Raw genomic sequence first — 56312 nt, forward strand, 5'->3', positions numbered from 1 at the left:
GCGGGTCGATCAGCGTGGGGAAGCGCTGCTTGAGCCGCCTGACGGTCTCGGTGGTCTCGTCCACCGACAGCGTGGTCTGCGACAGCCACACCAGCTTGTCGGGGTTCCTCACCTGGATCTTGTCGACCGCGTCGAGCCCGTCGACCAGCTGGATGTGGTCGGGAGCCTCGCCGGAGGTGCCCTCGACCTCCTCGTGCCCCTCGTGCCCGATGAGCAGGATGTCGTAGTCCTGGCCGGCGAAGCGCCTGGCCTCGTTGTGGACCTTGGTGACCAGCGGGCACGTCGCGTCGATGGTGCGGAGCCCGCGCCGGGCGGCTTCGGCGTGGACGGCGGGGGAGACGCCGTGCGCGGAGAAGACGACGATCGCGCCCTCGGGGACCTCCTCGGTCTCCTCGACGAAGATCGCACCCTTGGCCTCGAGCGTCTTGACCACATGGGTGTTGTGCACGATCTGCTTGCGCACGTAGATCGGCGCGCCGTACTGCTCCAGGGCCTTCTCCACCGCCACCACGGCGCGGTCGACTCCGGCGCAGTACCCCCGAGGCTTGGCTAGGAGGACGCTTCTGGTGGTAGTGGGGGTCTGAGGCTCCATGTTTCCTATGCTACGTGGAGCCACACAGGCACCGCCTCGCGACCGCTCGGCGTGATCCCAGGGAGACGCCATGTCCCTCAGTGACGTGATACGCAACATCACCAAGACCATCACCGACAAGGACGAGCTGAAGAAGAAGGCCAAGGACCTTCCGCTCGTCGTCATCCAGTCCACGCTCAGCGCGGCCGGGCAGGCCCTGCTGTTCGCCGACCGGGTGAAGAACTCCATCAAGGGCCTGGCCGGCAAGGAGGAGGCCGAGGAGACCTCGCCGGCCGCGTCCGCCGAGGACAAGCCCGCCCGGCGCGAGCCCGTCATCTTCGCGCCGCGCCCCCCGGCGCCGGAGGCCGAGGCGAACGGCGAGGCCAAGACCCGCCCCGAGCCGGTCATCTTCGCCCCCAAGCCGAAGCCCGAGGCCGAGCCGGAGGCCGAGGTCAAGCCGGAAGCCGAGGTCAAGCCGGAGGCCGAGGTCAAGCCGGAGCCCGCCGACGTCAAGCCCGAGGCCGGCTCCGTCGCCGCCGAGCCCAAGACCACCGAGACCGAGGCGCGAACGGCCGCCGAGCCGCAGGTGCGGGCCAAACCCACGGTGGACGCGGGCACGGCCGAGCCGGCCCAGCAGGCCAAGCCCAAGCGCAGGACCGCCGGCCGTACCAAGGCGAAGGCCCAGGCCAAGCCCGAGGCGGCGGCGCAGGGCGAGGGAGCGCTGGCCGCGGCCGTCGAGGCCGAGCCGGTCGAGCAGCCCAAGCCGATCCCCACCGACCTGGTCGAGCCGATCCCCGGCTACAACGACCTCAGCGTCGCCTCGCTGCGGGCCAGGATGCGCGGCAAGTCCTCCGCCCAGCTGCGCGACATGCTCGCCTACGAGCAGGCCACGGTCGCCCGCCCCGAGGTGATCAGGATGTACGAGAACCGCCTGGCCAAGCTGGAAGGCGGCGAATAGTCGGACCGCGGCCGTAGGCTGCCGCCATGATCCGCCCACGCGCCACGGAGGAGCACCGGTGACGTCCAAGAGCAGCCCGGAGTCCCCCCTCCCCATCCGGACTGTCCTGCAGATGGTCGCCGGCTGGATCGGCAAGCTGGGCACGGTCTGGGTGGAGGGCCAGATCACCGAGCTGACCGCCCGCGGCGGCACGGTGTTCCTGACCCTGCGCGACCCGGTCGCCAACGTCTCGGCCAGGGTGACGGCGCCGCGCGGCGTCTACGAGGCCGCCGTGCCGCGCCCGGTCGACGGCGCGCGCGTGCTCATGCTGGTCAAGCCCGACTTCTGGGTCAACAGGGGCTCCTTCGCGTTCACCGCGCTGGAGATCCGCCCGGTCGGCATCGGCGACCTGCTGGCGAGGCTGGAGCGGCTGCGCCAGCTGCTGGCCGCCGAGGGGCTGTTCAACGCCGAGCGCAAGCGGCGCCTGCCGTTCCTGCCGGGGACCGTGGGCCTGATCTGCGGGCGCGACTCGGCGGCCGAGCGCGACGTGCTGGAGAACTCCCGGCGCAGGTGGCCGGCGGTGCGGTTCAAGGTCGAGCAGGTCGCGGTGCAGGGCCCGTACGCCGTGACCGAGGTCACCGAGGCCCTGCGGCGGCTCGACGCCGACGACTCGGTCGACGTCATCGTCATCGCCCGCGGCGGCGGCTCGCTGGAGGACCTGCTGCCCTTCTCCGACGAGTCGCTGGTGCGCGCGGTGGCGGCCTGCCGCACGCCGGTGGTCAGCGCGATCGGCCACGAGCAGGACACCCCGCTGCTCGACCTGGTGGCCGACGTGCGGGCCTCCACGCCCACCGACGCGGCCAAGAAGGTGGTGCCCGACGTCGGCGAGCAGCTGACGCTCATCCGGCAGCTGCGCGACCGCGGCCGCCGCGTGCTGGGCGGCTGGGTGGAGCGTGAGCTGGCCTGGCTGGCCTCGGTCCGCACCCGGCCCTCGCTCGCCGACCCGGTCCGCGACCTGGAGCGCCGGGCCGAGCAGGTCGACGCTCTGCGCGAGCGGGCTCGCCGCTGCCTGGGCGGCGGCCTGGACCGCGCCGAAGACTCCCTGACCCACCTGCGCGCCCGGCTGCTCGCCCTGTCGCCCGCCGCCACCCTCGAGCGGGGCTACGCCATCGTCCAGCGGCCTTCCGGCGAGGTCGTCCGGCAGGCCAAGAGCGTCGCCCCCGGCGAGTTGCTGACCGTACGGCTCACCGACGACCGGCTGACCGTGCGGGCCGAGCAGGCCGGGCCTGACGGCGCGGCCGGGACGGCGCAGCCCAAGCCCCGTGCCCGCAAGCCGCGGAAGGCCGCCGCGGACGGCGCCTCCTCGTGAGCGTCTTGGCTCAAGCCGGGGAGACGTACTGGTCGCGGTAGGCGCCGGCGGGCTCGATGGGCGTGATGACGTCGATCAGCACCCCGTTGGGGTCGGGCACGATGAAGTGCCGCTGCCCGAAGTCCTCGCTGCGCAGCTCCAGCTCGGGCCGCAGCCCCTCGCGGAGGACGAGCCGCTCCCACTCCGCGTCGACGTCCTCGACCTCGAAGTTCAGCAGCAGTCCCCGCGCGGGCTCCCGGTAGCCCTCGGGCAGCGTGGGATGGGTGTGGTCGAGCAGCGCCAGCTCGTACGCCGGCGGCCCCGGACGCCGCAGGCTCACGTACCAGTCCGCCTCGAAGGTGGTCTCGAAGCCCAGCAGCCGCGTGTAGAAGTCGTGCGACTCGCGCAGCCGCGAGGTGCACACGACGGGATAGAAGCTCGTCAACTCCATGGGAGGCCCTTTCGCATACCATCGGTATGCCAGTCACGCTATTCGCGTACCATCGGTATGTCAACGAGGAAGACAGGGGACGATGACCCGCGCCGAGCAACGAGAGCAGACCAGAAGGGCACTGATCCGCGAGGCCCGGCGGCTGTTCGCCACGCAGGGCTACGGCCGGGTCGGCCTGTCGGAGGTGGTCAAGGCGGCCGGGGTGACCAAGGGCGCGCTCTACCACCACTTCGCCGGCAAGGCCGAGCTGTTCCGCGCCGTCCTCCACGAGGTGATGCGGGAGGTGGCCGGGCGGGTGGCCGCCGCGGCCGAGGCGCACGACGATCCGTGGCGGCAGCTGACCGAGGGCTGCCGGGCCTTCCTCGCCGCCACCGCCGACCCCGAGGTGCAGCGGATCATGCTGCTGGACGGCCCGGCGGTCCTGGGGTGGAGCGAGTGGCGCGCGATGGACGAGGACACCTCGGCGCGCCACCTGGCCGAGGCGCTGGCCGGGCTCGTCGAGGCCGGTGACCTCGCGCGGCAGCCGGTCGAGCCGCTGACCCGGCTGCTGTCGGGCGCGATGAACGAGGCCGCGCTGTGGCTGGCCGCCTCTGGCAGGCCCGAGGACCTGGAGGACACGTGGTCGGCCCTGGCGCGGATGCTGGAGGGGCTGCGCCGCTAGGCGCCGTCGCGCGGCGTGCCGTACACCCGGGGCTCGAAGTAGCCCTCCGGCTCGGGGGCGAAGACCTGCTCGCGGCGCGGCCTGGGCACCTCGGCCGCCGAGCGCAGCTCCTCGCGCAGGTCGCGCACGTTGTCGCGGAGCCCGCGGCGCATGGCCACCGCCAGCACGGCGGCCGAGCCCGCGAAGAGCCAGGGCGCGCCGGCCGACAGCGCCGTGAACAGCCCCACCAGCAGCGACTGGCCGATCGACGGCGAGCCGAGCGCGGTGCCCAGCTCGACGACCAGCGTGCCGCAGAAGAACACCAGCGGCGGCGTGACCACGACGGTCAGCAGCTCGCGCGGGTTGACCAGCGCCACGCCCAGCACGCTGCCCGTGAGGAAGACGACCCCGACGAGGGACGGCCATCCCGTGAGGGCGGCCAGCACATACCCGAGGAAAGTGGACAGCAGGGCGAGCGCGATGGCGCCACGGGCGGTCAGCTTGATCGACGAACGCCTGCCGGACTGACTCACCGCTCCACCCCCTTACTGAGCCAACTTACCGTTCGCGTGGGAGATCAGAGTGGTGGTTTCCAGCAGTTCGGGAGAGGCGAGGGGCCTGGGCAGGTCGTCGAGGGTGGCCGGCTCCTCGAGGGCGCCGTCCACGACGCCCAGATCGTGCAGTTTGCGCGCCGTGACGAGGACCCGCGTCTCCAGCGACCCCACGGTCTTGTTGTAGGACTCCACCGCGCGGGTGAGGGCCTTGCCGAGCGCGTCGACGTTGCGTCCCAGCGACGACAGCCGCTCGTACAGCTCCTTGCCGAGCTCGAAGACCGCGCGGGCGTTCTCGCTGAGCGCGGCCTGCTGCCAGGCGTAGTGCGCCGTGCGCAGCATGCTGATGAGCGTGGTCGGCGTGGCGATGTGGACGCGCCGGGCCATGGCGTACTCCAGCAGCGAGGGGTCGCGCTCCAGGGCCGGGGCCAGGAACGCCTCGCCGGGGATGAACAGCACCACGAACTCCGGCGAGGGGTTGAAGCCCTGCCAGTAGGACTTGGCCGCCAGCCGGTCGACGTGCTCGCGCAGGTGGCGCGCGTGGGCGTCGAGCCGGGCCGAGGCGACGGCCTCGTCGTCGGCCGAGGCGGCCTCCAGGTAGGCGGCCAGGGAGACCTTGGAGTCGACGACGATGTTCTTGCCGCCCGCCAGCCGCACCACCATGTCGGGCCGCTGCCCGCCCTCGGTGACCTGCTCGTCGAAGTCGCAGTGGCGCTGCATGCCGGCGATCTCGGCGACCCGGCGCAGCTGCAGCTCGCCCCACCGGCCGCGGGCCTCGGGCCGCTGGAGGGCGCGCACCAGGGCGGTGGTCTGCGAGCGGAGCTGCTCGTTGCTCTGCCGTACCAGCTCCAGCTCGGCGCGGGCGGCGCGCTGGCCGGCCTGGGCCTCGCGCAGCTGGGCCTCCAGCCGCTCCAGCGCGGCGCGCAGCGGCTCGACCAGGTGCTCCACGGCCTGCTTGCGCTGCTCCAGCTCGCCGGAGGCCTCGGCGCGGGTGGCGGCCAGGCGCGTCTCGGCCAGCTCCAGGAAGCGCAGGTTGTTGACGTCGAGGGCCCGGGTGGACAGCGCCTGGAAGCGCTCGGCCAGCTGCTCCTCGACGTAGGCGAGCTTGTCGGCGGCGGCCTTGGCGCGGGCCCCGGCCTCGGCGATGCGAGCCGCCGAACGGGTCACGGCGACCAGGTAGCCGATGACGAGCCCGGCGGTCAGGCCGATGAGCAGGGAGACGACATCCACCCGATCGATGATTGCACCGCCGTCCCCACGGGGGTTCTTCCGACACGCCTTGCGCATTCCGCTTGTGCCGCCCCACTTGTGTCACTCACAGTACGCATATGGTTACGGGAGCGAAGCTCGTGGTGGCTGTGGCGGCGACGGTCGTGCTGGCCGCCGCGGTGGTCGCGGGGGTGGGGGCGATCATCGCGGGAGGCGTCGAGGAACAGCCGCCCGCGCCCGTTCCGCAGATGACCCAGCAGACGACCCAGCAGGCGACGTTGCGCTGGGCGGTGGGCGCCTGCGTGGACCGGACGGGCTCCCGGTACGAGCTCGTGGCCTGCGACGCGGGCGACGCCGAGGTGGTCGCCGTCGCCGGGGCGCCCTACCGGTGCCCCGCGGCGACCGACGAGCTGGCCGACATCGGGCTGGGCCGTACGGCATGCGTCCGCAACCGCCGCGCGCCGCACCCCGGGGAGCCGGGAGCGGGCGGCGGGGTGCTGCGCGCGGGGGACTGCCTCAGGCTGGACGGGCGCGAGGTGCCGTGCGCGGCCAAGGGCTGGTACGGCAGGGCCGCGGCCGTCACGGCGGGCGCGTGCCCGGCCAGGACGCGGGCGGTGTTCCGGTTCTCCTACGCCAACGTGTGCCTCGGACCGGCCGGCCGGGTGCCGCGCGAGGGCGCGTGCGTGGCCAGGCCGGACGGCGACCGCCTCGTCCGCGTGGGCTGCGGCTCGCCGCGCGCCTGGGCCAGGGTGACGGGCTTCGCCGGATCGGCCCGTCGCTGCCCGGAGGGGTCCGACCGCTACCTGCCCGGCGGCCACCGGTCCGTGACCTGCCTGCGCCTGGTGAACAAGTAGACTCGAACCCCGTGAGTCTGAGTATCGGCATCGTCGGCCTGCCCAACGTCGGCAAGAGCACCCTGTTCAACGCGCTGACCAAGAGCGGCCACGCGCTGGCGGCCAACTACCCGTTCGCCACCATCGAGCCCAACGTGGGCGTCGTCGGCGTGCCGGACTCGCGCCTGCACAAGCTCGCCGAGATGTTCGGCTCCGCCAAGATCATTCCGGCCAAGGTGGAGTTCGTCGACATCGCGGGGCTGGTGCGCGGCGCGTCGGAGGGCGCGGGCCGGGGCAACCAGTTCCTCGCCAACATCCGCAACACCGACGCGATCTGCCAGGTCATCCGGGTCTTCTCCGACCCCGACGTGACGCACGTCGACGGGGAGATCTCCCCCAAGCGCGACATCGAGACGATCAACACGGAGCTGGTCTACGCCGACCTGCAGACGGTGGAGAAGGCGCTGCCCCGCCTGCAGAAGGAGGCGCGCGTCAACAAGGACAAGAAGGCCGCGCTGGAGGCCGTCGAGGCGGCCAAGGCCGTCCTGGAGACCGGTAAGACGATCTTCGAGAGCGGCCTGGACGACGAGCCGCTGCGCGAGCTGCACCTGCTGACCGCCAAGCCGTTCCTGTACGTCTTCAACCTCGACGCCGACGAGCTGGCCGACGCCGCGCTGCGCGAGCAGCTGGCCGCCCTCGTGGCGCCCGCCGAGGCGGTGTTCCTGGACGCCAAGATCGAGTCGGAGCTGGTCGAGCTGACCGACGAGGAGGCGCTGGAGCTGCTGCAGTCCATCGGCCAGGAGGAGTCGGGGCTCTCCCAGCTGGCCCGGGTCGGCTTCGAGACGCTCGGCCTGCAGACGTACCTGACCGCCGGGCCCAAGGAGGCCAGGGCCTGGACCATCCGCAAGGGCGCCACGGCCCCCGAGGCCGCCGGGGTCATCCACTCCGACTTCCAGCGCGGCTTCATCAAGGCCGAGGTCGTCTCCTTCGACGACCTGGTCGAGGCCGGATCCCTCGCCGCCGCCCGGGCCGCGGGCAAGGCCAGGATCGAGGGCAAGGACTACGTCATGCGCGACGGCGACGTCGTCGAATTCCGCTTCAACGTTTAGGCGGCCCGCGTTCGGCCGCCCACACCGACGCCAGTAATGATCATATTGTCCGGCCGTCACGCGGGCCGCGGGTCATACTTGAGGGACCGGCGAGAAACCGATCTTGAGGACCCGCTCCTCCCAACCGCACAGGACGCCACGATGACGGACAACCCCGAGCAGTACCGGCAGTGGACCGCCTTAGGCATCGACATCACGGTGCCGCACTCGGCACGCATGTACGACTGGTGGCTGGGCGGCAAGGACAACTTCGAGCCCGACCGGGCGCTGGGTGAGGCATTCATGGCCGCGATCCCCAACATCCGCGCCATGGCCCGGGAGAACCGCCGCTTCCTCGGCCGCGCCGTCCGCCACCTGGTGGCCGAGGCCGGTATCCGGCAGTTCCTCGACATCGGCACCGGCATCCCCACCGAGGGCAACGTGCACGAGGTGGCCCAGGCCCTGGCCCCCGAGTGCAACGTGGTCTACGTGGACAACGACCCCATCGTGCTCGCCCACGCCCGCGCTCTGCTGGTCAGCCAGCGTCCCGGCTCGACCGCCTACATCCACGCCGACCTGCGCGACCCGCACGCGATCCTCGCCGACCCTGCTCTGACCAAGACCCTGGATCTCGGCAAGCCGGTCGCCTTGATGATGGTGGCCGTCTTGATGCTGCTGGACGATGACGAGGACCCGTGGGGCAAGGCCCGGGTGTTGATGGATGCGCTTCCCTCCGGCAGCTACCTGGCCTTGACCCACCCCGGCCAGGACTTCGACCCCGAGGCGATGGCCGCGATCAAGGAGCTGGCCGGGCGGGCCGGGCTGACCGTGGTACCGCGCGTCAAGGCCGACGTGGCGCGGTTCTTCGCCGACTGGGAGTTGATCGATCCCGGCGTCGTCCCGGTCAACGACTGGCGCCCCGGCTCCGAGACGGTCATGCTGTCCGACGAAGGGCCGGCCTACTACTGGGCGGGCATCGCGCGTAAGCCGTGACGCCGGATGCGGCGATCGGCGTGCGCGCGATGTGTAGCCTGATCGCAGGACTTGACCAGCCCCGATTGAGGCGCCGTAGGCGCTGGCCGTACGGCCAGGGGCACACGGAAGACCCCGGTCCTCCTCTGCGGAAGGCCGGGGGTCGCTTTTTCGTGTTCTGCTTCGGCATGTGGACGCGCCGGAGGGACGGCTGTCCGTGCCGCCGCGTTCGCACAGGCTTCTCGCCGCGCGGAGACACGGCAGCGAGCGTCTGGGAGCGCTGACCGCTGCCGCGCCGGCTCATGCGGCCCACCGCCGGGTGAGCCGCTCCCACACCTCCCGCACCTGCCGATACGGCAGCCCGCGCCCGCACTCCTCATAGCCGCGGCCCGTGGCGTGGCGCAGGATGATCGGCACTCCGCCGTCCATCGCCCACTCATACCGCCCGTACGGCGAGATCGCGGTGACCCGCAGCCGCACGCTGCGCGGGATGTGGGGCTCCCAGTGGATCGGGTGCTTCACCGGTCATCCTCCTGCCTTGACGGCGGCGGCACGGACGCACTGGAGGGATGGCTGTCCGTGCCGCCGCCCTCGCACGGCCCCACGTCCGTGCGGAGACGCGACGGCATGCGCCTGGGAAACGTCATCGCCGCCATGCCCGCTCACGGCCGCGCCGCCTCGGCGTCGGCCAGCATGGCGCGCTGCTCCTGCTCGACGATCAGCGCGCGCACGTCCGACCACGAATGGTCATCCACCGTGCGGTGCGCTCCCGCCTCCTCAGCCGCGCGGGAGAACGGCACGGTGCGGGTGGCCCACCAGCGGCCCCGGTCGGATTGCCAGAGCCGCCACAGCGGCGCCGGTCCCGTGGTCAGGCTGGTGACGACGCCGTCCCAGAATGCCTCCTCCGCCTCGGCGGCCGTCGCGTAGGCGCGGCCCTGCGAGACCCGGGCGTTGATGAGGATCACGGTGGGCTCCGGCTCGTCGATCAGGTACCAGTGATCGCCGCCCCATGCGTAGGTCAGCCGTGCCCGGTCGGCGGGATCGTGTGCGACGGTCATCGGGGCTCCGAAGGAATGTGTATGCGCTCGCCACAAGAGTGTATACGCACTTTGATGTGTGTGTACGCTCCTGTCAAGGAGTCCGCGCCGGAGGGGAGGTCTTTGTGACCGACAGGGATGATCCCGCCTACCTCCGGATCGCGGATCATCTCCGCGAGCAGATCGTCACCGGGGGGCTACCGCCCGGCACCCGCCTGCCCTCGCAGCGGGACCTGGCTGCCGAGCACGGCGTCTCCCAGATCGTCATCCGGGCGGCGCTGACGCTGCTGCGTACCGAAGGGTTGATCGAGTCCCGCCACGGGTCGGGCACCTACGTACGGCAGCGCCCGTCCGTGCGGCGCATCTCCATGGACCGCTACCGCGTCGACGCCGGCCCGCAGGACGAGCCGCGCACCAGCTTCACCTTCGACCAGGGCATCACGTGGAGCCAATACCGGCTGGACAAGGCCTACCGGTGGATCGAGGCTGACGAGCGGCTGGCGGGCCTGTTCGGCGTCGAGGTGGGCACGCGGGTACTGGAGCGGCGGTTTGTGTTCTACGCCAAGGGAGCGCCGTCGCAGATGTCACGGCCGTGCCTGCTGGCCGCCGACGTGGAGGGGACCCCGGTCGCCGACCCCCGCTATGAGCCGTGGCCGGGCGGCACCATCGCCCAGCTGCGTACCCTCGGCATCGAGGTAGATGAGATCGAGGAGGAGACCGCCGTGCGGATGCCCACCCCGGAGGAGGCAGCCACGCTGGGGATCGGCGGCGGCGTGCCGGTGTTCTCGATCACGCGGCTGATGCGGTCGCGCGGCCGGGTGGTCGAGGTGGCCGACCCGATCGTGATCCCGGGCGACCGCGCCGTGCGGGTGGACCGCATCACGCTTTAGGACCGCACGGCCGGTGTCTGGGACACGTGGTCCCGGCCGTACGGTCACCCTCGCCTGCCGGACCGCCTCACTGACGAGATCAGCGGGGGCGTTCTGCGGACAGGTGATTTCAGCCATGGGGCGCGTCTCCGGTGCGATCAACCGGATCTAGCCAGGAACCCCGGTCCTTCAGGGCCGGAGGAATGGCTTCCCTTCCTGCGCCCGAACGCTAGTCCGGGCGTTTCTGGTTTTTGATGTACTCCCGGATGATCTCCAGTGGTGCTCCGCCGCAGGACGCCGCGAAGTAGGACGGCGACCACAGATGCCCGTGCATGATCGCTCGGTTGATGCGGCCGGTGAACTCCTTGCGTAGGTAGTGCGCTGAGACGCCTTTGAGGCGGTTGACCAGAGTCGAGATCGGCAGCTTCGGCGGGTAGTGCACGAGCAGGTGCACGTGGTCGTCTTCGCCGTTGAACTCGCGCAGCTCCGCCCCCATACGGGCGCACACGTCCCGCATGACCTGTTCGCATCTGGTGAGCATGGCGTTGTCGAGGACGTCACCCCGATACCTGGTGACGAAGACAAGATGGACGTGAAGGTTGTGGACGACGCTACGACCTCGGCGGATACTGGGATCTGATGCCCATCGTGGCGACATAGACAAGATGGTACCGTGGTACAATCCTGGCATGAAGCTGGTGGTGCAGGTCAAGCTGCTTCCCGACGCCGCCACGGAGGCGGCGTTGCGGGAGACGCTTGCCCTGTGCAACCGGGCCGCCAACCACGCCTCCCGCCGCGCCTTCGCTACCGGCGCCAAGGGCAAGACCTCCGTGCAGCGGCTCGTCTACGGCGAGCTGAAGGCGATGGGATTGTCGGCACAACCGGCCATCCATACGGCCCGCAAGGTCGCCGGGGCCTACGCCACATTGAAGGCGAACCTGAAGGCCGGTCACTACGGCCCGGAGGGATCCAAGCGCCGGGCCAAGGCCGAGAAAACCCCGGCCCGGTTCCGCAAGGACGCCGCACAGCCGTTCGACGACCGGTGCCTGTCCTGGCAGCTCGACGCCCAAACCGTGTCGATCTGGACGGCACGCGGCCGGTCCGGCCGTATCCCGTTCGCCTGTTCGCCCGCTCAGCTTGAGATGCTGCGCGCCTACCGGCGGGGCGAGTCCGACCTGGTGTTCCGGGGTGGGGCCTGGTACCTGTACGCCACCTGCGAGGTCCCCGAGCCCGAGGTCTACGAGCCGGACGGCTTCCTCGGCGCGGATCTGGGCATCGCCAACATCGCCACCACCAGTGACGGCGTCCGCCACGCGGGCAGGCAGTTGAACCAGGTACGGCACCGCAACCGCCGCCTGCGCTCCCGCCTCCAGGCCAAGGGCACCAAAAGCGCCAAGCGCCTGCTACGCAAACTCTCCGGCCGGGAAGCCCGCTTCGCGGCCGATGTCAACCACCGCATAGCGAAAAGCATCGTGACCGAGGCGCAACGCACCTGTCGCGGGATCGCCCTGGAAGACCTGGGCGGTATCCGTGACAGGGTACGGCTCCGCAAGCCCCAGCGGGTCACCCTGCATTCGTGGAGCTTCCACCAGTTGGGGAGCTTTATCTCCTATAAGGCCCAACGCGCGGGCGTGCCGGTGGTGTACGTGGATGCGGCCTACACCTCCAAAGGGTGCTCGGCCTGCGGCCACATCTCGAAGAAGAACCGGCCCGACCAGGCCACCTTCGCCTGCACGTCGTGCGGCTTCGCTGAGCACGCCGACGTCAACGCAGCCCGCAACATCGCCGCGCGCGGTGTCGCGGGCTGGGCAGTGAGTCACGCTGCCGACGACGCGGCCTGACCCGTGCACCCCATGCACGGCGAGAAGCTGCAAGCTCGGCCCTTCAGGGCCGAGAAGCTGACCGTTTGACCATCTCGTCAACCTCCTGGGGCTCCCGGGCGTCGAATCGTCACGGTGCTAACGCATCCGTTCGCGCGCATCAGGAGGGCCGAGGAGGCGGACCCGGCGCTCGCCGGGGAGGCGGACTCGGCCCCACACACCCGGAGGGCCCCATGATCCGTCGCATCCTCGGCAAGCGCCGTCCCACGCTGGTGGGGATCAGCCTGGAGGAGGAGCTGGCGCTCCTCAGGGTCGAGCTCATGTACGGCCTGCGCGTGAACAGGGAGGCCTACCTCCGCCGCAAGGTGGAGGAGAGGGAGGAGCTCACCCGCAGGCTGCACGGGCGCGATCCGGCCGAGCTGCTCGCCGAGCTGCGAAGCTGCATGGAGCGCGTGGCGCCGCCCCGCCAGCCGGGCCGCCAGCCGGGCCGCCAGCCGGGTCGCGGCAAGGTCGTCGACCTGCGCGCCTGGCGGCACAACCACCAGGGGCCCGAGCCCGCCTGACCTCGCGGCGCGGGCGGCGGGTTCCGGGCGGCGGGTTCCGTACGGCTCCCGCGGCCGCCGCTCCTGCGACACTCCCGGGACGGCGCCGTCTTCCCCTCCGTCTTGCCGGCGTGTGACCAGGAACGCTTTGCGAGCCGTCCGGACAGGATTCCGTAACGCCGAAGTAATGGGCTGATCGGCATCTGTCCTGGTCGAATGCCAATTCCACGGCAATGTGCCAGGAACCCGGACTCCGATGAGTCATGCACACTCGGTTTGCTCCCGCACGGCGATGCCTGCAGCATGGGCGTGGCTTTCCTGGAAGAATTACCGCGACCGGTAATCTGACATCTTCAGACCGCGCCGATCAGCAGGCATGCCTGTCGAGAGGCGCGAGCGGAGGCGTTGATGGCTCGTAGGTCCACCGTCCAGGCCGATCCCCGGATCGCCGGCGACCTGGAGTCTTCGGCGCGCCCGGAAACCTCCGCGTTCGACGCGCGCAGGCCGCACCGCGGATGGCCGGGCTCCGGCGGGCGCTGGCTGGTGGCGACCGGGCGGGTGATTGTGTGGGCACTCATCCTGGTCGTCCTACTAAATGGCGTTATAGCGATAATTAGCCGGTTTAGGGAAGAAAGTGCCCCTTCGTCCGTTTCTCCGTCGGCGGGGGGCGTCACATTCCCGGCCGAGGAGGCCACCGCCTTCGCCGTTCAGTTCGCCAACCTCTATCTCGACCTGAACCCCGACGAGCTGGAGATCAGGGCCGCGCGGCTCAAGCCGTACCTTCCGCAGGACGCCGCCGACCAGTTCGGCTGGGACGGCTACGGCCGGATGCAGGCCGCCTACATCCAGCCCTACCGGGTCGAGCACCTGCCGAACGATCCCGACGACGTGGTCGTCACCGTGTCGTTCCAGTCGGCCAGCCGCCGGTTCCTGCTGTCCGTGCCGGTCCACTGGGACGGCAACACCGCCTCGCCGAAGTTCGTCGTGTCGGGACGGCCCGGGCTGCTGCCGGCGCCGGGGGCGGCCGAGATCCCCGTCCTGGCCCAGCCCGAGGTCGACGAGGTCGCCACCGCCGAGCTGAGGCCGCAGCTGGCCGAGTTCTTCACCGCCTACGCCTCGGGCGTGCAGCTCAACCGCTACCTCGCGACCGGGACGAGCCTGCCCAGCCTCGGCGGGGCGTTCACGTTCGTCGAGCTCAAGAGCGTCGTGGTGCCTGTGGGGGGTGCCACGCGATGGATCCAGGCCGTGGTGGTCTGGGGCGTGCCGTCGGGGTCGGCGCCGACGGCCCAGCCGACTCCGACCGAGCCGAGCGCCGCCCCGGGTCGCCTGGAGCAGGCCTACCGCCTCAACGTCGAGAAGCAGGGCGACAAGTGGTACGTCAAAGACATCCTCGGCGCCGGCCAGGCCGTTGGATAGGAGTGCGGTCGCCCTGCTGATCGGTACCCCCCGGGAGGACGAGAAGTGATCCTGAAAGCCATATTCCTCACCATGATCGAGCTGGCGACGCCGACTCCCGCCCCCACAGGCGTGAACACGGCGGGGCTGGCCGACTTCCTGCGCTCGTTCTTCGCCCCGCTCTTCCTCGTCATCGTCTCCGTGGTCGCGCTGTTCTTCCTCTTCACCCGTGAGATCACCAGATTCGTGCAGTTCCTCATCCTCGCCGTGGCCATCGGCGTGATCTTCTACGTGCCCAACGTGATCGAGGTGACCGCCAAGGCGATCGCGGGCGCGCTGGGCATCAAGTAAGCCCCCGGAGGACACCGGCGAGCGGGTGGAGAGGAGGAGCGCGTGGATCTGCCCACGTATACCAATATCTGGCGCATCGAGAAGCGGCTCTACAAGCTGTACGACCTACGGCTGCCGATGCCGCTCCCGATCGTCTGGATCGGCGTGTTCGTGGGCGTGCTGGCTCCCTGGTCGTTCCTGCTCTGGCTGGTGGGGATCGACTTCGAGGCCCCCTGGCACGTGCTCTACCTCGTGCCGCCCGGCATCGTCACCTGGCTGTCCACCCGGCCGGTCATCGAGGGCAAGCGGCTGACCGAGCTGCTGCAGTCGCAGCTGCGCTACATCGGCGAGCCGCGTGTGTGGTGCCGTCTCGCGCCGTCCGCCGAGCCGGAGACCATCACGTTCACCGCGCGCGTGTGGCGCGCCCTGCCGCCCAAGCCGTCGCGCAAGGCGCTCAGGGCCGAGCGTGCCGCCCAGGCGGTCAAGCCGCGGGAGTCGGGGGAGAGCCGGGAGACGCGCAAGGCTCGCGAGGCGCGCAAGGCACGCGAGGTGCGTCCCGCCGTGGCCGCCGCGGCCGCGGCCGTCGCGCAGGCCCCCGTCACGTCGGGGACGGTCCGGCCCGCCTCGGGTTCCCGCCGTGGCGTGCCGCCCGCGCTGGGGGTGCCGGTGGTGGAGCAGGTCGCGGTACGGCCGGCGAACGGTTCGGCGTCCGAGCGGCCCTCCGGCGAGGCGGCGCGGCCTGAGACCTCCGGGAATGAGACACCGCGCAGCGACGCGGCACGCCCCGACGCCGCCCAGACGAAGCCGGCGGCCGGTCGCCCCTCGACTCACGAAACGCCCGTCGCGAAGCCGATCGACACGGAGGCGCTGCGCAGGTTGCGCAAGCTGGCGGCCAGCGCCCAGGTGGAGCCGTCGCGTCCGGAGCCGCCTCCGGCCGCCGCCCGCTCGGACGCGGAGGACCAGGCCAGGCTCCAGCACCGCCGGGGCCAGCCGCCCCGCCAGGTGCCGTCCGTCCGCCCGGTGCAGGCCCAGCCGGTCTGGCCGTCGCAGGAAAAGCCGGTCACCCGCCCGCTCACGCAACACGCCCCCGGCGACGTTCGCCCCCTCCGCGCCGTCCCCGACGCGCCCCCACCCGCAGCCGAGACCCAGCCACCGGCCACCCCGGATGCGGCTCCCGCACCGCAGCCGTCCGCCTCGGCCGGCACCGCGCAGGACCACACGGCGGAGGAGCGTGCGCCGGACCTCGCGCAGGAGCGCGTGGCGCACGGTGCTCCCGAGCACGTGGCGGAGGCCGCGGAGCGGCACGCGCCGGGCACTGCGCAGAGCGCCGCAGAGCGTGCGGAGGAGCCCGCGCCGGGCGTTGCCCAGGAGGCGTCGGACGCCGACCATGAACGCCTGGCGACGGCGGCGGAGCCCGGCACGCCGGTGGCTCAGCGCGGCGAAGCCGCGGGTCCGATGGTCCAGCGGGCCGAGGCGGCGGCTTGGGTGGCTCAGCCCGCCGAGGCGGCTTCGGTGTCCGCGCGTCCGCCGGTGGCCGAAGGCTCCGAAGCGAACGCCGCCAAGGCGGGGGAGACGAGCGGCGCCGGCGAGGATGCGGAGCACGGAGGGACGGAAGGTCCCGTCACGGAGCTGAAGGCGCCGCGGGACGAAGCCACGGCAGCAGCCCGTGCAGGAGCCCCCGCAGGCGAGAGCGCCGCGGAGGCCGACCAGCCCGCGCCCGCGCCCGCGCCTCAGGCCGACCGGCCCGCGCCCGTCCCCGCCCCCCAGGCCGATCGGCGCCCGCCCGTTCCCGGGCCCCGGGCCGGGGAGCCGAAGGTGCGCCGGGTCGAGTCGGTCGTCGGACGCGACACCTCGGGCGGATGGCGGCGGATCGCCCAGGTCGTCGTCGGCAACACCAACGTGCGAGGCGACGGTTCGGAGATCGACGAGGCACGCACGAGAGCGGTCTTCTCCGGCAGCCGCCGCATCGTGGTGCTGGGCTGCACCGGCGGCGCCGGCCAGAGCACGACCGCGCTCATGCTCGGCCACACCCTGGCCGCCCATCGCGACGACCGCGTCCTGGCCGTGGACGCGAGCACCGGCGGCCAGACGCTGACCAGCCGCATCCAGGCCGAGTCCCCCGAGACGCTCACCTCGCTGCTGTCCGGCCTGGACGGCGTCACCGGCTACCTGACGATGCGCGCCTACACCACCCGCACCCCCTCCGGCCTGGAGGTGGTCTCCGCCGACTCCGACGCCGGGGCCGAGCAGCGCCTGGCCGACCGCACCCTGCTGTCGGACCACCGCCTCGGCCGCCTCATGGGCCTGCTCGACAGGCACTACAAGCTGACGGTCGTCGATCCCGCCCCGGCGCTGGCCGCGCGTGTCCTGCCGTACGCCGACCAGCTGGTCCTGGTGGTCCCGGCCAGCGAGGACGGCGCTGAGGCGGTGGGGATGACCTACGACTGGCTCGACGGGCACGGCTGCGCGGACCTGCGCAGGCGCGCGGTCATGGTGGTCAACGGGGTGAGCCGGCGCACCATGGACGACGTCGAGCAGGCCGAGGCGGTGGCCCGCGGCAGGTGCAGGGCCATCGTGCGGGTGCCGTGGGAGGACGAGCTGGCCGCCGGCGGCGAGCCGGTCGAGCCGGAGCGTTTGCGCACGGCGGGGCGCAGGGCCTACCTGGCCCTCGCCGGGGTCGTGGTCGCGGGTTTCGCCGCGGCGCAGACACCACCATCGAGCGAGAGGGAGCTGGCAGGTGACCCCCCGGGGACGAGAATCGGTGAGCGCTAGGTGAGCAGGGCGTCCAAGGCGCACAGCCGCCTGGCTGTCCGCTACTTCGACGACCGCGTCCTGCTCACCGACAGCTGCGCGTGGGCCTACTTCCGGCTGCCGACGGTGAGCTACGAGTTCGTCACGCCGGAGGAGCGGGAGGCGCTGGCGACCAACGTCACGATCGCGCTGGCGGCGATCAGGATGCCGGACGCGGAGGTGCACCTGCGGGTTGCGCACCGCGCCTATCCGGCGGCGGAGTGGGCGCTCGCGCTGGACAAGACCTCCGACGGCGGGCCCGGCTGGCGCGAGTACCTGGAGGAGATGTACGGCCACGTCTGGGCCAAGGACTTCTGGACCAAGGAGGTCTACCTGGGCGTACGGCTGGGCCCCCGGGGCCGCCAGCTCGGCCAGGGCGTGCTGTCGCAGCTGTTCGGCTTCTACCAGCGCAGCGAGAAGGCGCTGGGCCTGGAGGACGACCACGTCCCGGACAGCGAGATCGCCCGCTGGACCGAGCAGGCCGAACGGCTGGGCAGGGCGCTGGCCTCCAGTGCCCTGTACGCGCGGCACGCGACCTCCACTGAGGTTGCGTGGCTGTTCCAGCACGCGGCGGCCGGGTCGATCGGCGATCCGCCGCCGAGCGCGAGCCCGCGGCGGCGCTGGGGCAGGGGCGAGATCGAGACGCTGGTGGAGGGCCAGATCCACAACGGCAGGTCGCTGCTGCGCCTGGTGCAGCCGCAGGGCGAGTCCTATGTCGCCTACCTGTCCTTCGCCCGCTTCCCCGACTTCATGCCGTTCCCCGACGGCGAGCCGTGGCTGCACTTCGCCGACCAGCTGCCGTTCCCTGTGGAGATCTCCTCGCGGATGCGGCTGATCCCGCCGGTCAAGGCGTCCAGGGACGTGGCGCGCAAGCTGGCGCACGCCCGCGACATGGACGCCCACATCCGGGAGGCCGGGGCGGAGGCGCCGATCGCGCTGGCCGAGCAGATCGACGCCGCGCGCATGCTGGAGCACGGCATCACCAAGGAGCGCCTGCCGTTCGTGTACGGCTGGCACCGTCTGATCGTGTCGGCCCCCACCGAGGCGTTGTGCGTGCAGCGGGTCGAGGCCGTCGTCGAGCACTACCGGGACATGCGCATCGACGTGGTGAACTCCACGGGCGACCAGTTCTCGCTGTTCCGCGAGTCGCTGCCGGGCGAGAAGGTGACGGTCAACGCCTACGCCCAGCGCCAGCCGCTGCGCACGATCGCGGGCGGCATGGCCACCGCGACCGTGGAGCTGGGGGACAGGATCGACGAGGGCGGGCAGGGCTGGCTGGGGCCGTACATCGGGGAGACCATCGGCCGGGCGCGCAGCATCGTCCACTTCGACCCGCTGGTGGCGGCCACCCGCAACCGGCCCACGGCCATCGCGGTCACCGGCGAGCCGGGTGGCGGCAAGACCACGCTCGCGCTGCTGATGATCTACCAGATGGCGTTGCGGGGCGTCACGGTCGCCGTGATCGACCCCAAGGGCGACGCCGAATCACTGGTCCAGCTGCTGCAGAAGCGGGGGCGCAAGGCGCGGGTCATCCCGCTGGGCTCGGCCGCGCCCGGCCTGCTGGACCCGTTCTCCTTCGGCGACGACATCGCGGCGAAGAAGACCATGGCCACCGAGACGCTGCGGCTGCTGCTGCCCCGCATGTCGGAGGAGCGCGAGTCGGCGATGATCCAGGCGGTGGCGGCGGTGGCCAACGGCCCCGACCCGAGCCTGGGCAAGGTCGTGGACTACCTGGAGCAGGCCGACGACGCCGCGTCCAAGAACCTGGGCGCGGTGCTGCGCTCGATGTCGGAGATGCACCTGGCCAGGCTGTGCTTCGACCCCTCGGGCGGCGAGCAGATCGACACCGAGGGCTGGACCACGGTCTTCACCCTGGCCGGGTTGACGCTGCCGGACGTGGCCACGGGCCGCGACGACTACTCCTACGAGCAGCGGCTCAGCGTGGCCCTGCTGTACCTGGTCTCGCAGTTCGCGCGCCGCCTGATGAACGGCCTGGACCGCCGCGCGCCCAAGGCGATCTTCCTGGACGAGGCGTGGGCGATCACCTCCACCCCGGAGGGGGCCAAGCTGGTGCCCGAGGTCAGCCGCATGGGCCGCTCACGCAACACGGCCCTGGTGCTGGTGTCGCAGAACGCCGGCGACCTGCTCAACGAGCAGGTGACCAACTGCCTGTCGTCGGTGTTCGCCTTCCGCTCCACCGAGCGGACCGAGGTCGACCACGTCATGTCGCTGCTCGGCGTGGACCCCTCGGAGGAGCACAAGGCGGTCCTGCGCTCGCTGGGCAACGGCGAATGCGTTTTCCGCGATCTGGATGGCAGAGCCGGGCGGATCGCGGTAGACCTGATCTCCGAAGAACTGCTCCGCTGGCTCGACACGAACCCTACGCACGACAAACCCAAGGACAACGGGCATGATCTTCAAGGGGGAGTGGGCAGAGCGCAGGAGGTGCGGTCATGAGACGACGCAGGGGTGTGTCCCTGACCAGACGACGCCGGGTCGGGACCTTGGCGCTGCTCCTGCTTCTCGGCTTCCTCTTCTTGCCGGGGTCGGCGGCGGCCGACGGCCCGTGCGACCTGTCGCCCGACCTCACGCCCGAGGTGGTGGGCTCCAGCGTCGACGGGCTGCTCCAGCCGCCCGCGGCCGAGGGCGCCGCGCCCGCGGCGACCACGCACTACGCGCGGTTCGGCATGGCCGGGCAGTTCTGGCACACCCACGAGCTGGGCTGTTCCGACATCGCCGCCGTCTTCGGCAACTCGTGGGCCAACACGATCTTCCTGTGGGCCAAGTCCATCGACAAGCTGACGATCAGCACCTACCAGGCCGCCGCCAGCGAGGGGCCGCTCCAGTCGATCAAGGACGTGGTCGACGAGATCGTCACGAACCTGTCCAAGGCGCTGTACTGGCCCTACCTCACGCCGATCATCCTGCTCGGCGCGATCTGGCTGGCGTGGTACGGCCTGCTGCGCAAACGCGCCTCCATGAGCGTCGAGGGCGTGATCTGGATGGTGGTCGCCGTGACGGCGGCCACCTGGTTCTTCGCCCGGCCGCAGGACTTCACGGGGCTCGGCAAGCTCGTCACGGACAAGACCGGCGAGGTGGTCAACTCGGCCTTCGCCGGGCTGCCCGGCGCGCAGGGCACCTCCTGCTTCCCGCAGGACACCGCCGCCAAGGGCTTCGGCCGCACCGGCACGGCGGGCGTCGAGCAGAACGCCGACGCCCTGTGGGCCACGCTGGTGTGCAAGCCGTGGCTCATGGGCCAGTTCGGCACCTCCGACACCAACGCGCCGGTCGTGCGCGACTTCGGCCTGCGGCTGCTGGAGATCCAGTCCATCGAGGCCGCCGAGCTCAGCCAGAGAACCCCCGACAGCGCGGCCTACCAGGCGCAGTACGAGGAGATCGTCAACCCGCTGAAGGGCGACCCGCGCTACGCGATCGTCCAGGGCAAAGACTGGACCAACCGGCTGGGCGTGGCGATCGGCGCGCTGCTGGCCGCCCTGGTGGCCGGACTGCTGATCTTCCTGGTCGCGGTGTCGCTGCTGGTGCTCAAGGTCGGCTTCCTGCTGCTGCTCATCCTCGGCCCGGTGTTCCTGCTGATCGGCGTGCATCCGGGCAGCGGCCGGATCATCGCGATGCGCTGGGTCGAGATGCTCATCGGCACGCTGCTGCGGCAGGCGGTGCTGGCGCTGGTGCTCAGCGTCCTGGTGTACGGCTACGCGCTCATCATGTCCACCGGGATGTCCTGGGGCCTGCAGATCCTGTTCATGGCGCTGCTGACCATCGCCGTGTTCTTCTACCGCAGGCCGTTCCAGCACCTGTTCGCCTCCATGAGCGGGCACACGATCACCACGCGGATGCTGGGCGAGGCGGCCAGCTCCCCGATCCTCGAGCGCTCGGCGGTGGCCCTGCCGCCGGTCGCGACGGCCCGCGTGGGCCGGTGGGGGCTGCGCAAGGCCGAACCGCTCCTGGCCGCGGCCGCCGCGGGGGGCACCGCGGGAGCGGCCGCCGCGGCGGCCACCGCGGCCCAGGGACGCGCCCGCGCCGAGGAGGGCGGGGCCACGACATCGGCGGGCACGCGGGTGCCCGCCGCCGCCGCGCCGCTGGCCGGCGAGCAGCAGGGCAAGGCCGGCGCCCGCCCGGCCGCCGCCACCCGCACCGGCTCGGCGCCGCCGCTCAACCTCGGCGGCTCCTCCGCGCGCCAGGCTGGCGCCCGCGGAGGCTCCCGCCCGTCCGGTGCGGCGGGCTCCACCGGCGGGTCCGGCTCGAGTACGGCGGGCGGCTCGACCGGCTCGCGCCCGTCGAGGGGCGGCAGCCTGTTCGGCGGATCGGGGTCGGCAGGGTCGGCAGGGTCGGCAGGGTCGTCCGGGTCGTCCGGGTCGTCCGGGTCGTCGAGCGGGTCGCGGGGCAGCGGCTGGTTCGGCGGGCGGTCCGGGGGCGGCTGGGCGTCCTCCAGGACGGGCGGCGGTCGCTCGTCCGGCGGGAGCAACGGGGGATCGTCCTCCTCTCGTGGAAGCGGCGCGGGCTCGTCGTCCTCGCGCGGCTCCGGAGGCTCGGGCCTGTTCGGCGGGGGCGGGAGCCGTACCGGACGGCCGGCGGAGGTGCCGCGGGCACGCGACGCCGAGCCGCCGCCGCTGTGGCTGCCCAGCCGCGACGGCGAGGGCCGGGGCGGTGAAGGGCCGCCCGTGCCGTTCTGGCTCAAGCCCAGCAAGCCCGACAAGGACTGACACATGACCAGCGGCAAGCGCGTCATCGCCTTCGCGGCCGTGGTGGTGGCCGTGGTGGCACTGAGCGTCTACCTCACCTTCTTCCAGGAGGGCGACGCGGCCGAGCCGGTCGCGAGCCGTCCCAGCGCGACCGTCACGGCGGCCGGCCAGGCCCCCGCCTCGCCGCTGGCCACGGCCACCGGCGAGCCGTTCGACATCTACTCCTACCTGCCGGTCACCAAGGAGCAGCTGGCGGCGGCGGCCGACCTGGCCGAGCGGTTCACCGCCACCTACGGCACCTTCCGCTACGACGAGGACCCCGCCGCCTACGCGGCGCGGGTGAAGGTGTTCACCACCGGCGGCCTGGGTGAGGTGCTGACCCGGTCGCTGACCTCGGCGGGCACCGTCGAGCGCAACCGCGCCGACCAGGTGGTCTCCACCGGCACCGCACGGCTGAAGGAGATCAGGGAGGTCGGCGCCACCTCGGTGGTGTTCGTCATCACCGGCACGCAGGAGCTGACGACCAAGAACGGCAAGGACACCGTGACGGCCGACTACGCGGTGACCGTGACCCGGGTGGGCTCGGACTGGCGGGTGTACGACCTGCAGCCGGCCGGCGAGGGCCAGGAGGGAGACCCCCAAGGGTGAACTCCCCCTCCTCCCACTCCCGCCTGCTGCTGGCGCTCGGCGCCGCCGCGCTCGTCCTCGTCACGATGATCATGTCTCCCATGCTGATGACCTCCGTGCCGTCCTTCCTCGGCGGCGGCACCGTGGACTGCATGGAGGACGGCACGCCCGTGGAGGAGGTCTCCGACACGGCCGCCTCCGACATCCCCGCCGACTACCTGGAGCTGTACAAGAAGCACGGCAAGAAGGTCGGCGTGCAGTGGAACGTGCTGGCCGCCGTGGGCAAGCGCGAGACCGACCACGGCCGCTCGACCCTGCCCGGCGTCAAGAGCGGCACCAACTACGCGGGCGCGGCCGGGCCCATGCAGTTCCTCATCGGCACGTGGGGCGGCAAGGCGCGGATCAGCATGGACGAGGAGTTCAACGGCTACGCCTCCGACGGCGACGGCGACGGCATCGGCGACGTCTACAACCCGGCCGACGCCATCCTGGGCGCCGCCAAGATGCTCAGGCGCAACGGCGCCCCCGAGGACGTCCGCCGCGCCCTGTTCGTCTACAACCGCGCCTGGTGGTACGTCGACCAGGTGATGGAGATCGCCCGGGGCTACGCCAGGAGCGGCGAGGTGGGGCTGCCGCCCGAGGCCGAGCCGGCCTGCGACGAGCCGCTGGTGGCGGCCGCCCCGAGCGACGTCGTGCGCGGCATCCTGGCCTACGCGCTGGCCCAGCGCGGCAAGCCGTACCTGTGGGGCGGCACGGGCCCGGACGCCTTCGACTGCTCGGGCATCGTGTACATGGCCTACCGGAGCGTGGGGCTGAGCATCCCGCGCACCACGTTCGGGCAGTGGCCGTTCGGCGTGCGGGTCGAGCCGGGGCAGGAGCAGCCGGGTGACCTGGTGTTCTTCAACGCCGGGCCCGGCACCAGGCCCGGCAGTCCCGGCCACGTCGGGCTCGTGGTCGCCAAGGGCAAGATGGTCGAGGCGCGCTGCCGGCTGTGTGGGCCCATCAAGGTGACCCGGTACGACGACCGGCCCAGCCTGGTCGGCTTCACCCGGCCGCTGCAGAATCCGGACGTGCTGGCGCAGCTGAGGAAGCTGCGCAATACGCTGTGACCCCGTGACCGTCGTTGTCGTCGCCGCCGCCATCTGCTCCGGCGGGAGGGTCCTGGCCGCACAGCGGGGCGACCCGCCCGCGCTCGCCGGGGGTTGGGAGTTCCCCGGCGGCAAGGTGGACCCCGGGGAGAGCGAGGCCGAGGCGCTGGTCCGCGAGTGCCGCGAGGAGCTCGGCGTGGAGATCTCGGTGGGCCGCCGGGTGGGCGGCGACTGGCCGCTCGCGCCCGGCTACGTCATGCGGGTCTTCCTCGCCACGCTCGTCGAGGGGGCGCCGCAGCCGAAGGAGCACCTGGCGCTGCGCTGGCTGGCGCCGGAGGAGTACTTCTCCGTGCCGTGGCTGGAGGCGGACCTCCCGGTGATGAAGGCGGTCGCCGATGTGCTCGCCCGGGATTAGGTTTGTTACTCTAAGTGACACAATCATTGCCTGGAGTGATGTGTCGAGGAGAGTGCCGTGACGAACCGAGGGATGTGGCTGCGGTGCGCGGTCGTCGCGGGGGTGCTGGCTTCGGCCACGGTGGGTGTGGCGGGCGGCGCGTCCGCCGACGACGCCGATCGCTGTCCCGGCGACGACCCGCGGGCGGATGTGCGGCTGGACGGCGAACGGCGGCCGGTCGGAACGCGCCCCCAAGCTCCGCCGGTCGCGACCGGCGCTCTTCCCGCCCAGGCGGCCACGCTGTCCCTGACGGTCCCGTTGCCCCCGACCGTGGCGCCCAGGCCGGCCTTCAGGCCCGCCGGCGCGCCGCTGCCGCGGGAGCTCGTCGCCTCCCGCCGGGAGGACCCGGAATCGGCCGCCTCGCCGGCCACCCCGCCGGCCGTGCTGCGCGACCTGCCGCTCGCCGCCGCCGGAATCGCCATTCTCCTGACTGCCCTGTCCGCGATTTCCTCGGCACAACGTGGGAAAATGCGGCGCCGTATGCGGCCTGTGCCATGACGCCGACTTTACTGTTACTTTTACCCGGCTAGTATTCCAATGCTGAGGCATCGGAACTGCGAAGGGGCGCAGGTGAAGTCCAGGCGACTGACGGCCGCATCGGCGGTGCTGCTGTCCATCGGCTTAAGCGGCGGTGCCGTGCTACTGGCCTCGCCGCTGGTCACGCAGGGCGCCAACGCGGCCGTGCTCGTCCTCGACCCCGGTTTCGAGGAGCCCTGCGACGCCGGCGGCGTCTGCGAGCCCTCGACGCCCGAGGTCACCGTCACGGTCACCACGACCCTGCCGACTCCGACCCCGACGGAGCAGCCGGAGACCACGATCACCAAGACGGTGACGCCCAAGCCGAGCAAGAAGTCGACTCCCAAGCCCGCCCCCACCACGCAGGCGCCCCCGACGCCCACCCCGCAGCCGGTCCAGTCCTCGCCCCAGCAGCTGCCCACCGCCCCGCCGATCGTCGCCACCCAGACGCCCACCCCCGAACCCTCCGTCAGCCTGCCCGTCGTGGCCGGCCAGGAGAGCTCGCCGCCGGCCACCGCGCCGGCCTCGGATACCGGCGAGTCCTCGGCGCTGGAGGTCCGCGCCGCCACGCCCGAGCGCGACCTGCGCGGCTTCACCAACCGGCTGGCCATCCCGGCGCTCATCCTGGTGCTGCTGGCGCTGTTCGCGGTGCTCGTCTTCGAGGGGCGGCTGCGCAGGATGGCGCACGCGGCAGCCGTACGGAAGGCCGGGCCGCAGCGCCCGCCCACGGACCCGCACGGCTACCCGGCCGGGCCCGGCGCCGCCGGTCCGTTCCCCGGCTACCCGGGTGGTACGGCTTACGCGCCCATCATCAGCTTCGTGCCGGTGCAGACCTACCCGAGCGGGCCCGTCCAGTACGCCCCGGCCTACCACGACCCCGCGATGTACGGCCAGGCGGCCCCGCCGTACCAGGAGCCGCCCGCCTACGAGCCGCCCGCCTACGAGCCGCCCGCGCAGGACCCGGTGGTCGTGCAGCCGGAGGCGGTCAAGGAGTACCGCGAGCCGTTCGAGCCGGTCAAGGAGTACCGTGACCCGTTCGAGCCGGTCATCCCGCCGAGCGAGGCTCCGCCCGCCGACATCCCGCCCGGCGGCGACGCGCCCTACCGCGAGCCGCACGCCCCGGCCTTCGACGCCGAGCACGGCGACCCGGACCCGTGGGAGGGCCGGACGGTGGAGGAGCCGCGGCCGGGGTTCCTCCGCGACGACCGCTGAACCGCCGCTGACGAACGAAGAGGGGGCGCCGCCCGTAAGGGTGGCGCCCCCTCTTCGTTCACGGTGTCACTTCGGGCGGCGGAAGATCTTGTTGCCCAGCCACACCAGCGGGTCGTACTTGCGGTCGACCACGCGCTCCTTCATGGGAATGAGCGCGTTGTCGGTGATCTTGATGTGCTCGGGGCAGACCTCGGTGCAGCATTTGGTGATGTTGCAGTAGCCGAGGCCGTGCTCCTTCTGCGCGGCCTCCTGCCGGTCGGCCACGTCGTAGGGATGCATGTCCAGCTCCGCGATCCGCATGAGGAAGCGCGGCCCGGCGAAGGCGGGCTTGTTCTCCTCGTGGTCGCGGATGACGTGGCAGACGTTGTTGCACATGAAGCACTCGATGCACTTGCGGAACTCCTGCGAGCGCTCCACGTCCACCTGCTGCATGCGGTACTCGCCCGGCCGCACCCCGGCGGGCGGGGTGAACGACGGGATCTCCCGGGCCTTGGCGTAGTTGAAGGACACGTCGCAGACCAGGTCCTTGATGACCGGGAAGGTCCGCATCGGGGTGACCGTGATGACCTCGTCCTGCGCGAAGGTGGACATGCGGGTCATGCAGCCCAGGCGCGGCTTGCCGTTGATCTCCATCGAGCAGGAGCCGCACTTGCCCGCCTTGCAGTTCCACCGGACCGCCAGGTCGGGGGCCTGGGTGGCCTGGAGCCGGTGGAGGATGTCGAGGACGACCTCGCCCTCGTTGACCTCGACGGTGAAGTCCTCGAGCCTGCCTTCGCCGCCCTCACCGCGCCAGACGCGGAACTTCGCCTTGTAGCTCATGCGCTCAACTCCTCGTCGGTGAGGTACTTCTTGAGCTCGCTCAGCTCGAAGAGCTCGAACAGGTCCTTGCGCATCGGGGGCTGGAGCTGCTCCTCCACCCTGATCGACGAGCCGTCCTCGGTGGAGCACACCAGCAGCTTGCGCCGCCACTGGGGGTCCATGGAGGGGTAGTCGTCGCGGGTGTGGCCGCCGCGGCTCTCCTCGCGCATGAGCGCCGCCCTGGCCACGCACTCCGACACCAGCAGCATGTTGCGCAGGTCCAGGCACAGGTGCCAGCCGGGGTTGTAGATGCGCCCCCCAGCCGCGCCGACCAGCTTGACGCGCTCCTTGAGCTTCTCGATGACCTGCAGGGCCTCCTGGATCTCCTCGGCCTTGCGGATGATGCCGACCAGGTCGTTCATCGACCTCTGGAGCTCCTGGTGGACCTCGTACGGGTTCTCGCCCGTCCGCTCCAGCGGCGCCAGCGCCTCGGTCCTGGCCGCCGCCACGTCCGCCTCGTCGACCTTGGGCCGCGCGGCCAGGCCGTTGACGTACTCCACGGCCCCCAGGCCCGCCCGGCGGCCGAAGACCAGCAGGTCGGACAGGGAGTTGCCGCCCAGCCGGTTGGAGCCGTGCATGCCGCCGGACACCTCGCCGGCCGCGAACAGGCCGGGGACGGCCGCCGCGCCGGTGTCGGCGTCGACCTCCACGCCGCCCATGATGTAGTGGCAGGTCGGGCCGACCTGCATGGGCTCGGTGGTGATGTCGACGTCGGCCAGCTCCTTGAACTGGTGGTACATGGACGGCAGGCGCCGCCTGATCTCCTCGGCGGACAGCCGGGTGGACACGTCCAGGTAGACGCCGCCCTGGGGGGAGCCGCGACCGGCCTTGACCTCGGCGTTGATCGCCCGGGCCACCTCGTCACGCGGCAGCAGCTCCGGCGGGCGCCGGTTGTTGGCCTGGTCGGTGTACCAGCGGTCGGCCTCCTCCTCGGTGGTGGCGTACTTGTCCTTGAACACCTCGGGGATGTAGTTGAACATGAAGCGCTCGCCGAGCGAGTTGCGCAGCACGCCGCCGTCGCCGCGGACGGACTCGGTGACCAGGATGCCGCGCACCGAGGGCGGCCAGACCATCCCCGTGGGGTGGAACTGGATGAACTCCATGTTGATCAGCTTGGCCCCGGCCAGCAGCGCCAGGGCGTGGCCGTCGCCGGTGTACTCCCAGGAGTTCGACGTCACCGTGTAGGACTTGCCGATGCCGCCGGTGGCCAGCACGACCGCCGGGGCGTCGAAGACGACGAAGGACCCGGACTCGCGCCAGTAGCCGAACGCGCCCGCGATCCGGTCCCCGTCCTTCAGCAGGCGGGTCACCGTACATTCGGCGAAGACCTTGATGTAGGCCTCGTAGTCGCCGTGCTTGTCGTAGTCCTCCTGCTGGAGGGCCACCACGCGCTGCTGGAGGGTGCGGATCAGCTCCAGGCCGGTGCGGTCGCCGACGTGCGCCAGGCGGGGGTACTCGTGGCCGCCGAAGTTGCGCTGGCTGATCTTGCCGTCCTTGGTGCGGTCGAACAGCGCGCCCCACGCCTCCAGCTCGTAGATGCGGTCGGGCGCCTCCTTGGCGTGCAGCTCGGCCATGCGCCAGTTGTTGAGGAACTTGCCGCCGCGCATGGTGTCGCGGAAGTGGACTTGCCAGTTGTCGCTGGGGTTGACGTTGCCCATGGCCGCCGCCGCGCCGCCCTCGGCCATGACGGTGTGGGCCTTGCCGAACAGCGACTTGCACACGATCGCCGTCCGCTTGCCCTGCTGCCGCGCCTCGATCGCCGCCCGGAGCCCTGCCCCGCCGGCGCCGATCACCACGACATCGTATTCGTGACGCTCGATTTCCACTGTTGTTCAGATCCTTAAGCCCACGGGAAGTTGATGACACCCTTGGCGACGAGCCGTACGTAGAAGTCGGCGCCCATCACGGTGAACATCGAGATCAGCGCCAGCTCCTGGTGCTTGGCGTTGAGCTTGGACACCACCGTCCACAGCTTGTAGCGCAGCGGGTGCTTGGAGAAGTGGTTCAGCCGCCCCGCGGTGATGTGGCGGCAGGAGTGGCACGAGGCCGTGTACAGGTTGATCCAGACGGCGTTGAACAGCAGGATCCACGTCCCCAGGCCGATCGGCTTGTGGACGAGCGCCACGACGGCTTCGTAGGCCAGGATCAGGCCGACCACGATCGCCGCGTAGAAGAAGTAGCGGTGGACGTTCTGCAGGATCAGCGGGAAGCGGCTCTCGCCGGTGTACTTCTTGTGCGGCTCGTTCACCGCGCACGCGGGCGGCGACAGCCAGAACCCGCGGTAGTAGGCCTTGCGGTAGTAGTAGCAGGTGAAGCGGAAGCCGGCGGGGAAGGCCAGGATCACCAGAGCCGGCGGAAGGGTGTACCAGTCGCCCAAGGGGGTGAACCCGAACAGCGTCGCCCCCTCCGGGCAGGACGTCGCCAGGCAGGGGGCGGAGAACGGCGCCAGATAGGGCTCGGCCCAGTAGCTTCCGTCGAAGATCGCCCAGAAGCTGTAGACGAGGAAGCCGGTGAAGATGATGAAGGTGACGAGCGGGTAACGCCACCATTGGTCCGTCCTCAGCGTCCGTTCGCTGATCTTCGCCCGCTGTTTCCTGGCCGCTGGCTCGGCCGTGGTCTGGGACATTGATACCTCTTCACTTACGCGGTGGGGGATACGTTACGACGCCTCCCACCGATGGTGTGAGGAGGGTCACTCCTTACCGCTTGTGATTCGTATCACGTATCACGTCAGCCGGAGCTGCGGGGGAGCTTCACCACCGTCACAAAGAAGTCGTCGATCTGCCGCACTACCCGAATGAACTGGTCGAAATCCACGGGCTTGGCGACGTAGGCGTTGGCGTGCAGCCGGTAGCTGCGCAGGATGTCCTCCTCGGCCTCCGACGTCGTCAGCACGACGACCGGGATGCTGCGCAGGTCGGGGTCGGCCTTGACGTCGGCCAGCACCTCCCGGCCGTCCTTGCGCGGCAGGTTGAGGTCGAGCAGGATCATGTCGGGCCGCGGCGCGTCGGCGTACTCGCCCTCCCTGCGCAGGAACGCCATGGCCTGCTCGCCGTCGTTGACGACGTGCAGCCGGTTCTTGACCTTGTTGAGCTCGAAGGCCTCACGGGTCAGCAGCACGTCGCCGGGGTCGTCCTCGACCAGGAGGACCTCGATCTCGCTCAGGTGCTTGTTGCTCCCGGCAGCGTCCATCGGATCGTCGTGCCCTTTCCCTCGCGTTCGGCGGTGTCCACCCATATCCGGCCACCGTGGTATTCGACAATCTTCCTACACAGCGCAAGGCCGATGCCCGTGCCGGGGTAGGCGTCGCGGGCGTGCAGCCGCTGGAAGATCAGGAAGATCCGCTCGACGTACTTCTCCTCGATGCCGATGCCGTTGTCGGCGCAGGCGAACTCCCACATGCCGTCGTCGAGCGGCTTGGCGGAGATGTGCACGACCGGCGGCTCGTCGCTGCGGAACTTCAGCGCGTTGCCCACGAGGTTCTGGAACAGCTGCGTGAGCTGGGAGCGGTTGCCGACGACCTCGGGCAGGTCGTCGTGGGTGACGGTGCCGCCGGTCTCCTCGATCTGCGCCTCCAGGTTGCGCAGCGCCGCCTCTAGCGGGATCTCGCTGTCGATGGGCGCCTTCTCCCCGCCGATCCGGCCGACGCGGGAGAAGTCGAGCAGGTCGTTGATGAGCAGCTGCATCCGCTTGGCGCCGTCGACCGCGAAGGCGATGTACTGCTTGGCCCGCTCGTCGAGCTGGTCGCCGTAGCGCTGCTCCAGCATCTGGGTGAAGCTGGCCACCTTGCGCAGCGGCTCCTGCAGGTCGTGGCTGGCCACGTAGGCGAACTGCTCCAGCTCGCTGTTGGAGCGCCGCAGCTCGGCGGCCTGCTCCTCCGACAGCTGCCACTGCCGGATGATCTCGCGGCGCATGCCGTCGATGTGGCCGGCCAGCTTGGCCAGCTCGGCGGGCCGGTCCACGTGGATCTCGCGCTCGAAGTCGCCCTTGGTGACCTCGTCCACCTGGTGGGCCAGGTCGGTGACCGGCCGCAGCAGCACGTGGCGCACGATGACCGACAGCAGGACCAGCAGCCCGAGCACCACGGCCAGCAGCACCCCCAGCGCCAGGTACAGGTCCGTCGTCCGCTCGTCGACGGTGGCGGTGGCCTGGGCGTGGCGCCGCTCCAGCGCCGTGCGCTCCTGCTCGACCAGGGCGCGCACCTCGCCGAAGCGGGTGGCGCCGACCTCGCCGAGCTCCGTCGTGAGAGGCGTGCCCGCGGCGACCTGGTCGGCGTAGTCGCGCCGCCAGGCGTCGATGGTCCCGGTGATGGTGTCCAGGCGGGGCCCGTCGTCGGGGAGCAGGCTCCTGAGCTCGGCGAGGGCCCGCCGCTCGTCGGCGGCCGCCTGCCGGTAGGCCTGGAGGTAGCGCGGGTCCTTGGTCAGGCCGTAGCTGCGGATCGAGCCTTCCTGGCCGGCCAGGGCGAGCGTGAGGTCCAGCGTCTTCATCGCCGCCGGGTCGATGACGAGGATGATGCGGTCGCGCGCCTCCCTCAGCTGGACCAGCGAGTTCGCCATGACGGCGCCCCCGGCGACCAGCACCAGGGCCCCGATCACGGCCGAGAACAGGAACCAGCGCCCGATGGGCATCGCGCGCATCGGTCAGGCCTTCCTGGACACCAGCACGGCCGCCAGGTCGTCACGGATCCCGGCGAAGCCCTCGATGATCCGGTCGAGGTCGATCCGGCCGTGCTCGTGGATGATGCCGAGCAGTCCCTCGGTGCCGAGCAGGTCGGTGCCCTCGCCGACGGTCGCCTCGATGAGGCCGTCGGTGTAGATGAGCAGCGACCACTCCTCGCCGAGCGGTACGTCGATCGGCGTCCACTCGATGTCGGGGAAGATGCCGAGCGGCGGCCCGGAGGGGGAGTCGGGCACGGTCATGACCTCCTGGCCGTCCTGGTGGCCGCGCAGCACGATGGGCGGCGGATGGCCCACCACATACAGCCGCGCGTGGTCCAGCCCGGGGGAGATGGTCGCCGTGCACAGCGTCGTGAAGATCTCGGGCGACTTGCGCTCCTGCCGCAGCAGGGCGTCCATGATCTGCAGCATGGTGTCGCCGGACTGCCCGGCCATCACCAGCGTGCGCCAGGCGATGCGCAGGGACACGCCGAGCGCGGCCTCGTCCGGGCCGTGCCCGCACACGTCGCCCACGATCATGTGGATCGCGCCGTCGGGGGTCTCGAACGTGTCGTAGAAGTCGCCCGCCAGCAGCGTGCGCTCGCGGCCGGGCAGGTAGCGGGCGGTGTGCTCGAGCGCGTCGGTGCGCAGGATCGGGGTGGGCAGCAGGCCGCGCTCCAGGCGGGCGTTCTCCTTGGCGGTCAGCTCGGCCTGCACCAGCCGGCGCTGGGCCAGGTCGGCGCGCTTGCGCTCCATGGAGTAGCGGACCGCCCTGGCCAGCAGCCGGGCGTCGACGTCCTGCTTGACGAGATAGTCCTGTGCGCCCGCCTGGACCGCCGCGACCCCCACGTGCACGTCGCGCAGCCCGGTCAGCACCAGCACGGCGGCGTGCGGGGCCATGGCCAGCACCTGCTCCAGCGCCTCCAGGCCCTGCGCGTCGGGCAGGGACAGGTCGACCAGGACGCAGTGGACGGTCTCGTCCAGCCTGCCCCGGCTCTCCGCGATGCTGCGCACCCAGATGACCTTCGGCGGCACCTCGGCCTGCGCGAGCAGCTCCTCGACGAGGAAGGCGTCGCCCGGGTCGTCCTCGATGAGCAGCAGGGTCAGCGGCACGTCAAGCGTCTGGGTCACAGAGCCCTCCTGGCGCCCTCACACCGCTCGATCACAGGAACTCCTTCATGGTCGTCGTTCATTGTCCGATGCGCTCGAGTCCTTGTGGAAGGGTTCCTTCTCGGTCGGCCTCGGCGAGGAAGGACATCAGCGTGTCGCGGAAGGCGTGCGCCGCCCGGGTAGGCTCCACGTCCTTGCGACGGGCCACGGCAATGGTACGGCGCAGCCCAGGAGGGGCGAGCGGCGTTCCCGCCAGTCCGGGGCGTCCGTCGAGCACCATCGAGGGCACGACGGCCATGCCCAGGCCCGACTCCACGAACCGCAGCACCGCGTCCATCTCCCCGCCCTCGACGGCGTAGCGGGGCTCGAACCCGGCCTGGCGGCACGCGCTCAGCGTGGCTTCCCGCAGGTCGTAGCCGTGCCGGAACATCACCAGCGGCCGGCCGCGCAGCTCCTCGATCCTCAGGTACGGCTTGCGCGGCGCGTTGCGCGACGCGGTGGCCACCACCAGGTTCTCCCGCAGGATCTCCTCGGTCACCAGGGCGGGGTCGTCGCTCTGCAGCGGCAGGATGATGAGCGCCAGGTCCAGCTGGCCCCGGGCGAGCGTGCGGACCAGGTCGCGCGAGCCGCCCTCCTCCACCAGCAGCTCGATGCCGGGATAGGCGTGGTGGAAGCGCGCCAGCGCGTCGCCGAGGAGCCCCGAGCACACCGAGGGGGTGGCGCCCAGCCGTACCCGGCCCCGGCGCAGGCCGGCGAGCTCGGCCACCTCGCGGCGGGCGGTGTCGGCGTCGGCGAGCATGCGCCGGGCCAGCGGCAGCAGCGCCTCGCCGGCGGGGGTGAGGGTGACGTTGCCCCGGGCGCGGGAGAACAGCGGGGCGCCCAGATCGCTCTCCAGCGCCTTGATCTGCTTGCTCAGGGACGGCTGGGCCACCCGCATGCGCTCGGCCGCCTGGGTGAAATGCCGGGTCTCCGCCACTGCGACGAAGTAGGCGAGCTGGTGCAGCTGCATGTGAGATTTGTCGCATTCGCCGGGCAGGAATCGGGCGCCTGCCGTACGAAACAAGCATCATAGCCTACGGCTATCGAAATCAGATCAGTGATGACTTGGACGGATCACCCCTGCATATCTAACGTCCGAAGATGTGACAGCGACGATCGAGCGTGGCACCGCCACGGCGCCGGTGCCCAGCACCACAGCCGCGCCCCCCGCGCCCAAGCCGCGCAAGCGGCCCTCCGGCTTCCTCGGTTCCTCGACCGGCAAGAAGGTCGTCATGGCCGTCACCGGTGCGATCATGGTGGGCTTCCTGGTCCTGCACATGCTCGGGAACCTCAAGATCTTCTTCGGCAAGGACTCCTTCAACGAGTACGCCCACGCGCTGCGTACGCTGGCCGAGCCGCTCCTGCCGTACCGGACCGTCCTGACCGTCCTCGAAGTCATCCTCGTGGCCAGCGTCGTCCTGCACATGTGGGCGGCCGTCTCGCTGGCACGGCGGGCGCGCCGGGCCAGGCCCGTCAAGTACGTGGCCAAGAAGTCGCAGGCCGGCGGCTACGTCGCGCACATCATGCGCTGGGGCGGCGTGACGATCGCGCTGTTCGTCGTCTGGCACCTGCTCGACCTGACCTTCGGCGTGGTCAACCCCAAAGGCTACGACTCGGCCCCGGCCGACCGCATGATCGCCGGCTTCCAGCCCGGCCGCTGGTGGGTCACGCTGTTCTACCTGGTCGCCGTCGTCATGGTCGGCCTGCACCTGCGGCACGGCGTCTGGAGCGCCCTGCAGACCCTCGGCTGGGCCCGCGGCGGGCGGCGCAGGATGCTCCAGGTTCTCGCCGGCGCCCTCGCGGCCGTCCTCGTCCTCGGCTTCCTCGCGCCGCCGCTCGCCATCACGATGGGATTCAAGGGTTGACATCCTCCCGACGGACGAACCCGTGGGATTCCAACCCTCGCGGGTTGGACCTTCCTGCTTCGCCGGCGATCGCCCTTCGGAGAGGAAGCCTCTCCTCCGGGTCTTACATCGCCTCCACAGGCGTTTCACCTCTCCGCCTGCCCAGCGGCGAGGGTCGTGCCGGTGAGAGCTTGGTTATCACTCTCGGTAGAGAAGTTATCGCACACCGTTTCTCGCCGTCCGGCGTTTCCGTCTCCTGCCTCAAGGAATCTCAATGAACTACGTCGAAGGCCCGGAGATCCGGGACACCAAGGCGCCCTCCGGCCCCATCGAGGAACGCTGGGACAAGCGGAAGTTCCAGGCCAGGCTCGTCAACCCGGCCAACAGGCGCAAGCTCCACATCATCGTCGTCGGCACCGGCCTGGCGGGCGGGTCGGCCGCGGCGACCCTCGGCGAGCTGGGCTACAACGTCAAGTCCTTCTGCTACCAGGACTCGCCCCGGCGGGCCCACTCCATCGCCGCGCAGGGCGGCATCAACGCCGCCAAGAACTACCGCGGCGACGGCGACTCCATCTACCGCCTGTTCTACGACACCGTGAAGGGCGGCGACTTCCGCGCCCGGGAGTCCAACGTCTACCGCCTGGCCCAGGTGTCGGTGAACATCATCGACCAGGCCGTCGCGCAGGGCGTGCCGTTCGCCCGCGAGTACGGCGGGCTGCTCGACACGCGCTCCTTCGGCGGCGCCCAGGTCTCCCGCACCTTCTACGCCCGCGGCCAGACGGGCCAGCAGCTGCTGCTGGGCGCCTACCAGGCCCTCGAACGGCAGATCGCGGCCGGGACCGTGCAGATGTTCGCCCGCCACGAGATGCTCGACCTGATCGTCTCCGGCGGCCGGGCGCGCGGCATCATCGTGCGCGACATGGTCACCGGCGAGATCGAGCGGCACTTCGCGGACGCCGTCGTGCTGGCGACCGGCGGCTACGGCAACGTCTTCTACCTGTCCACCAACGCCAAGGGCTGCAACACCACGGCGATCTGGCGGGCACACGAGCGCGGCGCCTACTTCGCCAACCCCTGCTACACGCAGATCCACCCGACCTGCATCCCGGTCTCCGGGGAGTACCAGTCGAAGCTGACGCTGATGTCGGAGTCGCTGCGCAACGACGGGCGGGTGTGGGTGCCGCTGCGCAAGGGCGACAACCGCGCTCCCGGCGACATCCCGGAGGAGGAGCGCGACTACTACCTGGAGCGCATCTACCCGTCCTTCGGCAACCTCGTCCCCCGGGACATCGCCTCGCGGGCGGCCAAGAACGTCTGCGATGAGGGCCGCGGCGTGGGCCCCGGCGGGCTGGGCGTCTACCTCGACTTCTCCGACGCCATCCGGCGGCTGGGCCGCGAGGCGGTGGAGAAGAAGTACGGCAACCTCTTCGAGATGTACGAGCGCATCACCGGCGAGAACCCGTATGAGGTGCCGATGCGCATCTACCCGGCCGTCCACTACACGATGGGCGGGCTGTGGGTGGACTACGACCTGCAGTCCACCATCCCCGGGCTGTTCGTCATCGGCGAGGCCAACTTCTCCGACCACGGCGCCAACCGGCTCGGCGCCTCGGCCCTCATGCAGGGCCTGGCCGACGGGTACTTCATCCTCCCGACCACCATCGGCGACTACCTGGCCGACGGGCCCTTCGGCGAGGTCGACGAGGCCGCGGTCGAGGAGGCCGAGACCAAGGTCCGCACCAGGATCGACCGGCTGATGTCCGTCAACGGCTCCCGCACGCCCGACTCCTTCCACCGCGAGCTCGGCAGGATCATGTGGGACTACTGCGGCATGGAGCGCACCGAGGAGTCGCTGCGCAAGGCCCTGGACCTCATCCCGTCGCTGCGGGAGGAGTTCTGGCGCGACGTGAAGGTCACCGGCACCGCCGAGGAGCTCAACCAGGTGCTGGAGAAGGCCGGGCGCGTCGCCGACTTCTTCGACCTGGCCGAGCTGATGTGCCTGGACGCCCTGCACCGCACCGAGTCCTGCGGCGGCCACTTCCGCGCCGAGTCGCAGGACGCCGACGGCGAGGCGCTGCGCGACGACGAGAACTTCGCCTACGTGGCCGCCTGGGAGTACTCCCCGGACGGGACGCCCATCCTGCACAAGGAGCCGCTCGAGTACGAGTACGTCAAGATGACCCAGCGGAGCTACAAGTGAATCTCACCCTCAAGGTCTGGCGGCAGAAGGGCCCGGAGGACCCCGGCCGGATGGTCACCTACCAGGTCAAGGACGTCTCACCCGACATGTCCTTCCTGGAGATGCTGGACGTGCTCAACGAGCGGCTCATCCTCGAGGGCGAGGACCCCATCGCCTTCGACCACGACTGCCGCGAGGGCATCTGCGGCATGTGCGGCATGGTCATCAACGGCGTTCCGCACGGCGAGCAGAAGGCCACCACGACCTGCCAGCTCCACATGCGGCACTTCGAGGACGGCGCGACGATCACCATCGAGCCGTGGCGCGCGGCGCCGTTCCCGGTGATCAAGGACCTGGTCGTCGACCGCTCCGCCTTCGACCGCATCATCCAGGCCGGCGGGTTCATCTCGGTCCCGGCCGGGTCGGCGCCGGACGCGCACAGCATCCCGGTGCGCAAGGAGGACGCGGACGCCGCCTTCGACGCGGCCACGTGCATCGGCTGCGGCGCCTGCGTGGCGGCCTGCCCGAACGGCTCGGCGTCGCTGTTCGTCGCGGCGAAGATCACGCACCTGTCGCTGCTGCCGCAGGGCCAGCCCGAGCGCCTGTCGCGGGCCAAGGCGATGGTCGAGCAGATGGACGCCGAGGGCTTCGGCGGGTGCACGAACACCGGCGAGTGCACGGCCGTGTGCCCCAAGGGGATCCCCCTGGACACCATCGCCCGGATGAACGCCGACTACCTCAAGGCCAACGCCAAGTAGTTCCCCAGTGGGTACGGGAGGGGAGTGAGGCAGCCCGTCCCGTACCCGCCTGGCTTCGCACCCCATGGATGAAAAGATTCACTGACGCTGAGCGGATATTCTGCGCAGGTTGTTCGTTGTGCCGGACTGGGTGTTACGGCGTGAAGATGTCGGCGGCGGTGACGGTGAGGAGACCGGGCGGCGCGTCGGTGACCTCGGAGCGGGCGCAGATCGCGTAGCGCAGGGTTTCCGGCTCGGCGACGAGATTGGCGGCCTTGCGCAAGAGGCGAGGCAGAATTCGTGTGGCCGAGACTGTTCGTGCCCACTTGGCTTCCCCCACGAGCACCGGCTCTCTGGCCCTGCCACGCAACACCAGGGCGTCGATCTGGTCTTGGCCGTCGCTGCGCCACCAGGGGCCGACGGCGACCACCTGGGGGTCGAGCTCCGCGGCGCGACGACGGAGATGGTCACGGAACGCCTCCTCATAAGGACCACCCATGTGATCGTCCAACCCTTCAAGCAGCACCGGGAGGATCGTCTCCCCGAGGCCGAGCTCGATCTTCGATCTGTCTCGTAGCAACGGCCCGAGATAGAAGCTCAGAAAGTTGTCCGCTATCCGGTAGATCTTGCGCTTGGACCGCTTCTCGTCCTCAGTCACCGGGATGAGGCGTTCCACCAGCCGTAGTTCGATGAGGCGCTCCAGCGTCCGGCTGGGGTCTGTCGCGACCATGTCGGCGATCTCGTGAAAGCGAGTCTTTCCCATGGCGATGGCGTCCAACACCGCCGCTGCCTGGTGACTCGATCCCGGTTCCGTGGCCAGGATGAGCTTGCCTTCGTTGTACAACGGTGCCATCGGGCCCACCATCAACGCCATGAGGTTGTCCCTGATTGACCGCTCCTGGTTCCACATGGACAGATACAGCGGCACACCGCCGACGATCCCGTAAACCACGGCTCGGTCCTCTGGGGAGAGCGCGGGAAGCATCTCGGCGGCCTCGTGGGGTCGGAACGGGTGCAACTGGATCACGAGGTCGAACCGGCCGTAGAGGGGCGCGCGGTACTCCTGCATTTCCCACATGGCGCGCACAGAGGATCCGCTCAGGAGAATCCGCAGCTTGGTCCGGCCGTGGAGGCGGTCAAGCAGCGCCCGCAGGACGCCGGGCAGATCAGGCGAGGTGGCGACCGTCTCGGGAAACTCGTCGAGAACCAGCAGCAACGGTTCGCGCTCGGCCTGGGCGGCGAGATGTTCGAAGGCGTCGATCCAGTCCCGGTAAGGGTTGTCGACGAGCGAGCGCAGGCCCGTCGGGAGGACCTCGGCCGCTTGTTTGGAGAGCTGGAGAAGTTCGGCGGCGGGCGTGCTCCCCGCGCCGATGTGGAAGATCGCCCGGCGGTTCTCGGCGAACTTCCTGATCAAGGCGGTCTTACCGACGCGGCGTCGTCCCCAGATCAACCCCAGCCGGGGGTACGGCTGCGCCCACCACTGCTCCAAGGCTTCCAGCTCGCGTCGACGGTTCACGAACCACGGCTGACGTGTCATGGGGGTAAACCTACGTCATCAGTAGGCTACGTATAGCGTTGCCGACGATTAATGTAGGTTTATCCTTCCGGCTGACGCTGCGCCAAAGCGATTCAGCCGCGCCAACGTCGGCGAGTGCACGGCGATCTGCTCCAAGGACATCCCGCTGGACACCGTCGCCCGGATGAACGCCGACTACCTCAAGGCCAACGCCAAGTAGCCTTTGGCCGTCGCGGGAGCCGTACCTCTTTGCCAAGAGGTACGGCTTTGCCAAGAGGTACGGCTCCCGCCCACCCGTTGCGCGACTACCGGGTTGGGCGCCTGATGCCCGCCCGGGCAACGGTCCTCGCCTCTTGGGCGCTTCGCGCCTTGGCGGCTCGGGCTGTCTCCTTGCCAGTCGCGGCAAGCCGCGACCCCTGGCGGCCCTCGCTTCGCTCGGACGCCCTTTCCGGGCGCGGGCTTCGCCCGCGCACCCCCTCGGCGATTATCGGATCACCAGGCGTCGCGCCCGACGGGGAAGGATCGATCTTGAAACCGCTTCCTTGAGCATGGCAAGGCGACTGCCTCCCCATCGGTTTCCGGCTCACTTTCGCCTGAACGCCAGACGAGCCGCCGCACAGGTGAACGAACGAAATGATGACGATGGCCTGCACGTCCCGGTGAGGCGATCTTGTCCGTCCATATGGAAAGCGGAACCGCTTGCTAACCTCAGCGGCATGAGCGCGGGGCACGCGCTCGAAGAGCTGCACCACCTGGTGGATCGGCTGTCGCCCGACCAGGCGCGTCGGCTGCTGCGCCTGGTGAAGAGGGATCCGGAACCGGCTCCAGCCACGGACGATGGGCCGAGTGCGCCGGAGCGGCGCCGACGGTTGTCGATCGCGGGAATCGGCGCGTCACGCAAGGGTGATCTGTCGGAACGGGTCGAAGAGCTGCCGGCGGAACGCTTCAATCAGTCTTTGTGACTGGCGCCATCCTCGACACGGGTCCACTGATTGCCGTAGTCGATCGAGACGATCGGCACCATGCGGCATGCGTATGTCTGCTGGAGGAGCTTGGCGGCCGCTGTATCAGCCCTCAACGGTGCTGATAGAAGCGGGCGGGGTCATCAGCAAGCAATATGGGTCCCCGCCGTACACGCACATTTCCTTGACCTCGTGCTCGACCAGTTTGAGCTGGTCGACCTCAGGCCAGAGGACGTGCGGCGCATGGCGGAACTTGTCCGGCTTTACGAGGATGCTCGGCTTGATCCGGCTGACGTATCTGTCGTGGCCATCGCCGAGCGCCTGCATATCGTCCAGGTTGTCACCCTTGACCGCCGAGACTTTTGCCTGGTTCGCCCCAGGCACATATCCGCGTTCCGGCTCTTGCCCGAGTGAACGCCACCGCGCGACCGGTCGAATCCGGCTTGCTGATCCGCTGATCGGATGGGTAGCGCCGACCAGACGGGCACGGGAACCCACGGACAATCCAGGTCCACTGTGCGGGGCGGCGTGCGCGAATGTTGTGTGAGAGAACGATTGAAGATCGTGTGAGAGCACGGTCCGCCGGTGTGTGAAAACGCGATCCTCAGATGTGTGAAAACACGAATGCGCAGGTCCTGCACGGGTATCCTCGAGTTGTGGGATCAGCCGGTTACCTGCCTCGCCTCGTAGACCCGCTCATCGAGGACCTGTTCTCCACCTTCTCCGCGATCATGCTCGTCGGCCCGCGAGCCACCGGCAAGACGACGACCGCTGCGCGGTATGCCCGCACGGTGGTGCGGCTCGACAGGGAGAACGAGGCGGATGCGTTCGTGCGTGATCCCGATGCGGCGCTGGCCGCGACGCCGGAGCCCGTGCTCCTTGACGAATGGCAGATCGTCCCTGAGGTGCTGGGCGCGGTCAAGCGCGCGGTGGACCGCGATCATCGGCCTGGCCGGTTTATTCTCACCGGCTCCGTATGGAGCGATTTCCGCGGGCGGACGTGGCCGGGTACGGGCCGGGTGATCAGGATAGACATGACCACGCTGTCGGTCCGCGAACTGCAGGGCGATTCGCGGCGGCCGTCGGTCATCGACGCCCTCGCCGACGGTCGCCTGGATGAGTTGAGGGTTCCCGAGAACGCACCGGACCTGGTGGGTTACATCGACCTGGCGTTGAGAGGCGGTATCCCCCTCGCCTGTCTGGAGCCGAATGAAAGAAGGCGCCGCGCCTGGCTGTCGAGTTACGTCGGGCAGATCGTCACGCGGGACATCGACACGATCGACGGACAGCGGGATCCGCAGCGGCTCATGCGCTACCTGGCCGCGCTCGCGGCCAATACGGCGGGCGTGGTGGACGACAAGACGCTGTATGAGGCCGCGGGGATCCACCGGGAGACGGCGCAGGCCTACGAACGGCTGTTTCGCGATCTGCTGGTGCTCGAGAAGCTCCCCGCGTGGTTCAGCAACCGGCTCAAGCGCCTGGTCCGGACGCCGAAGAGACTGCTGTTTGACCCCGCCTTCGCGGCGAGCATCCTGCGGGTCAACTCGCAGGGCGTGCTCCGGAGCGGCGACCTGATAGGGCGCCTCGTGGAGACGTTCGTGGCGGCGCAGATCAGGGCCGAATTGCCGGTATGCGAGTCCGAGCCGCACATGTACCACCTGAGGCAGATGGACGGTCGTCGTGAGGTCGACTTCGTTCTGGAGCTGGGTGGCGGGCGGGTGATCGGCATCGAGGTGAAGGCCAAGGCGGCTCCCAAGCCGGAGGACGCCAGGCATCTCGAATGGCTGAAGGACGAGCTGGGGGAACAGTTCGTGGCCGGAGTGGTGTTCCACACCGGGAACATGATCTCCGAGCTGCGTCCCGGCATCATCGCGGCACCGATCTGCACCTTGTGGGGCTGAGTTGCGGCACGGGGCGGTGTGCGGAAATGGCACTGACGGGTGTGCGGGATCGGCAGTGTGCGAGGTCGTGACCGTGCCCGATTGATGATCAGCTCGTCACCGTGACCGCCTGGCGCCCCTGGTTCACGGCGAGGTGGCGGCCGAACGGCCGCCACGCGAACACCGTGAACAGCGCCATCGCCCCCGCCGACACCCAGAACGGGCCCGTGAGGCCGAGCCACCGCGCGATCGGGCCGCCGATCAGCGCGCCGATCGCGCTGCCGCCCACCACCAGCATCATGTAGACGCTCTGCACCCTGCCCCGCAGCTCGTCGGGCACCGCGCGCTGGCGCAACGTCACGCTCACCGCCCCCATGACCGACCCGTGGACGCCGAAGGCCGCCAGGATCGCACCGGCCACCCACGGCGAGGTCGCCAGGGCGAGACCGGCGTGGGTGAGCGTCTCGATGACCAGGCCGACGCGCAGCAGCAGCGAGTCGCGGAAGCGGGACTGGAGGCGGGGCGCGACGGTCGCGCCGATGATCGCGCCGGCGGCCATGGCCGTGATGAGCAGGCCGTAGCCGTACTCGTCGGCTCCCAGGCGGTCGCGGCTGTAGAGGACCAGCAGCGAGAAGGCCGACATCAGGGTGATGTTCATCAGGAACAGGGCGACGGCCAGCAGCCGGATGGCCGGGTGGCGCCACAGCCAGCGGACGCCTTCCGCCATGTCGGCGCGCAGGGAGCGGCGCTCGGCGGGCGGCGCCTGCCGTACGCCGCGGAGCATGGAGATCAGGACGGCGGCCACGACGAAGGTCACGGCGTTGACGCCGAACGGCACGGCGGCGGCGAGGACGAACAGGGCGGCGCCCAGCGGCGGGGCGGCGAAGGTGTTGAGCGCGAAGTACACGGTCTGCATGCGCGAGTTGGCACGCGGCAGGTCCTCCGACGCGACCACCATCGGGACGAGCGTGCCGGAGGCGTTGTCGCCCAGGGTCTCGCAGCAGCCGAGGAGGAAGGCGACCGCGTAGACGAGGGCGATCGTGGCGGCGCCCTGCCAGACGGCGACCGCGAGCAGGCCGATGATCAGGGCGCGGACGAGGTTGACCGCGACGATGAGCCTGCGGCGGTCGAGGCGGTCCACGTAGACGCCGCTGATGAGGGAGAACAGCAGCCAAGGGAGCTGGCCGGCGAAGACGGACAGGCCGACGAGCAGCGGGTCGTCGGTGAGCGAGGCGACCAGCAGGGGCGTCGCGGCCGTCATGATGCCGTCGCCGATGTTGGAGACAGCCGACGCCGCCCAGAGCTTGGTGAAGTTCCTGCCGAGTCCCGCCAAGTCGTCTCCTCTGTCCCGTCTCCCGAGGGTTGTCCGTCCCCCGAAGGCTGTCCGTCTCAGGGGTGTCGTCCCTGGGCAGCTGTGCGGTCCAGGGCTGGACGATCAGCCTCGCGGATCAGGGCGGCCGCCAGCGAGCGAATCATGCGGATCTGCGGGAATTACGCGGAGCGCGGACAATCCGGCCGGGCGCCGATGAGTTTTCCCCTCCGTCACGGTCTACCTCGACGACACCACTGATGACGGAGGTTGACAGATGACCCGGCTGATCGCTGAGCGCACCGGAACGATCCTCCCCGGCGAGCCGGGTTACGACGAGGCCCGCAAGGCGCTCAACCCCGCCCTCGACCCCCATCCCGCGATCATCGTTGACGCCGCCGCCCCGGCCGACGTGCGCGCCGCCGTCGCCATCGCCAGGGATCGCGGCCTGCCGCTCGCCGTGCAGGCCACCGGCCACGGCACCCACGTCGCCGCGGACGGCGCGGTGCTCCTGCGCACCTCCCGCATGAACCAGGTCGAGATCGACCCCGATCGCCGCGTGGCCCGCGTGCGTCCCGGCGCCCGGTGGGGCCAGGTGATCGATGCCGCCGCGCCGTACGGGCTGGCGCCCCTGGCGGGGTCCTCCCGCGACGTCGGCGTCGCCGGGTTCACGCTGGGCGGCGGGGTGGGCTGGCTGTCGCGCAAGTACGGCCTGGCCGCCGACAGCCTGCTGCGCGCCGAGGTCGTCACCGCCGACGCCGAGCCGATCTCGACCGACGACCACCCCGACCTGCTGTGGGCGCTGCGCGGCGGGGGCGGCTCCTACGGCGTCGTCACTGGTCTGGAGGTGCGGCTGCACGAGGTGCCCGTCGTCCACGCCGGGATCGTCCCGTTCGCCGACCTCGACCGCTACCGCGACTGGGTCGCCACCGCGCCCGGCGAGGTGAGCACCGCGCTGATCATCAGCCCGGAGGGCGTCAAGCTGAAGGTCATGTACGCCGGGGACGACCCCGAGCGCGTGCTCGGCCCGCTTGGCGTGAGCGTCGAGCCGATGGCCTTCGGCCAGGCCGTCATGGGCGGCACCCCGGCCCGGCACCTGGACTTCTTCCACGAGCTGTCCGACGAGGTCATGGCCGTGGCCGTGCGGGCGGGCGAGCAGGCCACCGTGGAGATCCGGCACTGGGGCGGCGCCATCGCCCGGCACGCCGGTCCCGTGGCCGCCGCGCGGGCGAGCTTCTCGGTGATCGTCAGCGAGCCGCTGCCCGGCCTGGCCGAGGCGCTCGCGCCGCACGCCACGGGCGGCTCGTTCCTCAACTTCCTGGCCGACACCTCGCGCACCCGCCAGGCGTTCACGGGCTACGACCGGCTGGCCGCCGTCAAGCGCGCCTACGACCCGGGCAACCTGTTCAGCGTCGGCCACACCGTGAGCTGAACTCTCTACGCCACCTCACGCCACCCGCTGACGGTCTCCAGCCGGGCACGCCACAGCTCCTCGCCCTCGCCGCCCGGCTCCCACCGCCCGGCGAACTCCAGCAGCTCCTTGCACCTGGCCAGCATCGCCGCGTGCCGGACCGGCCACGGGGGCGCCGGCTCGCCGTACGCCTCGAAGAGGTACGGCAACGCCGGGACGTGCTCCGGGTGGTGCATGCGCACGATCCACTCGCACCACGCCAGGTCCTCCACCGGATCGCCCTGGTGCGCCCACTCCCAGTCCAGCAGCGCGGTCGGCTCGAACGTCTCGGGGTCCAGCAGCAGGTTGTTGGGCCCGAAGTCGCCGTGCACGAGCACCCCGCCGCTGCGCCGCGGCATCGACTGGACGCGCCGCAGCAGCAGCCCGCAGGCGGTGAGCACCTCCCTGGCGTGGCCGTCGTCGAGCAGGTCCTGGCCGTGCTCGCCGGGGACGAACCGGGTCGTGATGCTGCTGTCGCTCACCCTCACCAGTTGCGGCACCGGGAGCCTGCCCCGGTAGCGGCGCAGCATCGTGCGCTCGGTCTGGAGTCTGACCGCGGCGTCGGGGCCCTCGAAGTACTTGACGACGAGGAACTCGTCACCAGTTGTGCTGTTGGTGTAGCCGTGCCGCAGGTGCCCCATGGGGAGTTATCTTCTCGCAGTCCGGGGCGGATGGAAGGCGAAGGACGCAACAGGTTGGCGACGGCGCCCGCCGTACGGGACGGAAAATGATTTGCCTGGTCAACGCGATGTTTGTCAGCCTTGACGGGCTATGCGCTCACTTCCCGAGGCCGATCCAGGCTCACCCGACATCCGCAGCCCGCTCCGCTACCTGTGGTGGAACGCGCGGCGCCAGGCGGTCCCGCTCATGACCGGGATCGCCTTCGCCGTCGTGTGGTGGGTCTCACAGTCGCTGGTGCCGATGGTGCTGGGCAAGGGCGTCGACGCGGTGACGGGCAAGGACGCCGGCGCGCTGCTGACCTGGTCGGCGGTGCTGCTGGCGCTGGGCGTGACGCAGGCGTTCACGGGGATCATGCGGCACCGCATGGCCGTCTACAACTGGCTGGCCGCCGCCTACCGCACGGTTCAGGTGACCGCCAGGCAGGCCGCCCGGCTGGGCGCGACGCTGCCGAAGCGGCTGTCCACCGGTGAGGTGGTCAGCGTCGGCAACTCCGACATCGCGCACATCGGCAACTCGATGGACATCCTGCTGCGCGGCACCGGCGCGGTGGTGGCGATCGGCACCGTCACGGTGATCATGCTCTCCACGTCCTGGCAGCTGGGCCTCATGGTGCTCGTCGGCGTCCCGCTGATGGCCGCGGCCGTCGGGCCGCTGCTCGGGCCGCTCCACCGCCGCCAGCGCACGCAGCGCGACCTGCAGGGCGAGCTGTCCACCCGCGCCGCCGACATCGTGGCGGGCCTGCGGGTGCTGCGGGGCATCGGCGGCGAGCAGGTGTTCGCCCGGCGCTACCGCGAGGAGTCGCAGCGGGTACGGCACGCGGGCGTGGAGGTGGCGCGCCTGGAGTCCCTCCTGGAGGGGGCGCAGATCCTCCTGCCCGGCGTGCTGATCGCGGTGGTCACCGCCATCGGGGCGGCCTTCGCCGTGGGCGGCCGGATCTCGGCCGGCCAGCTGGTGTCCTTCTACGCCTACGCGGTGTTCCTGATCGGGCCCATGCGCACGCTGACGGAGGCGGCCGACAAGCTCACCAAGGGGCACGTGGCCGCCAGGCGCGTGATCCGCATCCTGTCCATGGAGCCCGAGGTCTCCGGCGGGACGGCGGGCTCGGCGGGCGGCGAGCTCGTGGACCCGGCCAGCGGCGTCACCGTGCGGCCCGGCGTCCTCACCGCGCTGGCCGCGACCACGCCCGAGCAGGCCATCGAGATCGCCGACCGGCTCGGCCGCTACGTCGACGCCGACGTCCGCTTCGGCGGGACGCCCCTGCGCGACCTGCCGCCGGCCGAGGTCCGCTCGCGGATCCTGGTGGCCGACAACGGCGCCCGGCTGTTCACCGGACGGCTGGGCGACGAGCTCGACGTCCGCGGCACGGCCGACGAGGAGACGCTGCGGGCCGCGCTGCACGCCGCCTGCGCCGAGGACATCGTCGAGGCGCTGCCCGACGGCCTCGACACCCACGTGGCCGAGGCCGGGCGCGAGTTCTCCGGCGGCCAGCAGCAGCGCCTGCGCCTGGCCAGGGCGCTCGTGGTCGATCCCGAGGTGCTCATCCTCGTGGAGCCCACCAGCGCCGTCGACGCCCACAGCGAGGCGCGCATCGCCGACCGGCTCGCCAAGGCCAGAGCCGGCAAGACCACGCTGGTCTGCACGACCAGCCCGCTCGTCCTGGACCGCACCGACCACGTGATCTTCGTGGACGGCGGGACGGTCCAGGCCGAGGGCCCGCACCGGGACCTGCTCGCGCACGAGCCGTCGTACCGGGCCACCGTGACCCGAGGGGAGGACTGATCGTGAGCAAGCGGGCCATCCTGCCCGTCGCCGATCAGGCGCAGGTCCGCGCCTACGCCAGGCGGCTGACGCTCAAGTACCCGCGCCAGTTGACCGTCGCGCTGCTCCTGCACGGCCTGTCGGCCGTCGCCGGGCTGGCCGTGCCCTGGCAGCTGGGCCAGCTCGTGCAGCGCGTGCGGGACGGCGCGGACGTCGACATCCCGCTGGTGGGCCTGGCCATCGCCGCCTTCCTGGTGCTGCAGGCCGTGCTCGTGCGCTACGCCGTGCTGGCCTCCGCCAGGCTGGGCGAGAAGGTGCTGGCCGAGCTGCGCGAGGACTTCGTGGAGCGGGTGCTGGGCCTGCCGCTGTCCACCGTGGAGCGGGCGGGCTCCGGCGACCTCATCACGCGGACCTCGCGCGATGTGGACTCGCTGTCCAGGACCGTGCGGCACGCCGTGCCCGAGACGCTGATCGCGCTCGTCACCTGCACGATCACGCTGGGCGCGCTGGTGCTGGTGGGGCCGCTGCTGGCCGCCCCGCTGCTGCTGGCCGCGCCCGTCCTGTGGATCTCCACGCGCTGGTACCTCAGGCGGGCCCGCGACGGCTACCTGCGGGAGAACGCGGCCTACGCCGAGATGACCGAGGGGCTGGCGGAGACCGTCGAGGGCGCCAGGGCCGTGGAGGCGCTGGGCCTGGCCGAGCGGCGGCGCCGCCGTACCGACGCCGACATCGCCAGGTCGTGGGCGGCCGAGCGGTACACGCTGGGGCTGCGCACGGTGTGGTTCCCGGCGGTGGAGATGAGCTACGGCGTGCTGATCGTGGCCACGCTGCTGTTCGGCGGCCTGTTCTACATCCAGGGCTGGGTGTCGCTGGCGCAGGTCACGGCGGCCGTGCTCTACGCGCTCCAGCTGGTGGACCCGCTCGACCGGTTCCTCATGTGGATCGACGAGCTCCAGGTCGGCGGGGCCGCGATGGCGCGCCTGCTGGGCGTGGCGAGCGTGCCCGACGACCGCGCCGTGGGTACGGCCCGGCCGGCCTCCGAGGTGCTGGCCGCGACCGACGTGCGGTACGCCTACCGGGAGGGGCGTGACGTGCTGCACGGCGTGTCGTTGACGGTCGCGCCGGGGGAGCGGCTGGCCATGGTCGGCCCGTCGGGAGCGGGCAAGTCGACGCTCGGGCGGCTGCTCGCGGGCATCCACGGGCCGCGCTCCGGGTCGGTGACCGTGGGCGGGGTGCCGCTGGTGGAGCTGCCGCTGGACGAGCTGCGCGGCCACGTCGCGCTGGTCACGCAGGAGCACCACGTGTTCAAGGGCACGCTGCGCGACAACCTGCTCATCGCCCGGCCCTCGGCGTCGGCGGAGGAGATCCTCGACGCGCTGCGGGCCGTCGACGCGCTGGACTGGGTGCTGGCGCTGCCCGACGGGCTCGACACGGTCGTCGGGTCCGGCGGGACGGCGATCTCCCCGGCGCACGCCCAGCAGCTGGCGCTGGCCCGGCTGGTGCTGGCGGACCCGCACACGCTGGTGCTGGACGAGGCGACCTCGCTCATCGACCCGCGTGCGGCCCGGCACCTGGAGCGGTCGCTGGCGGCGGTCCTCCAGGGGCGGACCGTCATCGCGATCGCGCACCGCCTCTACACGGCCCACGACGCGGACCGGGTGGCCGTGGTGGAGGACGGGCGGATCAGCGAGCTGGGATCGCACGAGGAGCTGGTGGCGGCCGGCGGATCCTACGCGGCTCTGTGGGAGAGCTGGCACGGCGCGCCGTCGCCGTCGCGGTAGGCAATGATAAGCGTGCCTATCATAGGTGCGCTTATCATTGCCGCTCGATGCAATCCGCCGGGCTCACGCCGGAGCGGCCGCTGTCACCGCGGCAGGTGATCATCGCTGGAGAGCGGGCGGGCGACGTGTCCGAGCACGAATACCTCGCGAAGACCGGCCTTCGCAGGTACGGCGTCGCCGACCTGGAGCGCGTCCTGGACGGCCTGCGGGGCCCGGTTTACGTCCACATCGACCTCGACGTCCTGGAGCCCACCGCCTTCGGCGCGACCTGCTATCCCGAGCCGGACGGCGTGCCGCCCCAGCGGCTGGTCGACCTCGTCTCCCAGATAGACGACATCGTCGGGGCGGCGATCACCGAACACGCGCCGTCCGGCGACGACGTCGACCCGGACGAGGCGGAGATCATCCGCCGGCTGGGCGCCGCGTTGACGCGCTGACGGCCCCTCCCTGGAACGCCCGGGGCGATGGCCTGGCTCAGCGCACCGCATAGCTCCCGAGCGACGGCTCCATGAGATCGAACACCTCACGCGCGGACTCCGCCACGATCTCGGCGATCCGCGCGTTGTCCACCCCCTCCAAGGTGAGCTCCATGATCCGCCGAAGCAGGACCCGGTAGGGGGCGGCGAGCTGCGCCGCCACCACCCGGGGCACCATGCCCTCATCGCCCGTCTCCGCCGCCAGCACCCGGGCGAGCGCCTCCTCCCGCTGCTCCAGCAGCTCGCGCAGGCGTGCCACGAGCGTCGGCGACTCCACGATCATCCGCCCGAAGCCGTCCCGGGTGAACCCGAGCATCGGGTCCTGCCGCTCGGCCGCCTCCAGGAAGGCCCTCCTGAGCGCGGCGAGGGCGGACTCTCCCTGCGGCCTGCCGGCCACGATCCCGGCCAGGGTGGCCACGAACTCCTCGTGGTGGTCGAAGGCCAGATCCTCCTTGCGCGGGAAGTAGTTCGTGACGGTCTTCTTGGCCACCCGCGCGGCCTCGGCGATCTCGGCGATCGTCGTCTCCTCGAAGCCGCGCTCGATGAACAGGCGGGTGGCCTGGTCGGAGATCTCCTGGCGGGTCTCCCGCTTCTTCAGCTCCCGCAGGCCCAAGATTTTTACGTCGGACATAAATTTCCTCTTGACGATTCGATACCTCGGTCATAATCTTACCACTGTCGTAAGTTCCGCCCGCCGGGAAAGGTCGCATGCGAGAGTCGATCCGGACCAAACTGCCCGCCACCGCCGCCCGCCGTTCGCCCGCCCATCCCCGGGAGGTCCCCATGGCAGCCACCCCGACCCCGACCGCGACCACCGACCCGGTCAAGGACTACCTCAAGCAGATCGGCAAGATCCGGCTGCTCGACGCCCGGCAGGAGGTGGCTCTCGGCGAGCGCATCGAGGCCGGCCTGTTCGCCCAGGAGCGCCTGGACCGCGAGCGCGACACCCTGTCCCAGCAGGACCGCGCCGACCTGGAGTGGATCGCCGCCGACGGCCGCCTGGCCAGGGACCAGATGATCGAGGCCAACCTGCGCCTGGTCGTCTCGATCGCCAAGCGCCAGACCGGGCGCGGCCTGCCCCTGCTCGACCTGATCCAGGAGGGCAACATGGGGCTGATGCGGGCGGTGGAGAAGTTCGACCACAAGCTGGGGCTGAAGTTCTCCACCTACGCCACCTGGTGGATCAAGCAGGCCATCGGCCGGGCGCTGGCCGACCAGTCCCGCACGATCCGCATCCCGGTCCACATGACCGAGCTGATCAACAAGGTGAACCGGGCGCAGCGCGAGCTGTTCCAGTCGCTCGGCCGCGAGCCCTCCGACGAGGAGATCGCTCGCCACGCGGAGCTGACCGCCGAGAAGGTCAAGGAGATCCGCGGCTACGCACGCGAGCCGATCTCCTTGAGCATCCAGCTCGGCGAGGAGGGCGACACCGAGCTCGGCGACCTCATCGAGGACGTCGAGGCCGGCGACCCCGTGGACGTCATCGGGCACGACCTGCTGCGCGACCAGCTCCGGGAGATCCTGGGCGGCCTCACCGAGCGGGAGGCGGGCGTGATCGCGATGCGGTACGGCCTGGCCGACGGCGAGCCGAAGACCCTGGACGAGATCGGCAAGGTGTACGGGGTCACCCGGGAACGCATCCGGCAGATCGAGGCCAAGACGATGAGCAAGCTGCGTCACCCGAGCCGCGCCATGTCGCTGCGGGACTACCTCGACTGAGAGGCCCCGGGTCTCAGGCGTCGAGCGCCTTCTTGAGGAAGTCCACCTGGAGCAGCAGCAGGTTCTCCGCCACCACCTCCTGCGGCGTCATGTGCGTGACCCCCGACAGCGGCAGCACGGTGTGCGCCCGCCCGGCCGCCAGCAGCGCCGACGACAGCCGCAGCGTGTGGGCCGCGACCACGTTGTCGTCGGCCAGCCCGTGGATGAGCATGAGCGGCCGCTCCAGCTTGGCCACGTCCCCGAACAGCGAGGACCGGTCGTAGACCTCCGGCTGCTCGTCCGGATGGCCGAGGTAGCGCTCGGTGTAGCAGGTGTCGTACAGCCGCCAGTCCGTCACCGGAGCCCCCGCGACGGCCGCGTGGAAGACGTCCGGACGGCGCAGGACCGCCAGCGCCGCCAGGTAGCCGCCGAACGACCAGCCCCGGATGCCCACCCGGGACAGGTCCAGGTCGGGGTACTGCTCCGCGACCGCGTGCAGGGCGTCGACCTGGTCCTCCAGCACCGGGGTGGCCAGGTCGTGCAGGACCGCGCGCTCGAAGTCGGCGCCGCGGCCCGGCGTGCCGCGCCCGTCGGTCACGACGACCGCGAAGCCCTGGTCGGCGAACCACTGGCTGGTCAGGTACATGCTCTGGGCGGCCAGGACGCGCTGGGCGTGCGGCCCGCCGTACGGGTCGAGGAGGACGGGCAGGCGGCGTGAGCCCGGCTCGTACCACGAGGGCAGGACGACGGCGGTGGCCAGCTCGCGGCGGCCCGCCCGGCCGATCGAGACGCGCAGGTCCAGGCCCGGCCGCTCGGCCAGCGACGGGATCGGGACGGCCGTCCCGTCGGGCAGCACGACGACGGTGGAGACGCCTTCGGTCTCCAGCGTCTGCTCGGTCAGCACGCCGACCCCGCCCGCCAGGCGGCCCGAGTAGACGCCCGGGCGCGTGGAGACCGGCAGCAGGGAGTGGCCGTCCCAGGTCCACAGCTGGATCTCGGTGGGGTCGCCGCCGCTGGCCCGGAACAGCACCGTGTCGCGGTCGACGTCGAGGACCTCGCGGACCACCATCGTGGGCGGCGTGACCGCGCGGTCGCCCACGAACAGCTGGTTGCGCGACAGCCAGACCAGCGCGCCGTCGTCGAGGTGGCGCGGCACGCCGTGGCCGATGTCCACCCACGCGGGGTCGGTCTCCTCGCGCACCGGGGAGGAGGTGCCGGTCGCCGGATCCACCGCGAACAGCCGCAGCGTCTTCTGGTCGCGCGTGAGCGTCACGACGGACAGCGCGTGCTCGTCCCACGCGGCGGCCGCGAGGTACTCCTCCTCGTACGGCACCGGCACCCGCGAGCCGTCCAGTCCGATGACGAACAGCTCGGTGACGGCGTTGGCGGTTCCGGCCGACGGGTAGCGCTGCTCGACCGGCGGCCGGTCGGGGTTGGCCGGATCCGCGATGTGCCACACGCGCACCGGCGCCACGTCGGCCCGCTCGACCAGCAGCGCGTCGCTCGCGGGCGACCACCAGTAGCCGCGCATCCGGTCCATCTCCTCGGCGGCGATGAACTCGGCCAGGCCGTAGGTGACGGTGTCGCTCTCCGGCACGGCCAGCACGCGGTCCTCGCCGCTCGACAGCTCCTGCACGTGGAGCGCGCCCGAGGCGACGTAGGCGACATACCGGCCGTCGGGCGACAGGCGGGGGTCGATGACGCCGCCCGGGGTCTCCAGCCGGGCGGTCTCCCCGGAGGCCAGGTCGGTCACGAACAGCTCGCCCGACAGGGCGAAGACCGCCCTGGTGACGGCCCGGTCCGTGGCGTAGGCGACGATGCCGCCCGCCTGCTCGCGGGAACGCTCGCGCCGCGCCCGCTCCTCGGGCGGCAGGTTCTCCTCGTCCTGCGCCAGCAGCGTCCGGGGATCCACCACCAGCCGCTCGGCCCGCGTCGCGATGTCGAGCTCCCACAGGCAGGTCACCGGATCGGTGCCGGACCGCGTGCGGAGGAACACCACCTTGCCGCCGTCGGGCGCGACGGTGAAGCCGCGCGGCACCCCCAGCGTGAAGCGACGGGTCCTGGCCTGCAGTCGAGGGAAGCTCATGAGCCGTATCCTAGGCTGGCCCCATGACTGATCGACGCCTGCTGCTCGTGCACGCCCACCCTGACGACGAGTCGATCGGCACCGGCGCCACCATGGCCAAGTACGCCGCGGAGGGCGCCCACGTCACGCTGGTGACCTGCACCCTGGGCGAGGAGGGCGAGGTCATCCCGCCCGAGCTGGCCCACCTGGCCGCCGACCGCGACGACACGCTGGGCCAGCACCGCATCGGCGAGCTGGAGGCCGCCTGCCGGGCGCTCGGCGTGAGCGACCACCGCTTCCTCGGCGGCCCCGGCCGCTGGCGCGACTCCGGCATGATGGGCGCGGCCACCAACGACCGCCCGGACGCCTTCTGGCAGGCCGACCTGGACGAGGCGGCGGGCGAGCTGGTCAAGGTCATCCGCGAGGTGTGCCCCCAGGTCCTGGTCACCTACGACGACAACGGCTTCTACGGCCATCCCGACCACATCCAGGCCCACCGGGTGGCCTGGCGGGCCTACGAGCTGGCCGCCGATCCCGCGTTCGGCGAGGGCGAGCCGTGGCGGATCGCCAAGTTCTACTTCACGGCGGTGCCCAGGTCGGTGCTGCGGCGCATGGCCGAGAGCATGCGGGAGGCGGACGTCGAGTTCATGGTCGAGGACGTGGACGACCTGCCGTTCGGCTGCGCCGACGAGGAGGTCACCACGGAGATCGACGCCCGGCCGTACGTCAAGCACAAGCTTGACGCGATGCGGGCCCACGCGACGCAGATCAGCGTGAGCGACCCGTGGTTCGCGCTGTCGAACAACATCGGGCAGGAGGCGCTGGGGGTGGAGCACTACATCCTGCACCGCGGGGTGCGCGGCCCGGCCGGTCCCGGCGCGCCGATCGAGGCGGGCGGCCTGGGCGAGCCGTGGACGCGCGAGACCGACCTGTTCGCCGGGCTCGACGTGGACTGATCGGCTCGACGTGGACTGATCGGCTCGGCGGCGCGGCAGGCGCTCGTGGCGCGGCCCCGTCGGCGGGCGGGGCCATTGGTACCCTCGTCGTCCATGGAGGCGGCTCTGTCGGGGATGGCGTACGGCATGCTGTTCGTGCTGGGCGCCGTGCTGGGCGTGGTGGGCGCCTTCACCCACGACGTGCCGGTCTCCTGCGTGCTGCCCGTCGTGGCCTGCGGCTGGGTGGTGGTCCTGTTCGCCGTGAGCTTCGGCGCCGGCCGGATGATGCGCTCGAAGGCCGGCGCCGCCGCCGTGGCCGTGGGCTGGCTGCCCGTCACCATGGTGCTGGCCATCACCCCCGCCGCGGGCGACGTCGTGTTCACCCATCCCGCCGGGACCGTCTACGTCTACGGGGGACTGGGGGCGATCGCGGTGGCGTTCCTGCTCGCGCCCTCCTCCGGGGGTTCGTGGCTCCTGCGGGGATACTCCGGAAACGGCGGCATAAAGTAGCCAGCGTGCATCAGGGCTTCTCCATCGACGCGAAGATCTACCGGCGCGTCGTCGGACGGTTCGCCACCGGCGTCGTCATCGTCACCACCCGGCTCGGCGAGGTCGACCACGCGATGACGGTCAACTCCTTCACATCGGTCTCGCTCGACCCCCTGCTCGTGCTGTTCTGCGCGGACAAGCGGTCCCGGTTCCGCGAGCTGGTCCTGGACTCCGGCGTGTGGGGCGTGTCCGTGCTGCCCGCCTCGATGGAGGACGCCTCCCGGTACTTCTCCGAGCCCGGCCGCCCGGTCGCGGCGCGGCTGAAGCAGTGGCCGCACCACCACGGCCCCTCCGGGGTCACGCTGTTCGACGCCGCGATCGCGACGCTGGAGTGCCGCACCTGGGCGGTCCACGAGGCGGGAGACCACTCGATCGTCGTCGGCGAGGTCACCTCGCTCGCCACCCCGGTGGAGGAGGCGGCCCCCCTGATCTTCCACGAGGGCCGCTACCGCACTTTGTGACTCAACACTTTGTGACTCACCCGCCCGGCGGGCCCGTCAGCCGCGGGCCGGGCTGCTGGAGTTGCTGGGGCTGCCCGGGCTGCGGGGGCTCGGGGGCGACGCGCACGTCCGCCTTCGAGCCGCCGTGCTCGGCGCAGCCGTCCGCCGTGTCGCCCGACATCGTGACCTTGCCGTCCTTACACACCACCATCCGGCCGCCGCTCACCGAGGGCAGCGGGGTGGCGGCGCAGTCGAAGTACGTGCACACCTCCGCGGGCGGGCTCGTGACCAGCGGGTCCTGATTGGGGGCGCAGTAGTGGAAGCGGTAGGGGTTCCACGGCGCGTCGCAGCCCTTGTTGGGCGGCGGCGCGACGGTGACCGTCACGGTGGCGCCCGTGGGCTCGGTCGGCCCGGTGGGTTCGGTGGGTTCGGTCGGCCCGGTGGGTTCGGTGGGTTCGGCCGTCACCGTCACCGTGACCGGATCCGGGGTGACCGTCACCGTGGCCGTGATCGTCGCCTCGACGGTGATGGTGGTCGTCGGCCCCGCGGCCGACTGCGTGACCGTGGGACCCGTGGTCACGGTCGTGGTGGCCGTGACCTTCGGCGTGGCCGTGACGGTCCTGGTCGGCCAGGGCAGCACCTTGACCGAGATCTTGGGCTTGCCGCTCAGCGAGTAGAAGCCCTTGCCGAGCTTCCTGCTCGTCGTCCCGGCGCCCGTCGTCACCGCCAGCTCGGCGGTCGCCGTACGGCAGGACGGCTTCTTCTTCGCGGTCTTCGTGCACACCCGCTGCTTGACCGTGAACCGGGCGGCTCCGCCGTACCGGATCGAGACGTCCAGGTAGGACACGCCCTTCCGTTTCACGATCTTGGTGGTCGCGGTGTAGGGGACCTTGGTCGTCGTGGGCGTGGGGCTCGGCGTCGGCGCGAAGATGATCGTCGGCTGGGGGTCGAACGAGGCGGTGGACGCGGTCGTCACGGCCAGACCTCCGGCGGCCGCGAGCGCCATCGTGCCGACCAGCGTGGCCAGGATGATGAGTCTCATGATCCTGCTCATGGGGGATATGTCAGGACGTGGATCATTATCCTGGGGCGGCAGGTCCGGTCAATACTGAATCCGTGAAGCGGCGCTACCGGATCCGGCGGGTCCTGAACCTCGTCAACCTCTCCACCCCGCTCGGCCTGCTGATCGCCGCCGTGGGCCGGGCGCGGCTCGCGCCGGGACCCGACGGGCTGATCCTGGCGTACGGCTACCGCTACCGCTTCCCGATCGCGGGCGCCTTCACGGTCGGCAACGTCGTGGTGACCAGGCACTCGCAGCTGAGCGAGCGCCTGATCGTCCACGAGGGGCGGCACGCCACGCAGTGGGCGTTCTGCGTGGGCCTGCCGATGTTGCCGCTGTACGTGCTGGCC

53 protein-coding genes and 1 pseudogene (2 of these 54 running past the window's edge) are annotated in these 56312 nt (G+C 71.0%); 34 read left to right on the plus strand and 20 right to left on the minus strand.

All coding sequences use genetic code 11. The annotated features are described in order from the left end of the window. Window positions 1-592, minus strand: partial view of a 4-hydroxy-3-methylbut-2-enyl diphosphate reductase gene (locus BSB02_RS05095; protein WP_084957291.1) — the 5' portion only. It extends 377 nt beyond the left edge of the window; the window shows 592 of its 969 coding nt (coding positions 1-592); it begins with the start codon at window positions 590-592; its stop codon lies off the left edge, out of view. 70 nt (window positions 593-662) lie between these two features. On the opposite strand from BSB02_RS05095, the gene BSB02_RS39350 reads away from it, so the two are divergent. Both BSB02_RS39350 and xseA read left to right on the plus strand, forming a co-directional pair. Next, a complete protein-coding gene (locus BSB02_RS39350) occupies window positions 663-1529 on the plus strand; it encodes a hypothetical protein (RefSeq protein ID WP_143590246.1) in 867 nt (288 codons plus the stop codon). Between the two features lie 112 nt (window positions 1530-1641). Continuing rightward, the gene (xseA, locus tag BSB02_RS05105; RefSeq protein WP_420855831.1) at window positions 1642-2877 is read left to right on the plus strand and encodes an exodeoxyribonuclease VII large subunit; all 1236 of its coding nucleotides are present in this window, start codon (window positions 1642-1644) and stop codon (window positions 2875-2877) included. Between the two features lie 10 nt (window positions 2878-2887). Here the strand turns inward: xseA and BSB02_RS05110 are convergent, their stop codons facing one another. Continuing rightward, entirely contained in the window at window positions 2888-3307 is a 420-nt protein-coding gene (locus BSB02_RS05110; RefSeq protein ID WP_084957295.1) for a VOC family protein, read from the minus strand. 82 nt (window positions 3308-3389) lie between these two features. On the opposite strand from BSB02_RS05110, the gene BSB02_RS05115 reads away from it, so the two are divergent. Next, window positions 3390-3968: a TetR/AcrR family transcriptional regulator gene (locus tag BSB02_RS05115; RefSeq protein ID WP_084957297.1), complete on the plus strand. Its 579-nt coding sequence runs from the start codon at window positions 3390-3392 to the stop codon at window positions 3966-3968. On the opposite strand, the gene BSB02_RS05120 is transcribed toward BSB02_RS05115, so the two are convergent. Continuing rightward, a complete protein-coding gene (locus BSB02_RS05120; protein ID WP_084957299.1) occupies window positions 3965-4480 on the minus strand; it encodes a DUF6542 domain-containing protein in 516 nt (171 codons plus the stop codon). The genes BSB02_RS05115 and BSB02_RS05120 overlap by 4 nt on opposite strands. 12 nt (window positions 4481-4492) lie before the next feature. After that, a complete protein-coding gene (locus BSB02_RS05125; RefSeq protein WP_084957301.1) occupies window positions 4493-5728 on the minus strand; it encodes a DNA recombination protein RmuC in 1236 nt (411 codons plus the stop codon). Between the two features lie 98 nt (window positions 5729-5826). Between BSB02_RS05125 and BSB02_RS05130 the strand changes: the two genes are divergently transcribed. The 3 genes from BSB02_RS05130 to BSB02_RS05140 all read left to right on the plus strand — a co-directional run bounded on the left by BSB02_RS05130 (window position 5827) and on the right by BSB02_RS05140 (window position 8621). After that, entirely contained in the window at window positions 5827-6561 is a 735-nt protein-coding gene (locus BSB02_RS05130) for a hypothetical protein (protein WP_143590248.1), read from the plus strand. Between the two features lie 11 nt (window positions 6562-6572). Next, complete coding sequence (ychF, locus tag BSB02_RS05135; RefSeq protein WP_084957306.1) at window positions 6573-7649, plus strand: redox-regulated ATPase YchF; 1077 nt, start codon at window positions 6573-6575, stop codon at window positions 7647-7649. 141 nt (window positions 7650-7790) lie between these two features. Next, window positions 7791-8621: an SAM-dependent methyltransferase gene (locus BSB02_RS05140; protein WP_084957308.1), complete on the plus strand. Its 831-nt coding sequence runs from the start codon at window positions 7791-7793 to the stop codon at window positions 8619-8621. Window positions 8622-8900: 279 nt separating this feature from the next. Here the strand turns inward: BSB02_RS05140 and BSB02_RS05145 are convergent, their stop codons facing one another. After that, the gene (locus tag BSB02_RS05145) at window positions 8901-9122 is read right to left on the minus strand and encodes a hypothetical protein (RefSeq protein WP_084957310.1); all 222 of its coding nucleotides are present in this window, start codon (window positions 9120-9122) and stop codon (window positions 8901-8903) included. Between the two features lie 140 nt (window positions 9123-9262). Next, the gene (locus tag BSB02_RS41265) at window positions 9263-9658 is read right to left on the minus strand and encodes a hypothetical protein (protein ID WP_206184512.1); all 396 of its coding nucleotides are present in this window, start codon (window positions 9656-9658) and stop codon (window positions 9263-9265) included. Window positions 9659-9762: 104 nt separating this feature from the next. Here BSB02_RS41265 and BSB02_RS05155 point away from each other — a divergent pair, with 104 nt between their 5' ends. Continuing rightward, window positions 9763-10527 carry a GntR family transcriptional regulator gene (locus tag BSB02_RS05155; protein ID WP_240506194.1) on the plus strand — a complete coding sequence of 255 codons (765 nt, stop codon included), beginning with the start codon at window positions 9763-9765 and terminating at the stop codon, window positions 10525-10527. 208 nt (window positions 10528-10735) lie between these two features. On the opposite strand, the gene tnpA is transcribed toward BSB02_RS05155, so the two are convergent. Further along, window positions 10736-11164: an IS200/IS605 family transposase gene (gene tnpA, locus BSB02_RS05160; RefSeq protein ID WP_084957314.1), complete on the minus strand. Its 429-nt coding sequence runs from the start codon at window positions 11162-11164 to the stop codon at window positions 10736-10738. Window positions 11165-11195: 31 nt separating this feature from the next. On the opposite strand from tnpA, the gene BSB02_RS05165 reads away from it, so the two are divergent. The 12 genes from BSB02_RS05165 to BSB02_RS05220 all read left to right on the plus strand — a co-directional run bounded on the left by BSB02_RS05165 (window position 11196) and on the right by BSB02_RS05220 (window position 25980). After that, window positions 11196-12347, plus strand: a complete 1152-nt coding sequence (locus tag BSB02_RS05165; protein ID WP_084957316.1) for an RNA-guided endonuclease InsQ/TnpB family protein — start codon at window positions 11196-11198, stop codon at window positions 12345-12347. Window positions 12348-12559: 212 nt separating this feature from the next. Further along, window positions 12560-12889, plus strand: a complete 330-nt coding sequence (locus tag BSB02_RS05170; RefSeq protein WP_084957318.1) for a hypothetical protein — start codon at window positions 12560-12562, stop codon at window positions 12887-12889. Between the two features lie 387 nt (window positions 12890-13276). Beyond that, window positions 13277-14284 (plus strand): conjugal transfer protein, encoded by a 1008-nt coding sequence (locus tag BSB02_RS05175; protein WP_084957320.1) that lies wholly within the window; start codon window positions 13277-13279, stop codon window positions 14282-14284. Between the two features lie 72 nt (window positions 14285-14356). Beyond that, entirely contained in the window at window positions 14357-14614 is a 258-nt protein-coding gene (locus tag BSB02_RS05180) for a hypothetical protein (RefSeq protein ID WP_084957610.1), read from the plus strand. A 42-nt stretch (window positions 14615-14656) separates the two neighbouring features. Further along, window positions 14657-17365 carry a conjugal transfer protein gene (locus BSB02_RS05185; RefSeq protein ID WP_084957322.1) on the plus strand — a complete coding sequence of 903 codons (2709 nt, stop codon included), beginning with the start codon at window positions 14657-14659 and terminating at the stop codon, window positions 17363-17365. After that, window positions 17366-19840, plus strand: coding sequence for an ATP-binding protein (locus tag BSB02_RS05190; protein WP_084957324.1), 2475 nt, complete (start codon window positions 17366-17368; stop codon window positions 19838-19840). Next, on the plus strand, window positions 19837-22104 hold the full coding sequence (locus tag BSB02_RS05195) for a type IV secretion system protein (RefSeq protein WP_084957326.1): 2268 nt from the start codon (window positions 19837-19839) through the stop codon (window positions 22102-22104). Before BSB02_RS05190 ends, BSB02_RS05195 begins: the two co-directional genes overlap by 4 nt. A gap of 3 nt (window positions 22105-22107) precedes the next feature. Beyond that, window positions 22108-22731 carry a hypothetical protein gene (locus tag BSB02_RS05200; protein WP_084957328.1) on the plus strand — a complete coding sequence of 208 codons (624 nt, stop codon included), beginning with the start codon at window positions 22108-22110 and terminating at the stop codon, window positions 22729-22731. After that, entirely contained in the window at window positions 22728-23819 is a 1092-nt protein-coding gene (locus BSB02_RS05205) for a C40 family peptidase (protein ID WP_240506195.1), read from the plus strand. The genes BSB02_RS05200 and BSB02_RS05205 overlap by 4 nt, the downstream gene beginning before the upstream one ends. 4 nt (window positions 23820-23823) lie before the next feature. Then, a complete protein-coding gene (locus BSB02_RS05210; RefSeq protein WP_084957330.1) occupies window positions 23824-24213 on the plus strand; it encodes a (deoxy)nucleoside triphosphate pyrophosphohydrolase in 390 nt (129 codons plus the stop codon). Window positions 24214-24270: 57 nt separating this feature from the next. Beyond that, window positions 24271-24750, plus strand: a complete 480-nt coding sequence (locus BSB02_RS05215; RefSeq protein ID WP_143590252.1) for a hypothetical protein — start codon at window positions 24271-24273, stop codon at window positions 24748-24750. Between the two features lie 72 nt (window positions 24751-24822). Then, window positions 24823-25980, plus strand: a complete 1158-nt coding sequence (locus tag BSB02_RS05220) for a hypothetical protein (RefSeq protein WP_143590254.1) — start codon at window positions 24823-24825, stop codon at window positions 25978-25980. 66 nt (window positions 25981-26046) lie between these two features. Here the strand turns inward: BSB02_RS05220 and BSB02_RS05225 are convergent, their stop codons facing one another. From BSB02_RS05225 to BSB02_RS05255, 7 genes are all read right to left on the minus strand, one after another. Further along, window positions 26047-26799, minus strand: a complete 753-nt coding sequence (locus BSB02_RS05225; protein ID WP_084957336.1) for a succinate dehydrogenase/fumarate reductase iron-sulfur subunit — start codon at window positions 26797-26799, stop codon at window positions 26047-26049. After that, on the minus strand, window positions 26796-28664 hold the full coding sequence (locus BSB02_RS05230) for a fumarate reductase/succinate dehydrogenase flavoprotein subunit (RefSeq protein WP_084957338.1): 1869 nt from the start codon (window positions 28662-28664) through the stop codon (window positions 26796-26798). The genes BSB02_RS05225 and BSB02_RS05230 overlap by 4 nt, the downstream gene beginning before the upstream one ends. A gap of 14 nt (window positions 28665-28678) precedes the next feature. Then, window positions 28679-29464, minus strand: a complete 786-nt coding sequence (locus BSB02_RS05235) for a hypothetical protein (protein WP_084957340.1) — start codon at window positions 29462-29464, stop codon at window positions 28679-28681. Window positions 29465-29568: 104 nt separating this feature from the next. Then, on the minus strand, window positions 29569-30030 hold the full coding sequence (locus BSB02_RS05240) for a response regulator (RefSeq protein ID WP_084957344.1): 462 nt from the start codon (window positions 30028-30030) through the stop codon (window positions 29569-29571). Continuing rightward, window positions 30000-31475, minus strand: coding sequence for a sensor histidine kinase (locus tag BSB02_RS05245; RefSeq protein WP_084957346.1), 1476 nt, complete (start codon window positions 31473-31475; stop codon window positions 30000-30002). Before BSB02_RS05245 ends, BSB02_RS05240 begins: the two co-directional genes overlap by 31 nt. A gap of 3 nt (window positions 31476-31478) precedes the next feature. Then, window positions 31479-32624, minus strand: coding sequence for a PP2C family protein-serine/threonine phosphatase (locus BSB02_RS05250; protein WP_084957347.1), 1146 nt, complete (start codon window positions 32622-32624; stop codon window positions 31479-31481). Between the two features lie 58 nt (window positions 32625-32682). Further along, window positions 32683-33612 (minus strand): LysR family transcriptional regulator, encoded by a 930-nt coding sequence (locus BSB02_RS05255; protein WP_084957349.1) that lies wholly within the window; start codon window positions 33610-33612, stop codon window positions 32683-32685. Between the two features lie 133 nt (window positions 33613-33745). Here BSB02_RS05255 and BSB02_RS05260 point away from each other — a divergent pair, with 133 nt between their 5' ends. The 3 genes from BSB02_RS05260 (at window position 33746) to BSB02_RS05270 (ending at window position 37423) form a co-directional block, all read left to right on the plus strand. Further along, window positions 33746-34507 (plus strand): succinate dehydrogenase cytochrome b subunit, encoded by a 762-nt coding sequence (locus BSB02_RS05260; protein WP_084957352.1) that lies wholly within the window; start codon window positions 33746-33748, stop codon window positions 34505-34507. A gap of 253 nt (window positions 34508-34760) precedes the next feature. Next, entirely contained in the window at window positions 34761-36686 is a 1926-nt protein-coding gene (locus BSB02_RS05265) for a fumarate reductase/succinate dehydrogenase flavoprotein subunit (protein WP_420855830.1), read from the plus strand. Beyond that, window positions 36683-37423 (plus strand): succinate dehydrogenase/fumarate reductase iron-sulfur subunit, encoded by a 741-nt coding sequence (locus BSB02_RS05270; RefSeq protein WP_084957356.1) that lies wholly within the window; start codon window positions 36683-36685, stop codon window positions 37421-37423. The genes BSB02_RS05265 and BSB02_RS05270 overlap by 4 nt, the downstream gene beginning before the upstream one ends. Before the next feature lie 133 nt (window positions 37424-37556). Here the strand turns inward: BSB02_RS05270 and BSB02_RS05275 are convergent, their stop codons facing one another. Further along, a complete protein-coding gene (locus BSB02_RS05275) occupies window positions 37557-38939 on the minus strand; it encodes an ATP-binding protein (protein WP_084957358.1) in 1383 nt (460 codons plus the stop codon). Window positions 38940-39634: 695 nt separating this feature from the next. Here BSB02_RS05275 and BSB02_RS05280 point away from each other — a divergent pair. From BSB02_RS05280 to BSB02_RS05290, 3 genes are all read left to right on the plus strand, one after another. Next, window positions 39635-39880 carry a hypothetical protein gene (locus BSB02_RS05280; RefSeq protein ID WP_084957359.1) on the plus strand — a complete coding sequence of 82 codons (246 nt, stop codon included), beginning with the start codon at window positions 39635-39637 and terminating at the stop codon, window positions 39878-39880. Window positions 39881-39940: 60 nt separating this feature from the next. Further along, on the plus strand, window positions 39941-40294 hold the full coding sequence (locus BSB02_RS43390) for a PIN domain-containing protein (RefSeq protein ID WP_143590256.1): 354 nt from the start codon (window positions 39941-39943) through the stop codon (window positions 40292-40294). A gap of 242 nt (window positions 40295-40536) precedes the next feature. Further along, window positions 40537-41781 carry an ATP-binding protein gene (locus BSB02_RS05290; protein ID WP_143590258.1) on the plus strand — a complete coding sequence of 415 codons (1245 nt, stop codon included), beginning with the start codon at window positions 40537-40539 and terminating at the stop codon, window positions 41779-41781. A gap of 88 nt (window positions 41782-41869) precedes the next feature. On the opposite strand, the gene BSB02_RS05295 is transcribed toward BSB02_RS05290, so the two are convergent. Continuing rightward, the gene (locus tag BSB02_RS05295) at window positions 41870-43093 is read right to left on the minus strand and encodes an MFS transporter (RefSeq protein ID WP_084957365.1); all 1224 of its coding nucleotides are present in this window, start codon (window positions 43091-43093) and stop codon (window positions 41870-41872) included. A gap of 253 nt (window positions 43094-43346) precedes the next feature. On the opposite strand from BSB02_RS05295, the gene BSB02_RS05300 reads away from it, so the two are divergent. After that, window positions 43347-44501, plus strand: coding sequence for an FAD-binding oxidoreductase (locus tag BSB02_RS05300; RefSeq protein WP_084957368.1), 1155 nt, complete (start codon window positions 43347-43349; stop codon window positions 44499-44501). 5 nt (window positions 44502-44506) lie between these two features. On the opposite strand, the gene BSB02_RS05305 is transcribed toward BSB02_RS05300, so the two are convergent. Continuing rightward, a complete protein-coding gene (locus BSB02_RS05305) occupies window positions 44507-45160 on the minus strand; it encodes an aminoglycoside phosphotransferase family protein (RefSeq protein ID WP_084957370.1) in 654 nt (217 codons plus the stop codon). A gap of 130 nt (window positions 45161-45290) precedes the next feature. Here BSB02_RS05305 and BSB02_RS05310 point away from each other — a divergent pair, with 130 nt between their 5' ends. Genes BSB02_RS05310 through BSB02_RS05320 form a run of 3 tightly spaced genes read left to right on the plus strand, consistent with a single transcriptional unit; the run spans window position 45291 to window position 49176 of the window. Next, window positions 45291-46979: an ABC transporter ATP-binding protein gene (locus BSB02_RS05310; protein ID WP_084957372.1), complete on the plus strand. Its 1689-nt coding sequence runs from the start codon at window positions 45291-45293 to the stop codon at window positions 46977-46979. A 2-nt stretch (window positions 46980-46981) separates the two neighbouring features. Further along, a complete protein-coding gene (locus tag BSB02_RS05315; RefSeq protein WP_084957374.1) occupies window positions 46982-48739 on the plus strand; it encodes an ABC transporter ATP-binding protein in 1758 nt (585 codons plus the stop codon). A gap of 47 nt (window positions 48740-48786) precedes the next feature. Next, window positions 48787-49176 (plus strand): arginase family protein, encoded by a 390-nt coding sequence (locus tag BSB02_RS05320; RefSeq protein ID WP_084957376.1) that lies wholly within the window; start codon window positions 48787-48789, stop codon window positions 49174-49176. Window positions 49177-49213: 37 nt separating this feature from the next. On the opposite strand, the gene BSB02_RS05325 is transcribed toward BSB02_RS05320, so the two are convergent. Further along, window positions 49214-49846: a TetR/AcrR family transcriptional regulator gene (locus tag BSB02_RS05325; protein WP_084957378.1), complete on the minus strand. Its 633-nt coding sequence runs from the start codon at window positions 49844-49846 to the stop codon at window positions 49214-49216. A 143-nt stretch (window positions 49847-49989) separates the two neighbouring features. On the opposite strand from BSB02_RS05325, the pseudogene BSB02_RS05330 reads away from it, so the two are divergent. Continuing rightward, window positions 49990-50934 (plus strand): annotated as a pseudogene (locus BSB02_RS05330) (RNA polymerase sigma factor); the annotation flags it as partial. A gap of 13 nt (window positions 50935-50947) precedes the next feature. On the opposite strand, the gene BSB02_RS05335 reads toward BSB02_RS05330, so the two are convergent. After that, complete coding sequence (locus BSB02_RS05335; RefSeq protein WP_084957382.1) at window positions 50948-52999, minus strand: S9 family peptidase; 2052 nt, start codon at window positions 52997-52999, stop codon at window positions 50948-50950. A 23-nt stretch (window positions 53000-53022) separates the two neighbouring features. Between BSB02_RS05335 and mshB the strand changes: the two genes are divergently transcribed. The 3 genes from mshB to BSB02_RS05350 all read left to right on the plus strand — a co-directional run bounded on the left by mshB (window position 53023) and on the right by BSB02_RS05350 (window position 54923). Next, window positions 53023-53934, plus strand: coding sequence for an N-acetyl-1-D-myo-inositol-2-amino-2-deoxy-alpha-D-glucopyranoside deacetylase (mshB, locus tag BSB02_RS05340; protein ID WP_084957384.1), 912 nt, complete (start codon window positions 53023-53025; stop codon window positions 53932-53934). 93 nt (window positions 53935-54027) lie between these two features. Next, window positions 54028-54423 carry a DUF6113 family protein gene (locus tag BSB02_RS05345; RefSeq protein WP_143590260.1) on the plus strand — a complete coding sequence of 132 codons (396 nt, stop codon included), beginning with the start codon at window positions 54028-54030 and terminating at the stop codon, window positions 54421-54423. Between the two features lie 5 nt (window positions 54424-54428). Beyond that, window positions 54429-54923 carry a flavin reductase family protein gene (locus BSB02_RS05350; RefSeq protein WP_240506197.1) on the plus strand — a complete coding sequence of 165 codons (495 nt, stop codon included), beginning with the start codon at window positions 54429-54431 and terminating at the stop codon, window positions 54921-54923. Window positions 54924-54939: 16 nt separating this feature from the next. On the opposite strand, the gene BSB02_RS42895 is transcribed toward BSB02_RS05350, so the two are convergent. Continuing rightward, window positions 54940-55944 (minus strand): hypothetical protein, encoded by a 1005-nt coding sequence (locus tag BSB02_RS42895; RefSeq protein ID WP_206184513.1) that lies wholly within the window; start codon window positions 55942-55944, stop codon window positions 54940-54942. Window positions 55945-56018: 74 nt separating this feature from the next. Between BSB02_RS42895 and BSB02_RS05370 the strand changes: the two genes are divergently transcribed. Continuing rightward, window positions 56019-56312: the 5' portion of a hypothetical protein gene (locus BSB02_RS05370; protein ID WP_084957394.1), read on the plus strand. It continues 114 nt past the right edge of the window; 294 of the gene's 408 nt are visible here — the first part of the coding sequence; the start codon lies at window positions 56019-56021; its stop codon lies off the right edge, out of view.

The organism is Thermoactinospora rubra (assembly GCF_002093975.1).
Taxonomy (GTDB): domain Bacteria; phylum Actinomycetota; class Actinomycetes; order Streptosporangiales; family Streptosporangiaceae; genus Nonomuraea; species Nonomuraea rubra_A.

Bases quoted from the DNA above. Each gene is read 5' to 3' on its own strand.
- BSB02_RS39350 (WP_143590246.1), top strand. From the start codon at position 663: ATGTCCCTCAGTGACGTGATACGCAACATCACCAAGACCATCACCGAC.
- xseA (WP_420855831.1), top strand. From the start codon at position 1,642: ATGGTCGCCGGCTGGATCGGCAAGCTGGGCACGGTCTGGGTGGAGGGC.
- BSB02_RS05110 (WP_084957295.1), bottom strand. From the start codon at position 3,307: ATGGAGTTGACGAGCTTCTATCCCGTCGTGTGCACCTCGCGGCTGCGC.
- BSB02_RS05115 (WP_084957297.1), top strand. From the start codon at position 3,390: ATGACCCGCGCCGAGCAACGAGAGCAGACCAGAAGGGCACTGATCCGC.
- BSB02_RS05130 (WP_143590248.1), top strand. From the start codon at position 5,827: ATGGTTACGGGAGCGAAGCTCGTGGTGGCTGTGGCGGCGACGGTCGTG.
- BSB02_RS05140 (WP_084957308.1), top strand. From the start codon at position 7,791: ATGACGGACAACCCCGAGCAGTACCGGCAGTGGACCGCCTTAGGCATC.
- BSB02_RS41265 (WP_206184512.1), bottom strand. From the start codon at position 9,658: ATGACCGTCGCACACGATCCCGCCGACCGGGCACGGCTGACCTACGCA.
- tnpA (WP_084957314.1), bottom strand. From the start codon at position 11,164: ATGTCGCCACGATGGGCATCAGATCCCAGTATCCGCCGAGGTCGTAGC.
- BSB02_RS05165 (WP_084957316.1), top strand. From the start codon at position 11,196: ATGAAGCTGGTGGTGCAGGTCAAGCTGCTTCCCGACGCCGCCACGGAG.
- BSB02_RS05170 (WP_084957318.1), top strand. From the start codon at position 12,560: ATGATCCGTCGCATCCTCGGCAAGCGCCGTCCCACGCTGGTGGGGATC.
- BSB02_RS05175 (WP_084957320.1), top strand. From the start codon at position 13,277: ATGGCTCGTAGGTCCACCGTCCAGGCCGATCCCCGGATCGCCGGCGAC.
- BSB02_RS05180 (WP_084957610.1), top strand. From the start codon at position 14,357: ATGATCGAGCTGGCGACGCCGACTCCCGCCCCCACAGGCGTGAACACG.
- BSB02_RS05195 (WP_084957326.1), top strand. From the start codon at position 19,837: ATGAGACGACGCAGGGGTGTGTCCCTGACCAGACGACGCCGGGTCGGG.
- BSB02_RS05200 (WP_084957328.1), top strand. From the start codon at position 22,108: ATGACCAGCGGCAAGCGCGTCATCGCCTTCGCGGCCGTGGTGGTGGCC.
- BSB02_RS05225 (WP_084957336.1), bottom strand. From the start codon at position 26,799: ATGAGCTACAAGGCGAAGTTCCGCGTCTGGCGCGGTGAGGGCGGCGAA.
- BSB02_RS05235 (WP_084957340.1), bottom strand. From the start codon at position 29,464: ATGTCCCAGACCACGGCCGAGCCAGCGGCCAGGAAACAGCGGGCGAAG.
- BSB02_RS05240 (WP_084957344.1), bottom strand. From the start codon at position 30,030: ATGGACGCTGCCGGGAGCAACAAGCACCTGAGCGAGATCGAGGTCCTC.
- BSB02_RS05245 (WP_084957346.1), bottom strand. From the start codon at position 31,475: ATGCGCGCGATGCCCATCGGGCGCTGGTTCCTGTTCTCGGCCGTGATC.
- BSB02_RS05255 (WP_084957349.1), bottom strand. From the start codon at position 33,612: ATGCAGCTGCACCAGCTCGCCTACTTCGTCGCAGTGGCGGAGACCCGG.
- BSB02_RS05265 (WP_420855830.1), top strand. From the start codon at position 34,761: ATGAACTACGTCGAAGGCCCGGAGATCCGGGACACCAAGGCGCCCTCC.
- BSB02_RS05275 (WP_084957358.1), bottom strand. From the start codon at position 38,939: ATGACACGTCAGCCGTGGTTCGTGAACCGTCGACGCGAGCTGGAAGCC.
- BSB02_RS05280 (WP_084957359.1), top strand. From the start codon at position 39,635: ATGAGCGCGGGGCACGCGCTCGAAGAGCTGCACCACCTGGTGGATCGG.
- BSB02_RS43390 (WP_143590256.1), top strand. From the start codon at position 39,941: ATGCGGCATGCGTATGTCTGCTGGAGGAGCTTGGCGGCCGCTGTATCA.
- BSB02_RS05300 (WP_084957368.1), top strand. From the start codon at position 43,347: ATGACCCGGCTGATCGCTGAGCGCACCGGAACGATCCTCCCCGGCGAG.
- BSB02_RS05305 (WP_084957370.1), bottom strand. From the start codon at position 45,160: ATGGGGCACCTGCGGCACGGCTACACCAACAGCACAACTGGTGACGAG.
- BSB02_RS05310 (WP_084957372.1), top strand. From the start codon at position 45,291: ATGCGCTCACTTCCCGAGGCCGATCCAGGCTCACCCGACATCCGCAGC.
- BSB02_RS05320 (WP_084957376.1), top strand. From the start codon at position 48,787: ATGCAATCCGCCGGGCTCACGCCGGAGCGGCCGCTGTCACCGCGGCAG.
- BSB02_RS05325 (WP_084957378.1), bottom strand. From the start codon at position 49,846: ATGTCCGACGTAAAAATCTTGGGCCTGCGGGAGCTGAAGAAGCGGGAG.
- BSB02_RS05335 (WP_084957382.1), bottom strand. From the start codon at position 52,999: ATGAGCTTCCCTCGACTGCAGGCCAGGACCCGTCGCTTCACGCTGGGG.
- mshB (WP_084957384.1), top strand. From the start codon at position 53,023: ATGACTGATCGACGCCTGCTGCTCGTGCACGCCCACCCTGACGACGAG.
- BSB02_RS05345 (WP_143590260.1), top strand. From the start codon at position 54,028: ATGGAGGCGGCTCTGTCGGGGATGGCGTACGGCATGCTGTTCGTGCTG.
- BSB02_RS42895 (WP_206184513.1), bottom strand. From the start codon at position 55,944: ATGAGACTCATCATCCTGGCCACGCTGGTCGGCACGATGGCGCTCGCG.